Source organism: Lacunisphaera limnophila (assembly GCF_001746835.1).
GTDB classification, from domain to species: Bacteria; Verrucomicrobiota; Verrucomicrobiia; order Opitutales; family Opitutaceae; genus Lacunisphaera; species Lacunisphaera limnophila.
Genome location: NZ_CP016094.1, coordinates 343,150 through 400,408 on the forward strand (window position 1 = coordinate 343,150; position 57,259 = coordinate 400,408).

The following is a 57,259-nucleotide window of genomic DNA, read 5'->3' on the forward strand; positions in this document are numbered from 1 at the left end:
GCCGCCCTGCGCCTCCCCGACGCCCTCGCCACCGCCCCGCGCCTGCCCGTGCAGGGCCGCCAGGGCTGGAAACTCCTCGAACGACTCGAGTTCGGGGGCCTCACCGTCCACGACGTCCAGCGCTCCCTGAGCAAGGGCGGCGACCTCGCGATCGCCATCCCCGGGCTCGGCTACGAGGGCAGCAAGCGCCGCCAGACTTTCCTCTTCAAGGTCGACGGCCCCGACCTCCCCGCCTGGCGGGGCGCCGCCGCAACCAACCTCCGCCGCCGCGCCCTCGACGTGGGGGTCGACCTCGAGCTCCACAACAAGTCGGGCTTCATGGCCCTGCTCTCACCGGATGCACAGGCCGACGTCCAATGGACCCTCGATCTCCAGGAAAAGGGCGAGCGCCCGCTCGTCGGCACCCTCAGCCGCGATGACGTAATCGTCACCGTAACCGGCACGAACAAGCTCGCCGGCACGATTCTGCCCCTGGGTGAAACCACCGGCTATATCTTCGAGGTGAAGGGCCGCCCCCTCGCCGCCGTCGAAGTCATCAACCACGGCGCCGTCTGGTTCGCCCCCGATCTCGACCCCGCGCTGCGCGCCCCGGTGACCACCGCCATTTCCTCGCTCCTCCTTTTCGAGGAATTGCGCCAGACCCTGCCCGAATAGTCTGCCCTCCGCCCTCCGTCCTCTGTCCTCCGTCTTCTGTCCTCTGTCCTCCGCTTCGCGCCTTAGCGCCTTTGCGTGAACCCCTCCGGTCTGGGGATTCCACCCAACCGCGCCCCCATTCTGCGCAGATCTTGGCCTGGCATTAGATGCCGAAATACCGGGGGCCTCGTTGCACTTATCGCCTCAGCTCGCGGCGGGTCCGGGCCGATAGCTCGGCATGCTCGAATGGACATCCAATCTGGCCACCGGGAATGCTGACGTCGACCGCCAGCACCAGGAGATCTTTGCCAAGCTCAACGGCATCGAGGAGGTCATCCAGCAGGGCGCCGACAAGGAATGCCTGATCCGCCTGATCACGGCGCTGCTGGACTACACCTACATCCACTTCCACCACGAGGAGAGCGCCATGAGCTGCACCCGCTGCCCTTTCCACGACAGTAACTGCGACGCCCATCGCGGCTTCATCGAACGCCTGCGCCACTGGCTGGCCGTGGTCATGGAGGGCCGCGCCACTCCCGCCATGCTGCAAGAGGTCCACAGCGAATCCTGCGCCTGGATCCTCCACCACATCGCAAAGGTCGACATCGGCCTCCTCCAGTCCAGCTCCCGCTCAAACGCCCCCCTCCTCGCCAGCTGACCCCCGCTCGTCGCGCCGTAGTCCCCGGACGATGAAGGATACTCTCGCTCCTGCACCCTTTGCGCCTCTGCGTCTTTGCGTGAGCCCACTCCTCACCCCCCCTGCTTTGGTCTTCTGCCTTCCTCCGTGCCCTCTGTGCCTCTGTGGTTCCATCAATCTGCCCGAGCCCCTTCTCCCTCCTTCCCGCTTCGCGCCTTAGCGCCTTTGCGTGAAAAAATCCTCAGGTCTGAGGTCTCAAGTTTCAGGTCTCTCCTCGCTCACACCTCCACCGTCACCCGCAGGAATGTCGCCGTGATGGCTGTCGCCGCCGGGTCCAGACTCCGGTTCTCCCGGGTGAACAATTCCTCCAGCTCCCGCTGCAGCTCGGCCGCCCGGCCGGCCTTCTCCGCGGCGGCGAAGGCGTTCATCGTCGGCCCGTAGAATTGCCGGAACTCACCCACGAATGCCGCCGGCGTGCCGGCATACTCGAAGGTAAAGGCGTCGCGCTCGCAGGCGACCTGCTGCGCGGGCACACCCGCCCGCGTGAAGCGCTCGACCACGTGTTGCTCCACGCCCCACAGCATCGGGCTGACAAACCCCTCCGGCGGCGGCGGCGTGTAGGCCGAGCTGATCTTTAAAATCTGCGCCACCAGCGTCGGGTCGCCGGGAATCCAGTTCCCCATCACGATCCGCCCGCCGGGACGCGTGACGCGCACCAACTCCTTCGCCACCTCCTGCGGCCGCGGGGCGAACATCGCCCCGAAGATCGTGACGACGCGGTCGAACGACTGGTCGGCCAGCGCGTGCAGGTTGCTCGCGTCGCCTTCCTGGAACTTCAGGCAGTCCACCCCGTGCTCCCGGGCCCGGCGGTTGCCGGCCTCCACGAGGTTGCGGGCGATGTCGACGCCGAGCACGTCGGCGCCGCGCTGCGCCGCGGGCAGCGCGGTCGTGCCGTCGCCGCTCCCCAGGTCGAGGACGCGGTGGCCGGACCCAACCCCGATCCGGGCGATGAGGGCGTCGCCGCTGCGCCGCATGGTCGCGGCGATGCGGGTGAAATCGCCCTTTTCCCAGAGGGCCTGGTTGGGGTTGTCAGAGGGAGGAATGGTCGTGGAGGTGTTCATGCGTGGATTTACCCCAGCTTATCCGCTTCGCCGGTTGCCATCCACGACACAAAATGTAGTGATGCGTCCACGCCGGTCGCCCGGACTCCACGCCATGCGCTTCCGCTACCAGCAGTTCTGCCCCCTCGCCAAGGCCGCCGAGGTCCTCGGCGAACGCTGGACCATCCTGATCGTTCATGAACTCCTCCTGGGCACCCGGCGCTACCGCGACTTCCAGCGTGCCCTCACCCGCCTGTCCCCGTCGCTCCTGACCAAGCGCCTCAACCAGCTCGTGGACTTCGGCCTCGTCACCCGCACGACCGCGCCCGGCCAGCCCCATCCGGAATACGAGCTCACCGCCGCCGGCCTCGAACTCCGCCCCATCGTGAAGGGCCTCAGCCGCTGGGGCATGAAATGGGCGCGCGGCCAGATGCGCGACGACGAGCTCGACGTGCACCTGCTGATGCATGACTACACGCGGAGGATCGACACGAAGCACCTGCCCGCCGGCCGCACCATCCTCGCCTTCGTGTTCCCCGGCCTCCCCAAGTACGGGCACTGGTGGATCGTCATCGACGGCCCCAAGGAACGGGAACTCTGCGTCCACAATCCCGGCGGCACCCCGGACCTCCTGTTCCGCACGGACGTGCGGACCCTCACCGAGATCTGGGCCGGCGACACCGAGCTCGCCGCCGCCCGCAAGTGCGGCCGCCTCCAACTCACCGGCGACCCCAAGCTCATCCGCTCCCTCCCCCGCTGGTTCCGCCACTGCAGCCTGGCCCACATCCGCCCCGCCGCGAAGCCGCTGCGAGTGTAAGCCCGTGGCCCCCCCTTCAACGCTTGGGCTTCTTCAGCCTCGTGCGAATCCCCTCTGCTTCCCCTTTGCGCCTTAGCGCCTTTGCGTGAGCCCCCCGGCCTTCTCTGGTTCGCGAGCTCTTTTCCGCGCTTCCGCGTTTCCGCGATCCCGCAATCTCTCCTCACCTTCAGCCCACAAAAAAGCCCGCACCCCATCGGGGCACGGGCTGATCGCTACCAAAGCTTAACGACTGAGGCGCTAGCCCTCAGTATTCGCTCTTCATCATCTTCTCGCCGGCCTTGCACTCTTCCTTGCTCAACGACTTGTCGTTGTTCGAGTCCATCTTGGTGAACATCGCGTCGCAGCCCGCCGTGTGCTCGGCGGTGCTCAGCTGACCGTCGCTGTTCTTGTCGTGCAGCTTGATCATCGCGGCGGGCGACATCTCATCCGGAGCCGCCTTGGCCACATTCCCAGGCTGGTCGCTCTTCGTCGTCATCTCGGATTTCATTTTTTCATGGGCGGCAGTCATCTCGACGAGCGTGACCGAGCCGTCGCGGTTGGTGTCCGAGTCGGTGAACATCTTCTTGCTGGTGACGGCATGCTCCGAACGCGAGAGCTTGCCGTCGCTGTTGGTGTCCGACGCCTTGAACATGTCATCCGCGGTGTGCTTGCCCGTGTGCGTTTCGGCGAAAGCCGGCAGGGCCGCCAGGGCGAAGCCGCAGGCGAGGAGGAGGGTGGTTTTGATTTTGATCTGAGTCATGGGATTCGTGGTTGGGTTGTGGATTACTATGCCCCTCAGGCTAGACGCCCTGCCCGTCATCCGCCACCCCACCCACCCCCGGCGAGCCCATCAGCCTTCGTCTTGGATTCCTCAGGATAGTCCGCACCTAGCCCCGCAGAAAACCTGAGCCGCCCCACCCCCTCTCAAATCTCAAATTTGAAATCTGAAATTTAAACCGTCCGCCGTCCGCCGTCTGATTTGCCCCCAGGCAAATCACCCTGAGCCCGTCGAAGGGCCCCTGTCCCCCGCCCCCTTTTACCTACAGCGCCCACCCCCGCGACCGATGATATAAGCCGGCGGCCTCCCCGGCCGGTCAGGCGTGTATTCCCCGCTGCGCCCGGCTGTTCGTTCGGCCGTCGCCCCGGCCATGAACCTCATCCAACGCGTCATCCTCTGCCTGGGGGCCAACACCCTCATGTGGATCTGGATCCATCCGCCCGTCTACCGCCTCACCTCCGACGGACGTCTCGAACACAACCTGTACTACGTCTGGCAGGTCCCGATGGACTGGTCCGTCAACCTCCCCATGGTCGGCCTGCGCCTCCTGACCGTGGTCCTCGTCACCACCGCTTTCTACCTGGCCTTCCGCCCGGGTGAGAAAAAAGGGGCCGCATGAAAACCCCGCGTTCCCGCCGGGCCTTCACCCTCGTCGAGATCATGGTCGTCGTGACCATCGTCGGCCTCCTCTCGACGCTCGCGATCGCCGGCATCCACCGCGTCAAGGCCGCCACCACCCGCACCATCGTGCTGAATAATCTCCGTCAGATCTACCAGGCCAAGGAAATGTATATTTCCAGCGGCGAGGCCGACCCGCGCGGCTTCATGGTGCAAAACATGCACGATGACGGCTACCTCTCTGAATCCCTCTGGGTCGCCTGCTTCGCCACGCCCGCCTCCCACGGCTTCAGCTACCAGGGCGGTGCCTTTGTGCCGGGCGAAAGCGTCTGGGCCGCGCCCACCAGCGACGGCGGCCGGACCGTCGGCGACTACATCTTTTATCCGGCCAAGGAACCGTAATCCGCCATGTCCTTCTTCGATGCCCTCCGCCCGTCGCGCTCCACCCCGGGTGGTCCCGCCGCCAAGCTGGATGCCAAGGCCGACCCGATCTTCGCCGTCCCCATCGCCACCCGCAAGCTCACCCCCGCCGGCGTCGCGTCCAAGGCCACCTACATTTATTACGCCTTCCTCTTCGCCGACTCAGCCGACGACGCCGTCGCCCGCGTGCGCCGCGAGGTCCGCGACGAGGGCTACGAATTCCTGCAGCTGACCGGCCCGGTGCTGACCACCTCGCTGCCCGCCTGGACCGATTTCGTGGCCAACCGCTTCGATTGGATGAAGGAATCCCTCCCCACCACCCAGCAGCTGAACACGCAGGCGCGAGGCATCGTGTATTACTCGCCCATGATCGTGCAGTCGTAGCCGGATCCCGCGCCGGCGATCCCGGCCGGTGCTGCGCCGGCTGGTTTGTTCGACTTTGCGCCTGCTGCGCTTTTTCGCGGCCACACCCGAGGCGTTAAGCCCCCCGTTTCCGGCCTCCGGCCGCAGCGTCGTCCGCTTGCCCGCCGCAGCCTTTTCTGCCTGAGTCCCCGCACCCCCCCGGTTGCAGAAGCCCCCAGTACCAGGTCCGCCCCATCAGCCCCATCAGTCGTCTGCCGTCTGATTTGCCCAGCAAATCACCCTGAGCCCGTCGAAGGGCCCCCTCCCCCCATGCCCCACCCCGCCCCCCTCAGCAGCTTTCGTGTCCGTCCGCGTTTTGAGCAGTTCGTGACCGCCCCGCCCGAGGCCGTGCACGCCACGCTCGTCGAGGGCCTGACAGCCAGCGACGCGGGCCTCGTGGTGAAACCGTTCCCCGGTTTCATCGGGATCCACCTGCCCGACACCGAGCGCCGCGACTGGTCCCCGCGCCTCTTCCTCAGCGTCGACGCCGCCGCGGACGGCCGCACCCGCATCGAGGGCATCTACGGCCCCGAGATCGAAATCTGGTCCGTCTTCCTCTACGGTTACCTCATCACGGGGCTCCTCGGCACTTTCTCCGGCATCTACGGCGCGGTCCAGGTCCTCCTCGATGACACCCCCTGGGCCCTCTACGTCACCGGCACCATGGCCATCCTCGCCGGCGTCCTCTACCTCGCCGCCCAACTCGGCCAGAAACTCGGCGCCTGGCAGACCATCCGCCTCCACCAAGCCTACACCGCCGCCGCCGCGAAAGTGACCAGTGCCGGGTAACAAGGCGCCGGTCCGCCCCTGATTTGGCCCGCAAATCACCCTGAGCCTGTCGAAGGGCTCACCGCCCCGGCAACGCCTCCCGCCCGCCATACAGGTTGAACGGCGCCCAATACTGCGGGTGACGGAATCCGCCCGCCCGCCCGGAAATGAACTCCCGTTTCACTTCCGCCACCGCGAGATCCCCCGGCAGCCCCTGAATCAGGTGATGAAAATAGAATCGCTGCATGAAATACACCGAGCTGGCGTCGCTCACCGGCCACAGCGAGGCCAGCACACTGTCCGCCCCGGCCGTGAACAATGAACTGGTCAGCCCCACCACGCCCTCCCCGGCGATGATTGCACCCAGGCCCGTCTCGCACGCGCTGAGCGTGACGAGCTCCGCCCGCAGCGGCAGCCGCTCGATCTCCGTGATCTGCAGGAACCCGTCGCGATCGGCCGGCGTCCCGGGCCGGGGGTCTTCATACGAAAGAATGATGCCCGACATCTCCGGCATCGCGGGCATGGCCATACCGTGCACGGCAAAATGCACGACGCGCGACTTCCGCAGCTCGCCCTGTGCCGCCAGCGCCCGGATGTTCCCCTCGCTCACCGCGCGGCCCAGCTCAATCCGTGAGCCCGGCACGAGCTCGTTGATCATCAGCACCTCCGTCTTTGTGCCCGCCAGGTTGCTCTGCGGCCCGAACCGCCCGGCATACGGGCTGCCGGCAAACACCGCCTGCCGGACGCCCACCAGCTTGTCGAACTGCTGCTTCATCGCCGGGACGTTGGCCATCACCTGGTCGTAACCCTCGGGGTTGTACACCGCTCCGCCGAAGCCCAGCAACGGCCGCTCATACGTGCCCGGCGCCCGCGCCGCAAGGGTCTGCGTCACCAGTAGCGACGGCGTCAGGGTCACCGCATAATCCTGCACCAAGGCCCGGTTGGTCGGGCCGATGAGGATGTCGAAGGGCAGGTACGCCAGCAGTCCGCTCGGCGACACCAGCAGGCGGTTCTTGCCCGCGAGCCGCGCCTCGATGGGCCCGAAGAGCAGCTCATGCAGGATCCCCGCGGTGGCAAACATCGGCTCCACCCGGGCCTGCATCTGCTCGGGTTCGCAATAGATGCAGTCCCGTAGGTAGGCCACGATGCCCGCCAGCCCGATCTCGTCACCGAGATCATACCGCCGGGCGTCCACTTCCTTTTTCTGGGCGGCCAGCACGTCGGCCAGCGGCAGCTTGCCTGCGAGCGCTGGCAGAGCCGCGAGCGGCAGGCGCACCGCCGCGAGGCCGGCGCCGGTGATCACGAAGGCGACCGGCTCCGTCCGGCTCCAGTCCGCATTGGCGTAGCTCACTATCGCCGTCGACCCGTCCAAGGCGGCCGGCAGGGTCTGCAGGCGCGCCACCGTGGCCGCAAAGCTCTCACCCACCGCGGCGTCCGCCGTGAGGGTCTCCCGCAGCTGCCGCGCCTTGAGCGCCTCGCTCGCCGCCAGCGCGGACCAGGCGTCGCCCTCGCGCACGTACGCCTCCGTCAGCCAGCGGTAATAGTCGGACTGCAGCGCGAGGAAGTTCTGTTTCTCGGCGGCCGTGGCCGCGGCGCGCGTGGCCTCGACCAGCCCCACGGCCTGCTGAAACGAGCGGATCGCCGCCGCCGGCTGGCCCTGCGCCAGTTGGATCTCACCCAGCAGGCCGAGCGCCTCGAAGCGGATCACCGGGAAATCCTCGTAACCGGTCAGGTCCGCCACGCCCGCGACATCGGCATCGAAAAACAGCGGTTTCTCCCCGGCCTGCAGCGCCTGCAACGAGGCGCGGGCCCGGCCGAGGTCCGCGCGGTAAAGTTCGTTGGGCGACACGAGCCGGAAGGCCAGCTGCCAGGCCAGGTGGTAGTTCTCGCGCGCGGCCTTGCGTTCGCCGAGCGCCAGCTGGCAATCCGCCAGCAACAACAGCCCTTCCGCCACCGGGCGGTCGCCGCGCTGGAGCCAGTCGCTGGACGGACGCCGCCGGCTCGTGCCCACGCGCCGCAGGTCGGTGCCCAGCGCCTCGAGCGCCAGCGCCCGGGCCCCGGGCTTGTCGTTCAGGCCCAGCAGCACCCGCGCCGTCTCGCGCTGCACCTGCGCCACCTGCGCCAGGTCGTCCGTGGCCGCAAGGACCGCCTGCGCCTCCTGGTACTGCGCCAGGGCCCCCTGCAGGTCGCCCCAGGCCGCCGTGGTGCGGGGGGTCTCCAGCGCAAGCTGCGTCTGCAGTGTCCGCTCGTTCGGGTATTTGGCCACCAGCCCCTCGAGCCGGCGCAGGGTGTCGGCCGCCGCGCGAAAATCCCCCTGCCCGCGGGCCACTTCGAGGAGCGCGAAGCCGGCCGTAAGATTGTCGGGCTCCAGCTCCAGTGCGGCGGCGAGGTCCGCCCGCGCCTGCTTCCACAGTCCCAGCCGGGCCCGCATTGCGCCCCGGCGGCTCAAGGCAAAAACCCGGTCAACCGGGGACTCCGCCCGCTCCACCGCGCGGTCGTAGGCCGCCTCGGCGTCCCGCACTTTGCCCAGCGACTCCGCCTGGTAGCCTTCGTTGAAGGCGATGGTGTATGGGTCGTTCAGCGCCGCCTGCAGCTGCGCCTGCGTCGGCTTTTGGGCGTGAGTGAGCAGGGGAAATGCCAGTAGCACCGCCGCGACGGCGACAACCGCCCTGGCCGCTGGGCGGCCAGCTTGCTGTCGCCACGCCCGCGGCCCGAGGGGCGCCAGCCCTGAGGATGCCCACCCAATCAACCGCGGTGGCGTGCTCATTATTTGCCCTGCTGCGTCATCTGGTAGGCATACCGCGCGGCGTCCATGAACTGCTTGTCGTTCTTCTTGGCCGGCTCCATCTCGATGATGGCCGACGCGACGCGCGTGCAGAGGTTCCAGTCGCTCAACCCGTAGGCCAGCGAGAAGACGGACGGCAGCACGTTCATCTGGTCCTCCTTGGTCCGGCAATAGTCTAGGCTCTTGATGTAGTGCTCGATCGCGAGCCGGTGGTTGCCGGCCTTGTAGGCGGCGTCGGCGGCGTCAAAAAGCACGACCTGCCGTGAATTCGCATGGGGGGCATCCTCGGGCTGGAGCAGGTCCATGGCATCGATTTCCTTCATCGCCGCATCGATGTTGCCCGCCCGGGAAAACATGTCCGACCGGTAGCGGTGGTTCAGGTAGGCGAGGTCGGTGCTCTGCGGATAGGCCGCCAGCGCCTCGGCGAAGAGCGCCTCCGCCCCCGGGGGCCGGGAGCGATTCGCCGCCACCAGCATGTAGAAATAGATATTCCTCGTGTTCACCCCCTCCTGCAGCGACTGGCGCCCCAGCTGCAGGGTCTCCGGGAAGCGCTTGGCCTTGTTCAGGGCGGCCAGCTCGGCCTCGCGGGCCCCGCGGACGGTGTTTAGCACGAATTCCTTGAGCCCCGCCGCCTCGAGCGCGACGCCATCGTCGACGAGGAACTGGCGCGCATACGCGACCTTCGCCGCCGGGTCCTCGGTGTCCCGCATCGTGAGGAACTTGGCGATGATCGGGCGGCGCGCCTGCTCCGCCGCGAGCGCCGCGGCGAGCGTCGCCGCGTCGGCCGCCGGGACGTCGCCGTCCAGCGTGGCCAGCAACCGGCCGTCGGCGGCGGACCACCGGTACAGGCCCGGCGAGCCGAGGTTCGCCGTGATGAGTTCGCCGCCGTGCAGCGCCATCGCGATGCCCTGTGCCCCGCTCGGCACGACGTAACGCGCCAGCAGGTCGCCGCTCTTCCCCGACCACACGCGGATCACGCCCTGCCGGGTGCCCGCGACCACCACGGGCGCGTCCCCCTCTCCCGCGAAGCCGACAAAGGTATACGGCTGGTTGTCGAGCGCGAGCTGCGTGATCTGCGGCTTCAGCGGGTCCAGGAAATGAAACACCTCGACGCTGCCGAAGCTGCTGCTGCCGGCGGCCAGGACCACGTGCCCGGCGCCCTCGGTCACCGCGATGGCGTTGACCGGCGCGGCAAACGCCGGGTTGAAGGAACGAGACTCCACGGAGAGCTTGGCCAGATCATCGGACGATTCCGGCAGGCTGAGGATGTCGAAGCCGTGGCGGACCTTGCCGTCGCCGGTGTCGTTGAGGCCGCTGAAGGCGATGAGCGCGTGGCGCCCCGCGCGGTCCATCGCGACCGCCGTGACGCGGCTGGAGGAGTTCGCCTTGAACAGCATCTCCTTGCCCGCGTCGGCGAGGGCCGGGGCCGCGCCCCAGGCGTACACGAAGCGCTCGCGCGCGGTGGCGGCGGCGATCGCCCCCACCAGCATCTGGTAGCTTACCCGGTTCAACGGCTCGAAGGTCACCTCCGTTCCGCCCGCGGCGGGGCTTACCACGAGCGTGCCACCGGTGGTGAAGGCATAGAGCCGGCCGTCGGCACCGGCGGTAAGGCCGCGGATCGGGAATTCGCTGCGGGCGCGGAAAACCACCGCGCCGGTCGCCAGGTCGCGGGCCTCCACCCCCAGGCCGTCCCCGGTGGTGGCCGCCCAGCTGCCATCCGCGGCGATGGCCAGGTCGTTGCACCCGTCGGCCACGGCCGCGTCGTCGGCCTTGCCCAGCCACTGGGCGAACACCGCCTTCCAGTTCTCCAGCATCACCGAGTAACCGATCGAGTCGCTGCGTTTGCGCCGCTCCAGCGCGATCACGAACTCGAACAACGCCCGCTCCTCGGCCGGGGCGTCGCCCGGGATGCCCGCAAGCTGCTGCTCCAACTGGGCCTCCGACATGCCCGCGGTCTGCTGGTTGATCTCGAGCGCGTTCGCGAGCAACTGGTCGCGCTTTTCCAGGATCTGCTCATCGAGCCGGCCGTCGAGGCGGTAACGGATGAACTTCTGCTCCGCCAGCACACCCAGCGCGGGATGGATCGCGGCGGAAGCGGCGATGAACTTCGCGTCCCGCTGCGCCGGCGTGGCGGCGGCATACTCGTAATTCGCACTGTCCCCCAGGTTCAGGCTCCGGAAAAAAATGATGCGGGGCCCGCCCGCGGCCACGATGCGGTTGTCGATGGCGAGGTGCAACCGGTGGAGCGGCGCCTTGTAGCCGTCGACCGTCCGGAACTGCGCGCCGGCCCGCAGGAAGTTCTCCATCGTGGCCTGCGGGTTCATGTTGGCGCTGCCGGCCTTCGTGGCGTGGCCCGCGGCCGTGAGGCGCAGCGGCGTGAGCGCGTTGTCCAGCATCGCGATCAGCTGCTGGCGGTACTCCACCAGGTCCGCCCCGAGGCCCTCGACCGCGTCACCATCGCGGGCGTCGAGGAACTTTTCCGTGCGCGCCATGATCTCGTTCAGCTGCACCACGGAAAACTCCATGAAGTTGCGCGCGGCATAGGCGCCGTTGGCGGCGCGATACGCGATGAGCTCCGCCTGGAGTTTTTTCCAATACGCGACTTCCGCCGCGGTGGCCGGGGTGGCAACCGCCGGCGCCGGATCCGCGGCGCGGAGCAACCAGGCGGGCGTGAAGAAGGCAACAAGCAGGAGGAGGTGAAGGGCTTTCATGAAAACAGACTTGGTTTAGGAGGACGCCAACCGGTCCATCCGGGCGGGACGACACTCTAGCCGGTCCGTCGCCCCCTGACCATACGCAGGAACACGTAGCCACGCCGCCCGCCGCCCCCTCCCTCATCGCTAAATTTAAATCTGAAATCTCAAATCCCCGCTTGTTCCGGCCCGCCCCCAGCCACCAACGCCTGACCGCCCATGTCACATCGTGCCAAGCCAACTGGTAACCTAATAGGTTACTATTTTCGGGACCAAACCTCCGGGCAAAGCGAACCAAGCGAACTCAATTCCACCCTTCGCGCCTTTGCGTCTTCGCGTGAGACCTCTCCTTTTCCGATTCCCCCAGCCCACGCTGGCCCACACCCGGAACGGTCGGCGCGCCTGCCGAAAATCCTACGTGCACCGCCGCGCGAACGGCATTACCCTGCCCCCATGTCCGATCTCATCACCCCCGGCACCCGGTGGCTCATCACCTTCGCCACCCTCGCCTACGGGGTGGGCCCGTTCATCATCGACATGAACCGCACCCACCTGACCCACCCCGCCTGGCCGGGCCACGCGCGCTTCCACCTCCTCTGGTCCGCCGTCTCCCAACTCGCCGTGGCCGGCCTCGCCCTCTGGCTCGTGTGGGCCGACTCCGCCGATCCCGTCTGGCACTGCCGCCTCGCCGTGATCATCGGCCTCGGCATGAACTCCGGTTTCTGGGGCGCCTTCCTTTTCCGCCGCGCCTACCGCGGCACCCTCCACGACCCCCAAGGCATCCCCCCGCTCTGGGGCAAACTCGACGGCAACCTCCTCGCCGTCTCCCTCATCACCGCCCTCCTCCTCGTCGCCTTGTGGCAGACGTGGCCCTGAAAAGTAACAGGCACCAAGTAACAAGGATCAGGTGCTCGATTCCCCCCGGCCGGATCAGAGGCCCCTTGCGCCTTTTGCGCTTTTCGCGGCCAACCCCGGTCCCTGCCTCCCCATCCCAGCCTCGCGTTAAGGACGCCAAGCACGCCATGGATCCAACCCCCCTTGGCGCCTTCGCGCCTTTGCGTGAGACCTGCCTTTTCCCCGGCTTTGTTGGATTTGATATTTGAAATCCGAGATTTCTGATCCGAGCCATCAGCTCTCAAGTTTTAGGTCTCTGCCTCGCCTAGACGCGCGTTTGTCACATTGCCCGGCTTGCCCGGCCCGCCCCACCCCCTAGCCTGACCCTCCCCCGTGCATCTCTACCTGATCCGCCATGCCCACGCCCTCGATGGCGACGATGATGTCGTCCGCCCGCTCAGCCCCAAGGGTCGGAAACAAATCCGCGCCGTGGGCAAATGGCTGCGTGACACCGGCGCCTTCGAGGCGGTCGAGATCTGGCACAGCCCCCTGCGCCGCGCCGAGGAAACCGCCAAGTTCCTCGCGCGCCGGCTCAAGTCCAAGGCCCGCCTCACCGATGTGGGCGGCCTGCGGCCCGACGACGCCGCCGATTCGATTTATAAAAAACTCCACCAGCTGCGCCACCCCGTGGCCCTGGTCGGCCACGAACCGCACCTGAGCGCGCTGGCCTCGCTCCTCGTGGCCGGCGAATCCGTCCCCGCCCGCTTCGTCTTCAAGAAATGCTCCGTTCTCCGTCTCGACCGCATCGACGGCGTCTGGGCCGTGCGCTGGCAGATCTCCCCCGAACTGGTCTGACCGGCGGGGGAACCTCACGCTTTCCGTCCGACGTACAACAGGTATTCCCACACGCCGCCGTAGGCCCGACACACCCGATCGGTCACCGGCGATAGCGTCTCGCGCAACAGCGGCCGCAGGTGCCCGTCCATGCGCACATGATTGACCCCCATCCACCGGGCGAACCAGCGTTGCCGCGTGGCGTGGAAATCCACCAGCGCCAGGTGACCGCCGGGAACCAGGTCGCGCCGCGCCGCCTCGATCGCGGCCTCGAACCCGGGATTGAACATCGAGAGCGCGTACGAGCACAGCACGAGTTGGTGCCCCCGCGCCGCGGCCACCGGCGCATCGTAGGCGCGCCGCAGCAGCGTCACGCGCGAACCGTACGGCGTTGTCTTGCGCCGGGCGATCGCCAGCATCTCCCCGGACAAGTCCACCCCCGTGATCTGCGCCCGCGGGAACCGACGCGCCAGCGCCACCAGGTTCCGCCCGGTGCCGCAGCCGACCTCCAGGATCCGCGCCGGCGCGGGCTGGGCCGCGGCCGCCCGTTCCAGGATCGCATCCCGCCCGAAAAGGAAACTCCAGCGGGTCGCGTCGTAGATCCCGGCGTGCATCCGGTAATAGGCTTCGATCCCGGGCGGGCGCTCCGGAGCGGCGGGCAGGGAAGGCAGGAAACGGGAACGCATGGGAGCAAGACGGTTCAAAGCACCTCGGCGAAGTGCAGGCTGCCGTACGTGCCGACCCGGTCGGTGCGGTGCAGGGGTTCCGTGCGTTCCGGGTGGAAGCGCAGCCGCGACCGCACCCCGGGCGGCACAAAACCGAGGTCGAGCCCGGCCGAACGCATCAGGATCCGGGTCCCGGGCCGGCTGTTGGCAAAAATCAGTTCCCATTCCTCCGCCAGCGCGGTGGGATCGTGATGCGCGAGCCAGTCCTGGTGGTCCAGCAGCACATAATGCGAGTACACCCCGGGATGCTGTTGCAGGAACTGCGTCACGGTGCACGTGTGCGGGTGCACCCGGTCGGCCCGCGCCGCGAGCCCCGGCAGGTTCTCCTCCCGCAGGTAGTTCGGGCAGCACGACAGCGTGTAGGACCCGGTCATGTAGACCCGCCAGAAATAGTTTTCCCGCGCCGGCAGCTCCGACATCACGTGGCGCAGTTTGTCCTTCACGTAGGCGGTCACGCCGCCCGGATAGTGATCGTCGATCAGCTTGATCTGCGGCGCCGGCACGCCGAGGAGCGTCATGAGCAGGCGCTGCCGGATGAGCCAATGACTGAGCTTCCCCCAGATCTTGGGCTCGAGCAGCGCGTACACCCGCGCCTGCTGCGCGAGCGTGTCGGCGTCGAGCAGGCAGAGCGCGTGATTCTTGATGTTGGGCTTGGCGCGGAACAGGGCGCCACCCATCAGCCAAGCCGCCATGCCGGCCGCCCCGTGGTAATAAAACGACTTCTTCATGCTGCCCGGATCAAAGAAGGTGATGTGGTCGTCCCAGAAGGCCTTCGCCGGGGCCGACAGGCCCGCCCGCAGGGCCCGGTACACCGGGCGGAACCGCTCGTGCGAACCGATGCCGAAGAATTCAAACAGGTCGCCGAAATCGCCCCGCCGGATCAGCGCCAGCTTGAGCTCAAGCACGGCATTCTGGCGGTGGTTCACATCCACCGCATGGATCTCGGCCGGACCGTCGAGCAGGTAGTCGAGGGCATTGCAGCCGGCGCTGGTGATCATCACCACCCGGCTCCGTTCGTCGAGGCCCAGCAGCTGCCGGTCAATGCGCGGATCCTCCCAGCAGGCGTTGTAGATGAGCTGCCCGCCATGGACGTGGTGAAAGACCAGGTCGTGGGTCGCCTTGAGAAAACGCCGGGGAAAGACAGTGCGGGATTCGGCCATGTTTTCGCGAGCAATCCACGGGCCGGGCCCCGGCTCAATCCCAAGCCTCCGTCCCGATGCAAACTTTACCTGTCCGACACATTGGCCCCGCCCTTGCCCTCGCCCTCGTGGGAGCCCGCGCCTCGCCCCGTGGGAAGGAGTTTTACCCGGCCCGGGGTTTAGCCTCAATCTCCCCCCATGAAATCCCTGCTCCTGCTCTGCCTCCTCGCCGTCACCGCCTTGGCCGCCGCCGACCCGGCCCCCGCGCCCAAAATTGAGAAATTCAAGCTCGGCGACTGGGAGGACGACATCGGTTACCGCGCCGCCGTGCGCGTGGGCGACACCCTCTACATCTCCGGCATCGCCGCCGCCGGCCCCATGCCCGCCGCCATCGCCAGCGTCTACGGCGAATTGAAAAGCGTGCTCGCCGCCCACGGCCTCACCTTCGCCCACGTCGTGAAGGAAAATCTCCACACCACCGATCTCGAGGCGGTGAAGGCCCATCAACCGCTGCGCCGCGCCTGGTACGGCCAGGATTTCCCCGCCGCCACCTGGGTCCAAATCAGCCGGCTCTACCAACCCGACCAAATCCTCGAGGTCGAGCTGATCGCCGTCTTCCCCGCCGCGACCCGCTGAGCTTCACGCGGCGGCCTGGAACCGCTTGCGGGGCCACGTCCGCCCGCAGCCAAGTCCTGCTCCGTGGGGAACGGCGCTCGGCGACACCCGGTTCAGCCGGCGGCGCGGGTAGAAACAGCGCGCTTGGTGCGCCCGCTCAGATCCCCGCCAACTCTTCACCTGGCGCGGGCGCGGGCATGGTCGCGTCCGCGGCCGCCGGCGGACCGGCCTCGAAGGAGAGGATGTCCCCCGGCTGGCACTCGAGCGCCGCACAGAGCTGCTCGAGCGTGCTGAAGCGGATGGCCTTGGCGCGGCCGGTCTTGAGGACCGACAGGTTCTGCGGCGTGATCCCCACCTTCTCGGCGAGCGTGTTCAGGCGCATTTTGCGCCGGGCGAGCATCAGGTCGACATTGACGATGATAGGCATGGGGGGCTCCGTTAGATGGTGAGTTCGCTCTCTTCGCGCAGTTCGGCCGCCATCTCGGCCAGCCAGGAGATACCGATGATGACCGCCCCGATGATGAGGATGTCGGCGTCCAGCCTGACCGTGTGCTGCGCCTGCGTCGCGAGCATCAGCGGCAGGAAGGCGCCGGCCAGCTTGACCAGGCCCCACAACACGCAGGTGACGCCGAGCTGACGGATCTGCCGGGCCGAGTCCAAGGTGAAGATTTCCCGACGCGCATAGTTGCCCAGCAGGTGACGGAGGTGACCCAGGCCCTTGGCGGCCACCGCCGCCGCGGCCAGCACCACCGCGGCGAGGAGCAGCCGTGAGGTCAGCATCAATTCGGAAGGCACGAAGGTCTGGCCGTCGAACGTGATGTGCGCCGTCCACCCGGCCAGGATCGAGGTGGTGGCCGCGACACCGATGATGGCGACCGGGATGAAAAGGCCCGTGCACACGGTCCGCAGGAGCCTGCTGTAGCGTTCGATCTTAAGAAGTTTGGTCTCTGTATCTGAATTCATGGTGGTTGTGGGGTTACGCCCCTCACCATCGGCACAGATCAGCGTTAGTCAATATCGAATTATCGTTTATCGATACTTTATTACTGATTAAACGTATCCAAACCCCGAACCAAACTCCTAAACCTCTGATCAAGAGAGCTCGTCCGTAGCCGGGGTCGCGAACCGCCGCCGCTCACAACCCCGCCAGGCGCGCCGTGGCGTCGCCGAAGCGGTCGAGCTTCACGCCCATGCGGTCCATGAGCGACAGGTGCAGGCTCGACACCTTGCGGTTCTCATCCCCGGCCGTGAGATAATCCAGCACGCGTCCGGTCTGCAGCGTCCCGCCACCCTTGCCCGCGAGCAGGATCGGCAGCCGGTCCGCGCTGTGCGCGTCTCCGTCGAACAGGCTCGAAGCCATCATCAGGATCGAGTGGTCGAGCATCGTGCCCTCGCCTTCCTTGATCTCCTTCATCCGCTGCGTGAGGTAGGCGAACTGCTCGATGTGAAACTGGTTTGTCCGGAGGTACATCGCCTCCTTGTCCGCCGCCTTGCCGTTGTGCGTGAGGTCGAGGTGCAGCGCCCCCTGCACACCCTGCAGGAACCGGAAATTCATCTGCGAAAGGTCGTTGTTCAGCATCAGCGTGGCGATGCGGCTCTTGTCCATCTGGAACGCCAGCACGGTCAGGTCCAGCATCAGCTTCATGTGCTCGGGCACCAGCTGCGGCAGCTCGTTGGCCGGGCGCGGCAGGTTCGGCTGCGCGAGGGTCGGCCGCCAGCCCTCGAGGCGCTCCTCGCGGTTGGCCCGCTCGATGCGTTTCTCGATGTCGCGGATCGATTCGAAATACTCCTGCAGCTTCACGTGGTCGTCCCGGCTGACCTTCCGCTTCAACCCGGCGGAATCCTCGCGCACCTCGTCCAGGATGCTGCGGTCAAGTTGCCGCCCCGTACCATCGCCGACCAGCCGGTCAAAGGCGCGGCTCGGGTAGATCTCCTTGGTCGCCGGCTTGGTCGGCGAGATCCACGACAAACTGGACCCGTAGATCATCGACAGGCCGTCCTCCAGCCGCAGCTCGTTGGGTTCGATGCCGAGCACCAGGCTCGGGACCGCCGTGTGATGGCCGATCTGCGCCGCCAGCACCTGGTCCATCGTGGTGCCCACCCGGATCTCCCCCGGGTCCAGGCTGACCGGTGCGCCCGACAGCAGGTTCATGCGACCCAGGTGGGGGCTCGAGGAATCCAGCGCCGCCTGGCTGTAGAGCCCGTTAATGAAGACCATGTCCTCCCGGTGCGGCGCCATCGACGCCAGCGCCGGCCCGAGCTCCATTGTGGCACCGGTGCCGCGCGCCCACCAGTGCGCGGGCTCCACGCCGTTGGAGAAATACACAATGCCCAGCCGCAACGGCGGCCCCGCCGTCTTCGCCGCCGCCCCGGCCGCGACCTGGCCGAACAGCGGCATCGACTCCAGCCACGGCAACGCCAGGGCGACGCCAACCCCCCGCAGGAAATGCCGCCGGGACATGGGAGCAGGGCTGGAGTGGCTCATGGGGTGGAAGGGGTGAGACCTGAAACGTGGGACCTGAGACTCGAAAGTGGAGTCCCGCCGGCAGCGGGGGAATGGTAGTCAGCCTGCACACTTTCGCACCCTTGTCGGTGCCGAAACTGGCGGCTGGAGACGATTTTCACCGCGAGGTCGGCGAAGGCCGCCTCCCCACCCGCGCCGACCAGGTCGTCCACCAGCGCGCGGTCGGATGCCAGCACCGTGCGGCCGAGCGCGTAGCCGATCATCTTTTTCGCCAGCGTCTTCCGGACCTGCGCGTCGCGGCTCTCGAGGTAACCCAGCAGACCGGGCACCCCGGAAATCGTGCTCTTGTCCGCAAACTCTCCGGCCACGTCCACCGCCGCGCCGTCCTCGTAGGCGGTGCGTGAGCGGCCGATGGCGTCGAAGCCCTCCAGCGGGAAACCCAGGGGATCGATCCGCAGGTGACAGTTGGCGCAACTCGCGTTGCGTTTGTGCGCATCCAGCCGCGCCCGCAGCGTGAGCCCACCAAAGGCCGCCGGATCCGACGGCAACGTGCCCGCATCCGCCGGCGGCGGCGGGGTCGGCGTGCCGAGGATGCGCCGCAAGATCCAGTCGCCACGCTTGACTGGGCTCGTGCGCAGCGGGGCCGAGGTCGTCGTGAGCACCGACCCCAGCCGCAGGGCGCCGCCGCGGTTCAGCGTGCCGGCGTTGCCGACGCGCTCCACCGCGGTGGTCGAGGTGACCGGCGCGGTCACGCCATAAAACTCCGCCAGCGGGCGATTGAGGAAGGTGTAGTCGGCATGCAGGATCTCGCGCAGGGGCCGGCCCTCGCGCACGATGTACTCGAAGGTCGAGACGGCCTCGTCGTACATGGCGTTCTTCACCTCGTTGGTGAATTCCGGGAACCGCGCCTGGTCCACGCCGGTGAAGGCATCGAACCGATAAAAGCCCAGCCACTGGCCGAAGAACTCCGTCGCCAGCCGGCGCGCCTTCGGGTCCGCCGTCATCCGGCGTACTTGTCGCGCCAGTTGCTCCGGCTCGCGCAACTCCCCGGCGGCCGCGGCACGGCGCAGCTCCTCATCCGGAACCGACGACCACAGGAAGAAACTCATCCGGCTCGCCAGCTCCCAGTCGTCGAGCGGTCGCTCGGCCGGGTCGGCCGTCGGCTCCAGCCGGTAGAGAAAGGCGGGCGACACCAGCACTCGCGCGAGCACGGCCTTGATCGCCTCGTCATGGTCCAGCTTCAGCGCCGTGCGGCTCCGCGCATAGAAGGCCCGGAGCCGCGCCTCCTCCCCCTCGGCCAGCGGCCGGCGCCAGGCCCGGGCGGCAAATTCCAGCGCGTCTCCAAGGTGGCGTTCCTCGCCCTGCCGCCGCGCCTGCGTCACCTCGTCGAAATGCCGGCGCAACGCCGCCACATAGGGCCGGGCCGCGTCGGGCAGGGCGGCGAGGCGGGCCTCGTCCATGTCCTCCATGCGCGGACTGTCCAGCTTCAGCCCAAAATGCTCGGCCAGCATGCCCAGGTACGCCGTGTGGTAGGGCCACGAGCCAAAGAGGTCGTTCCACGCCTCGTTCAGGCGCTGCCGGTCGGCGCCGTCCACCAGCTTCTCGGTGAAGAAGGCGTCGTTGCGCTGGTATTTCACCTTCAGCACGAAGGCGTCGTGCTCCGCGCCGTTGTAGGTGTTGTCAAAGGGTGCCGGCACCGGGTCGCGATCGGCCGGGTTCGCCTCGCCGTGCGAATTAGGCGGCAGCAAGGCGGCGTATTCCGCCAGGCCGGCCCGGAATTCCCGGTAACCCGGGCTGGCCGGGTCGCCCACCAAAATGCGGTGACGCTTGTCGCGGGCCCCCGGCGGCAGGACGTCGGACACCAACACCCGCACCACTGCGTCGCGGTCGCCGCCCAGCTCGGCGTCGGCCTCGAAGAAATACACCGTGTCCGCCAGCGCGCGCCCCGCCAGGCTCGCCGCGAGCTCGGGGCCGGTCAGCCGGATGGTCCGCGGTCCGGTGGCGGCGAAATCGTCGGGCCCGAGGCGCGTGCCGTCCGCGCTCTCCCCGAAGCGGAAGGCCGCCGCCTGGTCCGGGGACAACACCGTCCGCAGGGGCAGCGTGGCCAGGATCGGGCCGGACACCGCCGCCCGCCGCGCTTCCTGCACCACCGTGGCTCCGACGAGGAACTTGTCCTCGGGCGGCACGACTTCGCGGATGACAATCCGCGGGTTCCGCCAGATCACCACCGGCTCGCGGCCCGGCCGCGGGTTCACGTCGTCAAAGGACAGGTGCAGGGTCCACGGTCCCGGCAAGGTCGGCACGAACAGCACCGGTTTCACGCCGGCCGGGGCCGGGGGGAATTCCGGCGCACCCAGCCGGTAAAGATAACGGTGCTGCGGCGCCGCCTTGAGCGAGACGTCGTCAAACTCGATCGGGCTCTCGTCGCCCTGCCCGCCCGCCGCCAGGTCGCCGCGCGCGAAGAACCAGCTCGGCCACGTCGTGAGCTTCCGGTAAAGCTCATCGCAGCCCGCGCGCGCCGCCGCCTGGGCGGCCGCCGGGTCCGCGCCAGGTGCCGGCAGCGCCTGCCAGCGCGCGATGGTCTCCCGCGTCGGGAAACCCGGGTCGGGCCGGTTGACCACGGCCCAGATGTGCTCGGCAAACGGACCGCTGATGCCTTCCTTCGCCGCCAGGCCGCGCAAGGTGGCGTCCGGGTCGCCCAGCGCGGCCCGGTGCCGGTAATACCAGCTGACATAAAACGCCTGCCCGTAGCGCTCCAAGCCGAAGGGCCGCCCGCCCTCGCCCGAGGCCACGCGGAAACCATGGGCGGCGTAGAGGGCGTTGATGCGATCGAGCGCGGACAGTTCCACGCCCGTGCGGCCGGCGTCGGCATGGAATTGCAGCGGTCCCGCGCCGACCACCGCGTGGTCCGCGATCACCTTGGCCGCCTCGAGAAACCGCTCGAGGGTGGCGTCCTGCACGAACTGCACGTCGCCAAAGTTGGTGAACCCCTCCCCGCCCACCGAGTCGCTCGAGGCATCGATGCCCGCCGGCAGCTCCACGCCGGTCAGGTCGCGCACCACATACGAATATTCGCCGCTCGTCAGCCGCCGCACCGTGACCCGGCCGGGCTCGCCGGCGTGGGCCTTCTCGTAGGCGTCGAGCTCCGCCCGCACCCAGCCGGCCGCGGCGGCCCGCTCCGCCGCGGTCGGCAGCAGGTCGGCATCGTCCGGCGGCATGTCACCCGACTCCACCACCTCGGCGATCACCTCCCACACGTCGGCCCGCGGCCCGACCGCGGGCGTCGCCACCAGTTGCTCGAGGCTGACCTTGCCCTTCGGCTTGGTCGTGCCGTGACACTCATAACAGTAGGTGCGGAAAAAATCCGGCGGCGGGGTCTGGGCGGCCAGGGAAGGCAGCAGCCCGCAGACGGCGGCAACGCAGATCCCTAGGGGTGACCGGGGTCTCGGGGTACGAAACACGCCCGAAAGATTGGCAGGTCGGACGAAGGCGCAAGCGTTTGCTGCGCAAATCTTGTCCTCACGCCCGGGCGCGCCCGCTCGCCGACCGCGCCGGTGGAATCGCACGTTGCAGTTCCGGGCGATCGGACAATCTTGAACCCAACCTCCTTCCCCCATGGCCAAACCCGTCTGCTACTCCACCAAGGCGTTCTCCACCACCGGCGCCACCGCCCCGCTCAGCGCCGCCACGATCGAGCGCCGCGAGCCGACGCCCACCGACGTCCGGATCGAGATCCTCTACTGCGGCGTCTGCCACTCCGACCTGCACTTCGCCCGCAACGAGTGGGGCTTCACCCAGTACCCCGCCGTGCCCGGCCACGAGATCGTGGGCCGCATCACCGCTGTCGGCGGCGCCGTGAAGAAATTCAAGGTCGGCGACACCGTCGGTGTGGGCTGCCTCGTCGACTCCTGCCGCACCTGCCCGAGCTGCCGCGCCGGCATGGAGCAGTTCTGCGATCTCGGCCTCGCCGGCGGCACCTACGGCGGCACGGAAAAACACCTCGGGACCCCCACCCTCGGCGGCTACGCCCAAAGCATCGTCGTGACCGAGGATTTCGTGCTGCGCCTCCCCGCCAACCTCGACCCCGCCGCCGCCGCGCCGCTGCTCTGCGCCGGCATCACCACCTACTCGCCGCTGCGCCACTGGAAGGTCGGTCCCGGCCAGAAGGTCGGCATCGTCGGGCTCGGCGGCCTCGGCCACATGGGCGTCAAGTTCGCCAAGGCCTTTGGCGCCCACGTCGTCCTCTTCACCACCTCCCCGGGCAAGGTCGCCGACGGCCAGCGCCTCGGCGCCGACGAGGTCGTGATCTCCACCGACGCCGCGCAGATGGCCGCCCAGGCCGGCAGCTTCGACTTCATCCTCGATGCCGTCTCCGCCTCGCACGACATCAATGCCTACATGAATCTGCTCAAGCGTGACGGCAACCTCACGCTCATCGGCGCACCCGAGAAGCCCCTGCCGGTCGCCGCCTTCCCGCTGCTCATGCGCCGCCGCTCCCTCTCCGGCTCACTCATCGGCGGCCTGCCCGAGACGCAGGAGATGCTGGATTTCTGCGGCCGGCACAACATCACGAGCGACATCGAGATCATCCGCATGGATCAGATCAACGAAGCCTACGAACGCATGCTGAAGAGCGACGTGAAGTACCGCTTCGTGATCGACATGAAGACCCTCCTCTGAGCCCCGCCGTCGGGGTCAGGACTCGGCCCATGTCGGGTCGTCGCTTGCGACGACCTAACCCACGTCCATGGGCCTCCCAGGGCCTCTCGCCCATCTCAAATTTCAAATCTGAGATTTCAAATTCCATCCGACCAATCCCTGCCACGCGCCAAGGCCGCCAAGGATCCAACCCCTTTGCGCCTTCGCGCCTTTGCGTGAGACCTCACAATCTCTCGCCTCCCCCTTCGCGCGAGGCCCTCTGATTTGCACCCCGCAAATCACCCTGAGCTTGTCGAAGGGCTTCCTCCGCCTTCCCAACAACCAACAACTAACAACCAATACCTTCTCCTCCCCACTCCCTCGCACCCTGACACCCTCGCACCCTCTTCGTCTCCCTTTTCGCGTCTTTTTGTGCTTTTTCGTGGCCACCCTCCGTGGTTTCATCCCGCCATGCCCAAGCGCTTCCCCGTCCGCCTCGCGCTCGCCGTCCTGCTGGTCCTCTCGCTCACGCTGGCGCCGCTGCGCGCCGCCGAGCCGGCCAACCTCACGCTGGCCAAGGAAACCGTCCACCGCTACCTCACCTCCGGCGCCTACGGGGAGGACCTCACCAAGGTCGCCGTCAAGGCCGGCAAGCACCTCGCCAAACGCGTCGCGCGCCCGCTGAAGGCAGGCGAGAAACGCGCCATCGTCTTCGACATCGACGAGACCACCCTCACCAACCTCTCGCATATCACGGCCAACGACTACGGCTACGTGCCCGAGGTCTGGAGCCGCTGGACCGCCACCGGCCAGGCCCGTGCCATCATCCCCGTCCAACTGATCTACGATGTCGCCACGCACAACCAGGTCGCCGTCTTCTTCATCACCGGCCGCGGCCCGGCCGAGGCCGCGGCGACCGAGAGAAACTTGCGCGAGACCGGCTACGCCACCTGGGAGAAAATCTATTACAAGCCCGATGACCACAGCGGCACCGCCCGCGGCTACAAGACTGAGATCCGCCGCCAGCTCGCCGCCCAGGGCTACACGATTCTGCTCAACATCGGCGACCAGGAGAGCGACCTCGCCGGCGGCTTCGCCGAGGCCACCTTCAAGCTGCCCAATCCGTTCTACCTGATCCGGTGACCGCGGGCGTTAACTCTCCCTTGTAGGGCGGGGTCGCCGACGGAGGCTTGGCGGAGATGGCGAAGCAACCCCGCCTTGGTGCGCAGGTGGCACCACGCTCGAGGCGGGGTTCAGCGACCCCGCCCTACAATCTAAGCCCGTTATCAGATTTCAGGTCTCAGGTTTCAGGTTTTTTCTGTCCCTTGTTACTTGTCACTTGCCCCTTTTCACTTCTCCCCCGCGTGCTTCTCCCCGCCTTCACCATCTTCACCGGCGCCTTCCTGCTGTTCCAGATCCAGCCGCTGATGGGTAAGTATCTGTTGCCGTGGTTCGGCGGCGGACCGGGCGTGTGGACCACCTGCCTGCTGTTTTTCCAGACCCTGCTCCTCGGCGGCTACGCCTACGCCCACTGGCTCTCGTCCGCCTTCCCGCCGCGCCGGCAGGCCGTCATCCACCTCACACTCCTGGCCGCCTCCCTGGCTTTTCTCCCCGTGATCCCGGGCACCGGCTGGAAACCGGAAGGACAGGACGAGCCGGTCGGCCGCATTCTCCTGCTCCTGCTCACCACGGTCGGCCTGCCCTACCTCGTGCTCTCCGCCACGGGTCCGCTCGTCCAACGCTGGTTCAGCCTCCTGCACCCGGGCACCTCACCCTACCGGCTCTACGCTCTCTCCAACGCCGGCTCGCTCCTCGCCCTGCTGACCTTCCCGTTCGTCTTCGAGCCGCTGGCCCCGCGCGCCAGCCTCGCCTGGGCCTGGTCCGCCGGGCTAATCGTTTTCGCGACGCTCTGCGGCGCCCTCGCCTGGCGGCTGCGCGGCCTACCGACGATCCAAGCCCCGGACATCGCCCCCCAGATCCCAACTCCGGCCCCGGCCGCCACCGATCGCCTGCTCTGGTTCGTCCTGCCTGCCCTCGCCTCGCTCCTGCTCGTGGCCACGACCAACAAGATCTGCCTCGATATCGCCGCCGTGCCTTTCCTCTGGGTGCTCCCGCTCGCGGTCTACCTGTTCACCTTCATCCTCTGCTTCGATCACCCGCGCTGGTATTCGCGCCGGCTCTGGGCCGCGCTGCTCACCGCCGGCTGCGGCGCCACGGTCCGCTGCGTGCAGGATGCCACGATCTCCCTGCCCGTGCAAGTCGGGGTCTACGTGACCACCCTCCTCGCCGCGGGCATGGTCTGCCACGGGGAACTCCACCGCTTGCGTCCGACCGCGGCCCGGTTGACGGGCTACTACCTGACCATCGCCGCCGGCGGCGCGGCGGGCAGCATCTTCGTGGCGCTGCTCGCGCCGCTGCTCTTCGCCGACTACCGCGAGCTGCAGCTCGGCCTCGTCCTGCTGCTGTATTTCACCGGCGTCGTCTGCCTCCTGTACCGCAGCCGCTCCCTCGCCCTCGGTGTAGCCCTGGGCGCGCTTGCCGTCCCCTTCGTCGTGCCCGCGCTGCAGGCGGAGGCGGGGCGCGGGGCCGCCGCCTGGTTCGGTTCCTGGGCGATGGAGTGCTACCTCTTCTGCCGCGAACACCTGCTGGCGATCGGAGCCGGCCTGGTGCTGATCGCCGTCGGCCTGCGCCATGGCGCGCGGATCGGCACGGGGGGCTGGCAGCGCCGCATGGGCGCCGTGCCGCTCCTCCTGGCGGTGCTGCTAGGCGTGGTCTTCGTGCGGCAGGCACAGCACGACGGCCGGAACGTCCTCGCTGCGGCCCGCAATTTCTACGGCGCCTACAAGATCCTGCTCTACAACGAAAACGACCTGCTCGGCCGCTGTTTCATGCTCTCGCACGGCGGCATCGTCCACGGGCTGCAGTTCGGCCATTTCGAGTATGCGGGCTGGCCCACCTCCTACTACGGCGCCACCAGCGGCGTGGGCCGCGCCCTCGACTCGATCCCGGGGGAACGCCGCATCGGGCTCGTCGGGCTCGGCGCCGGCACCCTCGCCGCCTACGGCCGGCCGGGCGACGTGTTCCGTTTCTACGAGATCGACGCCGCCATCGTCGGCGTCGCCCGCACCCACTTCTCCTTCCTCCGCCGCACCCCCGCCACGGTCGAGATCGCCCTCGGCGACGCCCGGCTCACGCTGGAGGACGAGTTGCGCCGGGGTGATTCCCAGCCCTTCGACCTGCTCATCCTCGACGCATTCAGCGGCGATGCCATTCCGATCCATCTGCTCACGCGCGAGGCGATGGCGCTCTACCTGGCCCGCCTCAAGCCGGGCGGTCTGATCGCCGTGCACATCTCCAACCGCCACCTCGACCTGCGCCCCGTGGTCGAGGGCCTCGCCCGGCACCACGGTCTGCACATCGTGAACATCAGCGACCAGGTCGAGAAGCGGGACTGGTGGCTCTACGACAGCAGTTGGATGCTCCTCTCCGCCGACCCCGACAAGCTGGCCGCCGAGGCCATCAGCTCGGCCGCCGAGGAACCGCCCGACGCGACCGCGACCTACGTCGACTGGACCGACGACCACGCGAGCCTGTTTGAGATCCTGAAGTGACCTGTAGGGCGGGGTCGCCGACGGAGGCTCGGCGGAGATGGCGAAGCAACCCCGCCTCGGACGTGTTGCGATCCGCGAAGAAAGGCGGGGTCCGGCGACCCCGACCTACAAATTATGCCTTACTTTGCCGGCTCGGCCACCGCCGCCGGCGCGGCCTCAACCGCGACGGCCGGCGGCGGGTTCTGCCAGAAATAATGCCCGCGCTGGGTGCGGTCCCAGCGGACATACAGCGCGGCGGCGGCCAGCACCAGCAACAGCACCCACAGCAGCCGGCGGCGGCGGGCGGCGTCCTTGTCCTCATAGGGATCATCCAGCGAACGCCGGGCCCCGGCCGGCAGCACGGCTAGGTCGGTGAGCTTCGTGCCGAAGGGGATGTTGATCGCCACGCGGCCGTTCACCGCCCAGCCGTTGCCCTCGAGGATGGGGCCGAGGGTGCGTTGCCGCAGCTTCAGCCACGCGATCACCATCGAAGGGGTTGAGATCACCAGGATCAGGCCGAGGACCACGAGCGGGTACTGCCAGGGCTTGAGCTGGAAGACATACCCGAGGATGAGCGTCAGGGCGGTGACCGCACCCGAGATGGCGACGCCGATGGCCGCCACGGCGCCGACGTCCACCTTCTTCGGCGGCTCGATCTTGGCGGCGACCGCACCCTCGGCCGTGCTCGCGAGCTTGGCGCTCGAGGCGGCCTCGGCGGCGGCGGCGCGCTTGGCCACCTGCTCCTCGATCATGCGGAGGAACTTCTTGTACGGCGACCAGAACGCCTGCCGGATGCTGATCGGGTTGTCCACGATGGCCGTGACCACGGCGTCCCAGTCCCGGCCCTGCCGGTCGTAGAAGACGCCGTTGCGGCCGACAAAGAGGTAGTCGCTGTCGCCCTGCGTGAAACAGGCCGCGATCTTCATCGGCGGGAGCCCGGCGCGCTTGCAGTCCACATAGGCGATGTAGGCCTTGCTCATGGCCGCGAGCGGGTTCGGCGCATCCACCCGGATGCACAGCTCGGTGCTGCGGCTGTCGAGATAGAGCGTGCCGGCCTGGAAGACCGCCCACTGGTCGCGCGAATAGAAATCGGCGAAGTTGACGAAATTGTGCAGCAGCGCGCGCAGGTCGCGGTGGTAATGCGTGAGGCGGTCCACGTCGCTGATGGCCTTGAACTCGGGCTCCAGCGCCTGATCGCGGGCGACCAGCGCGGCAAGGGCCGCGCGCCCTTCCCCGGCCAGGATCGCCTTGATCCGAGCCAGCCCAAGCGGCTCCACCGCGCTGCCGGCCTTGCCGCCGAGCCAGGTCTCGTAGGGCGCAAATTTGGCGTTGAGCGCGGCCCAGTCGGCCTCGGTGAGGGCGGTCTTGGCGGCCCCGAGCACGGGCGTGACGACCGCGGCGTGCAGCGTGGCCAGCGCGGCGGCCCAGGCCGGATTCACCCCGTCAAACAGCGGCAGCGCGCGCCCGCCCTCGATGCGGGACAGCGGGAAGCCGGTGACCTCGTCGGCCGTGATCTTCAGATCCTTCGCGGCGATGGCGAGATACTCGCTCTCGGCGCCGTTGAGCGCCGCGGCGGCGCGGCCGTCGTAGGCCGCGAGCCGGCAGCGGCCGAAATAATCCTGCACCTTCGGCCGCACGGCCTTGAGGGCAGCGACGGCGGCATCGGTCGCCTCGCCCAGCACGGCGATGTCCTTGCGCGCGCTGTGCTCCACCCATGCGGCATACGCGGTGAGTTCACCGAAAAAGGCCTCGATCTGCGCAGCCGTGACGCCGATCGCGCCGGTGCGGTCCGCCGTGCCGCCCAGGCACGCGATGATGTCCTTGATCAGCGCCTGCACCGCCGCGTCCTCCGTGGCCTCGGGCGGGATCACGCCGTCACCGTTGAGCGCGCTGGCGGCAAAGATCTGCGCGGTGTTGCTCGAGTCGGCCACCGTGATGGCCGCGGCTTCCTTCTTGCCCAGGTTGGCCAGGATCTGCCGGGCGGAAGCGAGGAGGATCTTCCCCTCGGGCGTGGCGTCGTTGATCGCGGCCAACGGCAGGCCGTCGGTGCCGTGCAGCAGGACGCCAAGGTCCTTCAGCCGCGGCGTGGCCCATTTGATGGCGGCCAGCAACTCGGGCACGCGGATGCGGCCGTCGCCATCGGCGTCCAGCAGCTTGAGCGTGGCCTCGTCCAGCTCGAGCCCCTTCACCGGGCAGCTCAGCGCCACCCACAGTTTCTGGTCAAGCTGCTCAAGATTGAGGAGGTCGGCGCCTGATTCGAGGGTGACTTGATCGAGGCCGCCGGTCCGGAAGAATTTCCAAGTGTGCATGGGTGTGGTGTGTCCGGTCAGCCTTTAAGGTCGGGCCCGGGCAGGCAAATGCGAAGTGGCCGGCAGGCCCCCCACCCTGGGCAAGATGTGCGCATTGCTGGCCAAGGACCGCCGGTCCCGCCGGCCGGTTTGGTGCTATGCTCACCGCATGAAAACCTTCCTCGTGCCCGTCGATTTCTCGCCGGTCACCGACAAGGTGATTGACGCCGCCCTGGGTTTCGCCCGGGCCATGCAGGGTCGGGTTATCCTGCTCCACATCATCCAACCCCCCGTGATCGCCGGCGGAGAGCACGCCCTCCCGGCCGATGTGATCGAGGAGGTGGTCCAAAACAACCAGCGCGCCGCCCTGCAGAAACTCGACGGCCGCCGGGAGAGCTTCCGCAAGGAGGCGATCGACTGCAGTGTCGCCGCCGAGGTCGGCGCCCCCGACCGCGTAATCGTGGCCGAGGCCGCCAAACGCCAGGCTGACTTCATCATCATGGGGTCACACGGCCATGGCCGGCTCTACGACTTCCTCGTCGGCAGCACCGCCAGCGGCGTGATCAAACAGGCTACATGCGGCGTGATCGTGATCCCGCCCGCCGACCGGCACGACTGAACCCATCCCCCCGCCGCCGTTTTTCACCGGTGAACGGCGCACCGCAAAAACGGACCGTCCGACCGCGATCCGGGCGCAATTCGCGGCCTTCTCCCTTGGCAGACCCCGCCGCGTGACTACGGTCGCCAGACCCCGTTCAGGCTTGGTTAGTCCGTCGTCCGTCGTCTGTCGTCTCTAATCCGTCCTCCCCCTCCCCATGAACCACCCCACCCCCACCGGTGTCGACCGGCGCGCCTTCTTCAAAACCCTCTCCGCCGCCGGCCTCGTGCTGGGCGCCGCCCCGGGCCGCCTCGCCGCCGCCGTGGCCGGCCGCCGCAAACGCTACGCCATCGTCGGCCTCGGCTCGCGCTACCGCATGTATCACGACGCCATCGAAAAAACCTACCCGGAACACGCCGAGCTCGTCGGCCTGTGTGACAAGAATCCTGGCCGCCTCGCGCTCGCCCTGCAGCGCTCGGCCGAAAACGGCGCCCCGGTGCCGCGCGGCTACGTCCACACCGATTTCGACCGGATGATCGCCGAGACGAAACCCGACGTTGTCATCGTCACCACCATGGACGCCACCCACGACGACTACCTCGTGCGGGCCATGGAGCTCGGCTGCGACACCGTCACCGAGAAGCCGATGACCACCACGCCCGCCAAGGCGCAGCGCATCCTCGATACCCGCGCCCGCACCGGCAAACTCGTACGCGTCCTGTTCAACTACCGCTACTCGCCGCCCCGCACCCAGGTGAAGGACATCCTCATGTCGGGCGAGATCGGCGAGGTGCTCTCCGTCGACTTCCAGTGGCTGCTCAACACCAGCCACGGCGCCGACTACTTCCGCCGCTGGCACGGGCGGAAGGAAAATTCCGGCGGGCTCATGATCCACAAGGCCACCCACCACTTCGACCTCGTCAACTGGTGGCTCGGCGCCGTGCCTGTCTCCGTCAGCGCCACCGGCAAACGCGAGTTCTACACCCCGGCCATGGCCCGGCGCTTTGGCCTCTCCTCCCACCATGACCGCTGCCACACCTGTCCGGAAAAGGAGAAATGTGGCTTCTTCATGAGCCTGGCCGACAACCCCTCGCTCAAGACCCTCTACCTCGACCAGGAACACCACGACGGTTACTTCCGTGACCAGTGCGTCTTCAACCCGCGCATCGACATCGAGGACACGATGAACGTCATCGTCGGCTACAACAACCACGTCACCCTGAGCTACAGCCTCAACGCCTTCAACGCGTGGGAGGGCTACCAGATCGCCTTCAACGGCACCCTCGGCCGCCTCGAGCACCGCATCGTCGAGCAGGTCTACGTCAACGGCGCGGACTCCGACGCCAGCCAGGGCGCGATCGCCGAGGACGGCGTCACGACGACGGTGATTCCCCTGCGCGGCGCGCCCCGGCGGCTCGAGGCCTGGACCGGCGCCGGCTCGCACGGCGGCGGCGACAAGCTCATGCTCGACGATCTCTTCCTGCCCGTGCCCCCCGCCGACAAGTACCAGCGCGCGGCCGACGAGCGCGCCGGCGCCGTCTCCATGCTCATCGGCGCCGCCGCCAACCAGTGCTTCGCCACCGGCCAGCCGGTGGACGTCACCAAACTCGTCACCGGCCTCGGCACCCCGGAATACGCCCCCATGCCTGGTCGCACCGGCCCCCTGCCGATGCCCGCCCGCGCCCGCACCCGCCGCGGGTGAAGGTTCTTCAAGGTGGAACCTGCCCTCCGGGCAGGTTTCTTCCCGGCATGGTTCCCGGGTAGAAAATTTCCCCCAGGCAAAAGACCGAGCGTTCGCCCCGCCTGGCTCGTGGTGGGCGGTCAGCTCGCTGACGCCACGCCCGCGGATCACGCGGCGTGAGCAAGCTCACCGCCCACCCGCCAGGAGCAAACGGACCGCCCGCGCCCTCAATCGCCAAACGTGATCCCCTGCGCCAGCGGCAAATCATTCGAATAGTTGATGGTGACGGTCTGGCGGCGCATGTACGCCTTCCACGCGTCGCTGCCGCTCTCGCGACCGCCGCCGGTCTCCTTCTCCCCGCCAAAGGCCCCGCCGATCTCCGCGCCGCTGGTGCCGATGTTCACATTCGCGATGCCGCAGTCACTGCCGCGCGCGGACAAAAACTGCTCCGCCTCGCGCAGATCGGTGGTGAAGATCGCCGAGCTCAACCCCTGCGGGACCGCGTTCTGCAGCGCGATGGCCTCGGCGAGCGTTTTGTAGCCCATCACGTACAGGATCGGGGCAAAGGTCTCGTGTTGCACGACCGGCCAGTCGTTCCGCGCCTCGACGATCGCAGGCGTAACGTACCCGCCTTTGAGACGTCCACCGCCTTGCAGGATCCGCCCGCCCTGCTTCTTCACCTCGGCCAGCGCCTTTTGCATGGCCTCCACCGCGGCCTCGTCGATCAACGGGCCGACCAGCGTGCCGGGCTTGAGCGGGTTGCCCACCGGCAGCTGCCGGTAGGCCGCGACCAGGGACTCGGTGAACTTCGCGCGGATGGACTCGTGCACGATGATCCGCCGCGTGCTCGTGCAACGCTGCCCGGCGGTGCCGACCGCCCCGAAGACCACCGCGCGTTTCGCCAGCTTCAGGTCGGCGGAGGGGGCCACGATGATAGCATTGTTGCCGCCGAGTTCGAGCAGCGACCGGCCGAAACGCTTCGCCACCACCTCGCCCACCCGGCGGCCCATGCGGGTGGAACCCGTGGCCGAGACGAGCGGGATAAGGCCGTCATGGCTGAGCAGCTCGCCGACCGTCGGGCCGTCCCCGATCACCAGCGAGAAAACCGCCGGATCAACGCCGTGCGCGAGGCAGACCTTTTCCGCCAGCCGGATGCACGCGATCGCGGTGAGCGGGGTCTTCTCCGAGGGCTTCCAGAGCGTGGCATCACCGCACACGGCCGCCAGCGCGCTGTTCCACGCCCAGACCGCCACCGGGAAATTGAAGGCCGAGATGATGCCCACCACGCCAAGCGGCTGCCATTGCTCCATCATCCGGTGCCCCGGCCGCTCCGAGGCGATCGTCAGGCCGTGCAGCTGGCGCGAGAGGCCGGTGGCAAAATCACAGATGTCGATCATCTCCTGCACCTCGCCCGCGCCCTCCGCGCGGATCTTGCCCGCCTCGAGCGTGACCAGCAGGCCGAGCTCCTGCTTCAGCCCGCGCAGGGCCTCGCCGTAGCTGCGGACCACCTCGCCCCGCTTGGGCGCCGGCAGGTCGCGCCACGCCAGGAAGGCTTTCTGTGCGGCCGCGACCGCGAGCTCATAGTCCCCGGGCGTCGCCTGCCGTACCCGCCCGAGCAGCGAGCCGTCGATCGGCGAATGCTTCGCCAGCACCGGCCCCGATCCACCCCAGGCTCCGGCAAACACCCCGGGATTCGTGGCGACCTGCGACAACCCGAGCTTGGGAAAGATCGCCTTGGCGATGGCGGAAACGGAAGTGGATTTAAGCATGGTCATGAAGGGATAGAGAGAGCCTTGCTCCGCTGGGCCGCGGCTCAGCGGGAGGTGAGCCCACCGGGTGGTTATTTTGCGTTGTCACCATATACCTTGCCGCCCCACTGCGTGCCGAGGAAATCCTCCAGCGAGACGGATTCCTGCTTCACGAAGCCGGGGCCGAGCTTCTTCTTCGCGAACAGCTCCAGTACGCCAGTGATGCCGGCGGCGGTGGTGAGCTGGATGGCGTTGAGCTTGCGCCCCTGGATCACGGCGCCGTGCATCTTCTTGATGAAACTGCGCTGCTTGAGCCGGCCCTCGCGGTCCGTGCCGACGACACTGACGTAGAACACGACCACGTCGGACTCCGTCAGCGGCACCTCCTGGTCGAAGATCTGCGTGACCAGCTCCTGCCGCGGCGCGAGGTTCAGGTCGTGCAGCAGAAACTTCATCAGGTCCCGGTGCCCCGGGTAGCGGAGGGTCTTGTAGTTCAGCTCCTGCACGCGGCCCGCAAAGGTCTCCCCCATCGTCGCCACGCCGCCCGAGGTGTTGAAGGCCTCGTACTCGGCGCCATCAATCGTGATGCGTTCCACGCCGTCGAGCGGCATGGTCGTCACCCGCCGCCCGGCGTAAAGCGCGTCCCCGGGCTGGCAGTATTCATTGATCAGGCCGGCCGTGCTCCAGCTCAGGTAATACTTCATCTGGTTGCTGGCGTTCAACGGCAGCGCCCCGACCCGCATCTCGCACGTGCGGACATTGTCGAGCGAGGCGGCCAGCGAGCCGCCCACGATGTTGATCGCGCCGGGGGCCAGGCCGCACTGCGGCATGTAGGTGCCCTTGTGCCGGGCCGCCAGGTCACGCACGAAGGTCGTGGTCTCGACGTCCTCCGTCAGGTCAAAGTAACTCACCCCGGCCTGCGCGCACGCGGCGGCGATCGTCTTGTTGAGGAAGTAGGGCGCGGCGCTGACCACCGCGTCCATCCGCCCGACAAAGGCCGCGAGCGGGGCGGCCTGCTTCACGTCCACGAGGACGAACTTCGCCTTCTTCAGGCCCGTGAGGGAAACGCCCGGGCGGACGTCCGCCAGCGCGACACTTTTGCAGAATTTGCAGGACTCGAGCAGGGTGGCGATGGTTCCGCCGACCTTGCCGGCGCCGATAATGCCAATTTTCATGGGGTTCGTGGGTAGGTTTTTTTGACCACGGATTACACGGACTGGCACGGAGGGAGGGGCCCCGGCTTTTCTGGTCCGTGATAATCCGTGTTATCCTTGGCTAAAATGAGGGGGAGTTCAGTGCGCGTGCCCGGCCTGCACGGCCCGCGGATCGGTGGCGGCGATGATGGCACTGACCGCCTTCTGGTTGAAACCCTTGAAGCCGCCCTTGCGCTCGAGGTTCTCCAGGTGGCTGCCAATGGCCCCGTCCTGCCGGAAACCCTCGGCCTGCGCCGGGGTGATGAGGTTGTTCGCCTGCAGCGCGGCCACGCGCCGCGGGTCCACCCGCCAGCGCTCACCCTCGGTGAAGGCCTGCTTCAGGAACGGGAAGTCCGAGAAGGGCTTCATCGTGCCGATTCCCTGCTCCGCCAGCTGCTCGCGCAGCACACCGTGATTGAAGCGCGCCTCGAGGTGGTGCATCCCGGCCTGCAGGAAACTGTCCCCGTGCAGCCCGCACCAGAGGCCGACCGTGCGTACCGCCGGCATGTCCGGCAGGCGCTTCGCGGCGTAGTCCTCGTTCACCTCGCCGGGCAGCAGGTCCACGTCAGCGAAGACCACGATGCCGACGGTCGCCGACTCCATGACCTGCGCGCCCCACCCGGCCTCGGCGCCGGCGTAGAACCGCTCGCGTTTCTCCAGCCCGAGTTGCTCCATGAATGTCACCAAGTCCGGGAAATACCGCCGCGAGCACCGGAAGGTGTGGTGGTCGTGGTTGGCCCAGCCCAGCCCGAGCTGGTCCTGCCGGCGCTTCTGCACGCGGCCGGCGCGGTTGCGGAACATCCAGTAGTCCCGCTCCTCGGCGAAGAACAGCTCGCAGGCCACGTCCCGGCCCACGTGGGCGAGGGCTTTTTCCAGCACCGCGAAGGCTTCCCGCGCCCCGTCGTCGTCGTGGTCAAAATCCCGCTTCCGCGTCCGCCACAGCTCGCGCACCCGCAGGACGGCGTCCGCGAAACCGGGGGCCGGCTCCTGCCCGGTGAAACCGCGATAGCCCAGCCGCTCCACGGCCTGCAGCCGTGCACCGTTTTCCTCGTTGACCGTGAGCACACGCAACCGGGCGCAGGGCCGTCCGGCGATCTCGCCCCGGAGCCCGTGCCGGCTCATGAAATCGGCCAGATACTCCGGCCGCACCGCCAGCGACCGCGGGAACGCCGAGGCCGCCGCCCGGGTGTCCACCAGCACACGCGGCAGCATCGCATGGGGATGCGCCAGCGCCCGGTGGCCGTCGGGCACGTCGGTCGCCTCCGGACGGAAGCCGACCGCATGAAATTCCTGCTCCTGCTCCGGGGAGAGGACCAGGTGGTCCGTCCACTCGAAGAATTCCGTACCCGTCTCGTCGTGCATGCGCTGCGCGAGCCGGGCGGCGAAGGAGTTTTGGGCGAGAAAGGCGTGGAGGTGCCGCGAGAGCAGCGCCTCGGCCTCGTAGGCCAGCGGCCAGTTGAAGTTTTCCGGGGTGGGAAGCGTGGACATGGGGTGACTTTTGCCTGTGTCATAAACTCCGCCCGCCATTAACCAAGCCTCTTCTGGCGATCCTGCCTCCAAACCGCGACACCCCCCAGGCATCTCCAGCGTAGCGATCCGGGATCCGGTCAGCCGACGCCGCGGGCTGCAATCAGACGACGACCCACTGGCGGGACCCGCTGCGTCGCGTTTCGTGGCCGGCCGCGCGGCGGCGGCTTTGCGCTTTGCGGCGGCGTGGCTTCGTGTTCACATCGTCCATGGTTTCCGCCGCCCCTGACCTTGCCCTCCTGGCCGGCCGCCTCACCGGCGAGCTGCACACGGGGCGGACGATGCGCGCGCTCTATGCGACCGATGCCTCCGAATACCAGGAAATGCCGCGGGCCGTCGCCCTGCCCCGCACCGAGACCGACGTGCGCGAACTGGTCCGGTTTGCCCATGAACATCGCCTCGGCCTCATCCCCCGCGGCGCGGGCACCTCCCTCGCCGGCCAGGTCGTGGGCTCCGGCATCGTCGTCGACCTCGGCCGCCACCTGAACCGCATCCTCGCCTTCGACGCCGCCACTCGCCGCGTGCGCGTGCAACCGGGCGTCGTGCGCAACGAGCTCAACCTCTTTCTCTCTCCCCACGGCGTGTTCTTCACGCCCGAGACCTCCACCGCGAACCGCGCCATGATCGGCGGCATGGTCGGCAACAACTCCTGCGGCGCCAACTCCATCGTCTACGGCACCACCCGCGAGCACCTCGTCTCGGCCCGCGGCTTCCTCAGCGACGGCTCCGAGGTCACCTTCGGCCCGCTCACCCCGGCGGAGTTCGCCGCCAAGTGCGCCGGACCGGACACGCTCGAGACCAGGATCTACCGCACCGTCCGCGACCTGCTCGGCGACCCCGCGCACCGCCAGCTCATCCGGGACCACTACCCGAAACCCACCGTCACCCGCCGCAACACGGGCTACGCCCTCGATCGCCTGATGGACTGCGGCGTCTTCGACCCGGCTTCGCCCACCCCCTTCAACCTCTGCCGCCTCCTGGCTGGCTCCGAAGGCACGCTCTTCCTCGGCGTCGAGTTCGAGCTCAACGTCGAGCCCCTGCCCCCACCGGGCGCGCTGATGTGCGCGCACTTCGCCACCATCGCCGACGCCCTCCAGGCCACGCTCATCGCGATGCGGCACCGGCCCCACGGCTGCGAGCTCATCGACCGCCACATCCTCGAGTGCACCAAGGCCAACCTCGAGCAGGCCCGGAACCGCTTCTTCGTCCAAGGCGACCCCGGCGCCGTCCTCGTCATCGAGCTCCGCCGCGATACCCGCCCCGCCATCGAAACCGAGCTGAGCGCGCTCGAGGCCGAACTCCGCGCCGCCGGCCTCGGCTACGCCTTCCCGGTCCTGTGGGGCGATGACTGCAACCGCGTCTGGGACCTCCGTCGCGCCGGCCAGGGCCTGATGAACAACGTCGTGGGCGACGCCAAGCCGCGGGAGATCGTCGAGGACACCGCCGTCGCCGTCGAGGACCTCCCCGCCTACATCGCCGAGTTCGACGCCCTCATGCGCGGCAAATACGGCCTGAGCTGCGTCTACTACGCCCACGCGGGGGCCGGCGAACTCCACACCCGCCCGCTCTTCAACCTCAAGACCCCGGCGGGCCTGAAACTCTTCCGCGCCATCGCGACCGACGTCGCCGCCCTGGTGAAGAAATACCGCGGCTCCCTCTCCGGCGAGCACGGCGACGGCCGCCTCCGCGGCGAGTTCATCCGCTTCATGGTCGGCGACGCCTGCTACGCGCTCATGCGCCGCGTGAAGGAAACCTTCGACCCGCACGGCATCTTCAACCCCGGCAAGATCATCGACACGCCGCCGATGGACACGTCGCTGCGCCACGGTCCGGATCAGCCGACCCCGGACTACCAGACCATCTTCGATTTCAGCGCCACCCAAGGCGTCCTTCGCGCCGCCGAGGCCTGCACCGGCGTGGGCGAGTGCCGCAAGACCGCCCTCATGGGCGGCACCATGTGCCCGAGCTACATGGCCACGCGCAACGAGGCCGACACCACCCGCGCCCGCGCCAACCTCCTCCGCCAGGTCCTCACCCACCCGCGCGACGTGGCCAACCCTTGGGACAGCCCCGAGGTCGCCGGCGTCATGGACCTCTGCCTCTCCTGCAAGGGCTGCAAATCCGAGTGCCCCTCCAACGTGGACGTCACCCGCCTCAAGGCCGAGTGGCAGCAACACTACCACGACACCCACGGCGCACCCCTCCGTTCCCGCCTCGTGGCCGGGTTCGCCCGTTCCATGCGTCTGGCCGCCCTCGCCCCCGCGGTCTACAACTGGCTCATCACCGCCCCCGACGTCTCCCGCTGGATCAAGGATTTCGCCGGCTTCGCCCGCGGCCGCAGCCTGCCGCCGCTGCACACGACCACCCTGCGCGCTTGGTTCGCAAAACGTGCCGCTGTGGGCGGCGAGCTTGCCCGTTCGACGGGCTCAGGGCCCCGAGCCTGTCGCGGGGCTCGCGCCACCCCCGCGGCGCTCACAAACTCCGCCCCCCGCCGCGTCCACCTCTTCTGCGACGAGTTCACCGACTACAATGACACGGCCATCGGCATCAAGGCCGTGGAACTGCTCACCCGCCTCGGCTACGAGGTCATCATCCCCGAGCACGTTGAGAGCGGTCGCGCGCAGCTCTCGAAGGGTCTCGTGCGTGACGCCCAGGCCCTCGCCATCCACAACGTCGAACTGCTCCAGGAGGTGATCACCGCCGACGCCCCGCTCATCGGGATCGAGCCCTCGGCCATCCTCGGCTTCCGCGACGAATACCCCGACTTGGTGCCCGCGAAGCTGAAACCCGCCGCCCGCGCCCTCGCGAAGAACGCCCTTCTGATTGACGAGTTCATCGCCCGCGAGGCCGCCGCCGGCCGCATCCGTTCCGACCAGTTCCGCCCCGCCGCCCGCACCATCAAGCTTCACGGCCACTGCCACCAAAAGGCCCTGTCGTCGCTCGGCCCCACCATGCATATGCTCAGCCTGCCCGCCGGCCACCAGGTCACCGCCATCCCCAGCGGCTGTTGCGGCATGGCCGGCTCCTTCGGCTACGAGGCGGAGCATTTCGCCCTGTCCCAGCAGATCGGTGAACTCGTCCTCTTCCCCGCGGTGCGCGCGGCCGACCCGGATACCCTGATCGCCGCCCCCGGCACCAGTTGCCGCCACCAGATAAAAGACGGCACCGGCCGCACCGCCCTGCACCCGATCGAGATCCTGCACGCAGCTTTGCTCTAGATGGAGCGCGTTGCCCCCAACGCGCTGGCCTGGTGTCTTGCGGCCAAGCCGCCCCACCCCAAGATTCCACCCAAGGCTGGCATCCCCATTGCTCCTGCCTAGTCTCCTCCCATGCCTCTCACCCGCTTCTCCGTCCCGCCCCTCCACACCGTCACCCGTTCGCTCTCCGCCGTGGCCATGGGCCGCGAGGCGCCCGATCTCGTCATCACCGGTGCCCGCCTGCTCTCGACCTACACCGAGCGCATCCACGAGGGCCGGGAGGTCTGGATCAAGTCCGGCCGCATCGCCGTCGTGAAACCCGCCGGCACGTTCCAGCCCGCCGTCGGGGTGAAAACCAAGATCTACGACGCCCGCGGCGGCCTGCTCGCCCCCGGCCTCGTCGACCCGCACATCCACATCGAGAGCTCGATGATGACCGCCTGCGCCTACGCCGAGGGCGCCCTGCTCAACGGCACCACCACCATCTTCTGCGACAGCCATGAGATCGGCAACGTCTGCGACGCCGCCGGCATCGAGTGGATGCTCCGCGACGCCCGCCAGGCCCCGCTCAACATCTTTCTCACCGTCCCCAGCACCGTGCCCGCCACCTCGCCCCGCTTCGAGACCGCCGGCGGCGACCTCACCCCGGCCAAGATCGGGAAACTCTTCGACAAGTGGCCCGAGGCCGTCGCGCTCGGCGAGAAGATGGACTTCGTGCAGGTCGCCATGGGCGACAAGCGCAGCCACGCCGTCCTCGGCGAGGCCATCCGCCGCGGCAAACCCGTCTGCGGCCACATCTACGGCCGCGAGTTCGTCGCCGCCGGCGCCGCCGCCGGCATCACCGATACGCATGAGTCCATCGACCGCGACATCGCCGACGACTTCCTCGAGAACGGCCTGTGGATCTTCCTCCGCGGCGGCCCGCCGACCACGCCGTGGCACTCCCTTCCCCTCGCGATCAAGACCGTCACCGAGCTCGGCGCCAACCCGAAGCGCGTCTGCGTCTGCACCGACGACCGCGACGCCGACGACCTCTTCCTCTTCGGCCTCGACTGGGTCGTGCGCGAGGCCGTGAAGCACGGCATGAAGCCCGTCACCGCCTGGAGCATGGGCTCCCTCCACCCGGCCACCCGCTACGCCAAGGATGCCGACCTCGGCGGCATCGCGCCCGCCCGCCGCGCCGACCTCGTGCTGCTGAACGACGACCTCGTCCCGCAAAACACCTGGTACGGCGGCGAACTCGTGGTCGAAGACCGCAAGGTCACGCCGATCCTCGATAAAGCTCTCTCGAAGCGCTACCGCTACCCCAAGGCCGCCTACGCGACCGTGAAGATCGCGCCGAAACTGAAACTCACGCCCGCCCTGCCCACCGGTCCCGTCACGGCGAACGTCATCCGCACCGCCCTCCCCGGCATCATTCTCTTCCACGACAAGGTCGCCCTGAATCCGGCCCCCGGCCAGACTTGGCCCGACCTGTTTGCACAGCACGGCCTCTGCTTTGTCACGGTCGTCGAGCGCCACGGCAAATCCGGCCGCGTCGCCCACGGCCTGCTCAAGGATTTCAACCTGCAGGAAGGCGCCGTCGGCAGCTCCGTGGGTCACGACGCCCACAACATCATCCTCGCCGGCACCCACGAGGCCGACCTTCAGCTCGCTCTCAAGACCATCAAGGCCATGCGCGGCGGCGTCTGCGTCGTGCGCGGCGGCAAGGTCGTCGCCAAGATCGCCCTGCCCGTCGCCGGTCTGCTCTCCGACAAGCGCGCCACTGTGGTCGCCGCCGAATCCACCGCCCTCAAGGCCGCCTGGACCGCGGCCGGCTGCACCCTGCCCTACATGGGCTTCAACCTCATCCCGCTCTCCGTGATTCCGGAAATCCGCATCACCGACCAGGGCCTCGTGACCGTACCGGGCATGCAGATTTTACCTCTTTTTGAGCCGGCGGCGGACTGATCCCTGGCTTTCCCCCTTGAGCCGAATTCCCCGAGCCATGACCTTCAGATCCATGAAACGGCTCAGCCTTTTTATGCTCGCGTGTCTGGCGGGTGCCTCCGCCCTCGCGCAGACCACCTACACGTGGACGGGGTTTGGCACCGACGGCCTCTTCAGCAATCCCGCCAACTGGCAGGGCGGCTTGGTCCCGACCGGCAATGCGACGGATCGTATCGTCATCCCGGCCAACCCGCGCCCGTTCATCTACTTTTCCGCGCCGGTCAGCGTGGGTGACATCACGTTCAGCGGCATCCAAAACGGGCAATACCTGCAGGCCCAGCCGGAGACTTCCCCCAGCATCACCCTGCACGGCAACGTGAGCACCACCCCGGGCTCCACCTATTGGGGCCTGTTTAGTGTCCCCGTCATCCTGGCCGCCGGCAACCACACCTATGATGCCGGCGGCGCGGCCGACCTCTATCATTTCGCAGCCTTGTCCGGCAGCGGTGGCATCACCAAGACCGGCGCCCGCGGCCTGATCCTCACCGAGACCAGCACCTACACCGGTGGCACGATCATCAACCAGGGGACGGTCTACGCGGGCGCCGACAATGCCCTGGGCACCGGCCCGGTCACCCTGAACAGCAATGGCGGTCTCTCGACGGCCTACCTGGATGGCGCGGGTTATCCTTACGTCACCCTGAGCAACAATTTCCTCCTGGGTGCCACCGCGCGCTTCGGCGATTTCTTCTACCAGACCGGCCCGCTGGTCCTCACCGGGACGGTCGCCCCCGTGACCGGCGTCACCGCCGTGACCGTGCAGCAGGCGGGGTCGCAGCCGCTGGCCTTCGAGGGCGCCCTGACCGATGGCGCCGCGCCCACCAGCTACAGCTTCACCGGCGGCCGATTTTACCTCGGCGGCACCAACACCTATACGGGTGGCACGGTGGTGGACGACGACAGCCAGCTGATTTTCCGGACCGCGGCGTCCGTCCCCACCACCGGACTCATCAAGCTCGGCGGCTATGTGGGCCTCCAGGACAATACGATGAGCGCCACCACCTTCGTCAGCCGCTTCAATCCCGCGTTCTTCGGCGGGATCATCGGATTTGACGACGACGGCGCTTTCACCGGCGACATTGACCTCTCCGCCTTCTACGATCCGACCAACACCCGCCTCGGCACCCTGTCCGAACGCGCCATCCTCACCGGCCAGATCACCCCCTACGGTAACTACAAGTTCGAGGGCAGCGGCCAGCTGCGCCTGCAGGGCACCCATCCGCTGACCGGTTCCGCCGGACTGGATGTGGCCACCCTCCCCGACAGCGCCCCCCTGCTGCTTGTGCTCGGCCAATCCGCGGCCAACAACTACAGCGGCCAGACCTACGCGGTGAACGCGGGCGTGATCTTCGACTCCGCCGGCGCCCTCTCGGCCAACACCACCCTCCACCCGGACATCGCCGGCTACTTCGGCTTCACCGACAACTCCGGGCTGTCCGCCAGCACGCTCATCAGCCAGCTGAATGTCGGCGGCAACATCGGCATCCTCGGCTTTGATGCCAGCGCCGAGCTCAATTTCACCACCAGCACGCCGTTTGAGTACGAGAGTAACGTCAACCTGGGCACCCTCTCGTCCGCCAACGGCGTCGTGTTCCTCGGCTCCGCCAGCCACGCGAAGCTGACCGGGTCCCTGACCACGCAGGATGCCGGCGCGGCCAATTATTTCTTCACCGGCTACCGCGGGGGCTCCCTCGAGGTCGCCAGCCTGCTCGAGGGCAACCGCTCCGTGCAGGTCGGCCTGCCTTCGTTTTATCCGCTCGAGCAGGGGGAGATCACCGGCCAGGTCATCCTCTCTAATCCGGCCAACACCTACAGCGGCGGCACCGAACTCGTCTCGGGCGTGCTGACCGTGTCCAACGACGCGGCCCTGGGCACCGGTGGCCTGACCATCAGCAGCGGATCGTCTCCGGTCACCCTGCAAACCGGCGCCAGCTTCACCAAGAACATCCTGCTCGCCAGCGGCATCCTGGAGCTATCCCCCCTCAGCATCCCCACCAATGTGAGCGGTATCCTCTCGGGTCCGGGCTCGCTGGCCGCCGCCAACCCGCTGATGCTGAGTGGCGCCAACACCTTCAGCGGGGGCGTGCAGTTCAAATGGACGGAGTTCACCGTCGCCCATAACACGGCCCTGGGTACCGGCGGGGTCGTGCTGGAGGACGGCGCGGACCTGATCTTCACCACCACCGCGCCGGTCATGGGCAGCCTGCTGCTCGGCACTGCCAACTACGATGAGGGCACCGATAACAGCGGGCTTTACTTCAGCGCGGGCGGCAGCCCGGTGGTCCTGACGATCAACCAGACCGAGGACGCGTATTATGACGGCGCACTGATCGAGAACGGGTCCGTGGGTTCGCTGGTCAAGACCGGACCGGCCGCCCTCACGATCTACGGCAGCCGTGGCTTCTACGACACCCCCTACACCGGCGGCACCACCATCCTCGCCGGCAAGCTGATCGCCGGGAACGCCGACGCCCTCGGCACCGGCCCGATCACCCTCAACGGCGGCGAACTCGCGGCCTCGCCGGGGGTGACGATCAGCAATGCCCTCACCCTGCTCAGCGGCCGCCTTGGGGGCAACGGAACCTTCGCCGGCCCCATCAGTGTCGGCACCGGGGTGACCCTCGCGCCGGGGGAATCACCCGGCACCCTGACCTTCGCCGCCGGGCTCACCCTCGGACCGGGGGCGCGCTCGACTTCGAGGTGCAATTCCCCGCCGGCGCGGCGGGCACTGGTTACGACACCTTGCTGGTCACCGGCGGCGCCATCACGGTGACCGCCACCTCCGGCAATCCGTTCAGCCTGCGGGTAATCTCCCTCAGCGCCGGCGGCGATCCGGGCAACGCGTCCGGCTTCAGCGCCAGCACCGCCTATTCATGGCTCCTCGCCACGGGCAACCCGGGCGGAGGCATCAGCGGGTTCGATGCCGCCGACTTCCTGATCGATACCACCGCGTTCAGCAGTCCGCGCGACAGCGGGGTTTTCTCCCTGAGCCAGGGCCTGAGTGGCGGCAATCCCGCCCTGTTTCTGAATTTCACCCCGGTGCCGGAGCCCTCGACCTACGCGTTGCTGGGCGTGGGCCTGGGGCTGGTCTTGCTCACCGTGCGCCGTCGCCGGCTCTAGGCGGCGCGTCACCACCCCGGGGCATGACCCGGGCATGACTTTCTTCCCCTATCGCCCCGCGCGGGGTTGTGCTAGGCTACGCGGATGGATTTCAGGCCCAAGGACCGCGGCACCTACTACACCTCCTTTGCCTTCGGGAGTATCGTCTTTGCCTGCTACGGCGGCGTTTTCACGACCGACACCTTCTTCGCCTGGTCGTGGTTGCCCGTCCCTTCCGAGTGGCTGATGCTCGCCTCCATCCTCCTCGGCATGGTCTACACGCTTCTGGGTGTTCTGGGTGACGGCTTCGTGGATTGCCGGCAGGGACGCTACATCTGGCTCTATTTTTTCCTCCAGTGCGCTTTGCTCACGATCATTGTCGTGATCAGCCCCACCCGCGGCTTCATGGGCATGCTGTGCCTGCCCGTGGTGAGCCAGTCGATCTTCCGCCTCCGCTGGCCCGGCCGGGTCGCGGTCTGCGGCTATCTCTTTGCCCTGACCGTCGCCCTCTGGGGCATACCTTACGGCTGGAATTCGGCCTTCAGTGCCATGATCAGCTACTCGGCCGGCTTCGCCTTCACTATCGCCTTCACCTTCATCACCACTCAGGCCCTCGCGGCCCGGGCCGGTTCCGAGAAACTCCGCCACGAGCTGGCGGAGGCCAACGCCCAGCTCCGGGCCCAGGCGGAGCAGACGGCCGAGCTGGCCACCACCCGTGAGCGGAACCGCGTCGCCCGTGAGATCCACGACGGCGTCGGCCATTACCTCACTGTTATCAAGACCCAGCTCGACGCCGCCTCCGCCCTGCTGCCCACGCAACCGGAACGGGCGCGCGAGGCCGTCACCAAGGCGGCCAAACTCTCCGCCGAGGCGCTCGACGACGTCCGTCACTCCGTCGGCGCCCTCCGTACCGACACCGGCCGGCCGCCGCTGCCCGAGGCCCTGCGCGAGCTCGCCGGCCACGGCGACCCCGTCCCCACGCTCACCATCGAGGGCGAGCCCCGCACCCTGGCGCCCGGCGTTGAGCACGCTCTTTACCGTGCGGCCCAGGAGGGCCTGACCAACATCCGCAAACATGCCCGGGCCACCCACGCCCAGCTGCGCCTGGACTTCCGGACCCCGCACACGCTCCGGCTTGAACTGGCGGACAATGGCATCGGCACCGGCCCGGACGCGGACCAGACCGGGTTCGGCCTGCGCGGCCTGCGGGAGCGCATCGCGGTGCTTGGCGGCAAGGTCGAATCCGGCAACCGCCGCGAAGGAGGCTTCCAGCTGCGCGTGGAGGTCCCGGCGTGAAACTGAAGATCTTTTGTAGGGCGGGGTCGCCGAACCCCGCCGCGAACGTGATGTCATGTTCGCACGAAGGCGGGGTTCGGCGACCCCGCCCTACACCCAGACCATGAAAAAAATCCGCCTCCTCCTCGTCGACGACCAGTCGCTCTTCCGCGAGGCCCTGCGCACGCTGCTCTCCCTCCAGCCGGACCTGGAAATCGTCGCCGAGGCCGAGAACGGCGAACGCGCCCTTGCCCTCGCCAAGGTGCACCAGCCCGACGTCATCCTGATGGATCTCCGCATGCCGGTCATGGGCGGCGTCGAGGCCACGCGCCGCATTCAGCAGACCGCCCCCGCGATCCGCGTCATGGTCCTCACCACCTTCGAGGAGGATGAGGAGATCTTTGAGGCCTTGCGCGCCGGGGCCGTGGGTTACCTGCTGAAGGCCTGTTCCGCCGACAAGTTGTGTGAATCGGTGCGCGCCGCCGCCAAGGGCGCCGCCGTGCTCGAGCCTTCCGTGGCCGCCCGACTGATGGCCGAGGTCAACCGGTCCGCTGCGCATAGCGGCCGGAAGGCGACCCAGGTCCTCGCCGACCCGCTGACCGAGCGCGAACTCGCGGTCCTGAAGCTCCTCGCTGCCGGCCGCAGCAACAAGGAGATCGGCACGGGCCTGAACATCACCGAGGGCACGGTGAAGAACCACATGACCAACGTGCTCGGCAAGCTCGGCGTCCTCGACCGCACCCAGGCCGCCCTCAAGGCCCGCGAGCTGGGGCTGATCTGAAGCAAGTCACCAGATACCAACCACACCCTCAGGCTAAACGACGCGAATCCGAACCCATGAGCGATGAATAGCGTCCCTTAGTGGTTCCCGCCCCCAGATCATCGCCTGTCTGTCGTCTTCCTTTTCGTGGGTTTTTGTGCCTTTTTGTGGCCAAGATGAATTTTGACTTCCCCGCCCGCCGCGCCCGCATCGCCCGTGCGCTCGCCCTGACCGACGAAGTGCTGCTCATCGGCTCCGGCCACCCGCTGCCCAAGCCCGAGATCAGCGACGCCCTCCTGCCCTACATCGCGCACCAGGAATACTATTTCCTGACCGGCCACCTCGACGCCATCGGCGGCATCCTGGCCTTTGATCCGCGCGACGGCGCGTGGACCTCGTTTGTCCCCGAGGTGACCGAGATGGATCGGGTGTGGGAAGGCCGCGAACAGCTCCCCGGCGAACCGCTGACCTCCTTTCCCGCCTGGTTCTCCGCCCGGCGCGGCCGGCCGGTCGTGCTGCTGGGCGCGCCGGTCAGCGGGATCTCCGCGGACGAGACCCGCACGGCCGCGGTCCGCGAACGCTACAAACACGCCCGGCGCCCGAAGGAGGCCGCCGAAATCGCCGTGCTGCAGCGCGGCGCCGCCGCCACCGCCGCCGGCTACGCGGCGATCCAGCCGCTGCTGCGGCCCGGCGTCAGCGAGCGCACACTCCAGATCGAACTGGAGGCGGAGTATTTCCGGCACGGTGCCCAGACCACGGGCTACGACTCGATCGTCGGGGTCGGCCCGCAGAGCGCAGTTTTCCATGGCTCGCCCTCGCCCGACCGTGTGGCGCGGAACGGGGATTTCATCCTCATCGACTCCGGCGCGCAAGTGGACCGCTACGTGACCGATGTCACCCGCACCTACGTGGCGGGTCGGGCGTCGCCCTTCCAACGTGACCTCTACCAGGTCGTGCTCGGCGCCCAGGAACGCACCTGCGCCCTCTGCCGGCCGGGCGCCGAATGGAAGGATCTCCACTACGCCACCGCCACCGACCTGATGACCGGGCTCGCGGCCATGGGCGTCGTACGCGGCAACCCCTCCTCACTCGTCGAACAGGAGGTGCACACCCTGTTCTATCCGCACGGTCTCGGCCACATGGTCGGCCTCGGCGTTCGTGACGCCAGCGGCCTCGAACCCGGCCGCACCCGCGATCCGCGTCCGAGCCTGCGCAGCCTCCGCATGGACCTGATCCTGCGCGAAGGCTACGTCGTGACGGTGGAACCCGGCCTCTACTTCATCCCCGCCCTCCTGCGCGACGCCGGTCGCCGCTCGCGCTACGCGCAGGCGGTCGACTGGGACCTCGTCGACCGCCACCTGCACCTCGGTGGCGTGCGGATCGAGGACAACCTCCTCGTCACCGCCGGCGCCCCGCTGAACCTGACCGCCGCGATCCCGAAGGACCTGAAGTAAGCGGCAGGGCGGGATCCGAAAATCCCGCCTTCCACTCACACCTTCAGCCAGCGCCGCATGCCGGCGCCGACGATGGCGAGCGAGAGCAGCGAACTGACCGGCATGATGATCGCCGCGAGCAGTGGGTTCATGTGGCCGCTGACCGCCAGGCCGACGGCGAACGCATTGTAGACGACCGAGAAGACCAGCAGCGCGGTGTGGGTGCGGCGGCGCGCCGCGTTCACCGCGAAGAGCCGGCGCAGCCCGCCGATGCCCTGGCCGAGATAGTAGAAATCCGCTTTCCCCTCGAGCACGCCGCGGTGGATCACCGGGGTCCCGCGGGCGAAGGCCGTGTCAAACGCGAGGCTGTCGTTGGCGCCGTCGCCCAGCATGAGGGTGTCGCGCCGGTCTAGCATTTTCACCCACGCCGCCTTCTGCTCGGGACTCACGCCGGCGACGCCGTTGGCCGCGGGCAGCCCCAAGGCCCGGGCCATGGCCGCCACCTTGTCCGGTTGGTCGCCGCTGAGGATATAGGCCTCGAAACCATCGCGCCGCAGGGCCGCCACCTCAGCCACCGCGTCGGCCCGCACCGCGTCCTCGAATACAAAGCGCGCGAGCACGACCCCGTCGCAGGCAAATTCCGTGCCGGCCATTTCCGGCTGCCGGGCGCGGTCGTCGCACCCCGCCTTGCCACCGGCCCACCCCGCCCGCCCCAGGGTCCAGGTCCCGGCCCCCGTCTCCAGCTTCACGCCATACCCTGTTTCCTCGCTGATCACGCCCGCCAGGGGTTCCCCGCCGCCGGGACCGGCGAGCAGGTTCTCGCAGAGGCTCTGGCTCACCGGGTGCGCGTTGTCCCGGACCAGGGTGAGCAGGGCGGCGCGGGCGGTCGGGGCGAGACCGGCCAGCGCGTCCGGGTTGCGCAACACCGGCGTCTCCAAGGTGAGCGTGCCGGTCTTGTCAAAGATGAGCTTGCGGATGCGCGCCAGCCGCGGCCACAGGTCCGCCTCGCGCACAAACACGCCGTGCCGGCGCAACGCCACCGTGGCCATCTCGTCGGCCAGCGGCAGCGACAGGCCGATCGCGCAGGGACAGGACACCACGAGCACGGCGGTCACGACCGAGAAAGCGTGCACGGCATCGTGCGTGGCCAGCCACCAACCCGCGCCAGCGAGCGTCGCCGCAACAAAGATGGCGATGAGGTAGCCGCCCACCACCCGTTCCAGCCAGCGGTGGCGGAAGGCATCACGGCCGGCGGGCTGCAGCAGCTTGGCCAGCAACGAATCGGTCCACCCCTGCAGCGCGCGCAGCTGGATCTCGCCGCGCACGAGCGACACTGCCCCGGCCGGTACGCGGCCACCCTGGCGGTATTCACGCGGATCGGCCTCACCGGTGATCCAGGCGGTGCCAAAGGTCGCCGCGGACGATTCCAGCTGGGCCTCCACGGGGACTACCTGGCCCGAGCGCACGCGAAAAATGTCTCCGGGCCGCAGGTTCTCTACCGGCTGGTCCACCGCCGCGCCGGAGGGGCCGAGCACCCGCACCTTGTGCGGCCGCGCCTGCACGCTGAGCAGCCGGCGGCGGTTGTGCTCCACCGCGGCGACCTGCGCCCAGCGACCGACAAGCATCAGCAGGATGAAGGTGCCGACGAAATCGAAATAGACGTATTCCTCGCGGCCGGCGATCCAGCCGAAGAAGGAGCCGGCGTAGGCACCGAGGATGCCCACGGCGATCGGCAGGTCGATATGCAGCACCCCGCTGCGCAGCGCTCCCAGGGCCCGGCCGAAGAAGTAGCTGCCGCCCGTCAGCAGGCTCAGCGTGGCGAAAACCATCGCCAGCGTGTTGAACAGCGGGGCGTACGCGAAGGACGCCTCCATGCCGAAATACGCGGGCAGCGCAAACAGCATGATGTTCATCGAGAACGCCGCGCACAGGCCCACGCGGCGGACCAGCTGCCGGCTCTCCGGCACCGCGGGTTCCTCGCCCGGAGGCCCCACCAGATAGTTGAACCCCTGCAGGGCGCGCGCGAAAGCCACCGCGTCAAACTCCCCCCGCGCCCACTGCAACCGCATGCGCCCGACCTGGGCATCGGTCTGGATGGCGAGCGAACCCTTCTGCTGGTGAAAAATCTTCTCGATCAGCCACACGCAGCCGGCGCAGGAGATGCCCTGCACCTCGAGCATCAGAGCGGACGGACCGGGGGACTTCTCGACCTCCAGCTGCATCTCTGCCAGCCACGCGTAGTCGCGCGGCTGGAACACCACCTGGTCAACCGGCGCCACGACCGTGTCCCGGATCTTGTAATAACCCTCCAGGCCGTGCTCATGCACCAGCCGGAACACGTAGGCGCAGCCGGTGCAGCAAAAGCCGCTCTCCCGCGTGCGTTCCGTCTGCAGCGGCGTGCCGCAGTGGCGGCAAAGGTGAACGGGGGCGGCTGGCTCGGCACGCAGTCCACGCACTCGCACCGTCGGGCTCACACCCCCGTTCACCAAGTTTTTTCCGAAGAAAGTCATGTTATCTGGTCGGCGAGTTGCAGTGGGCCGGAATTCGCGCCTCAGAAACACACAAAGTCGTTCACCCCGGGGCCGCCCAGGCCGAGCGTGCCGCGCAGGCGCCACACCAGGATGGCGGCCACGACCAGAGCCATCGCGGTCTGGATCCGGCCCAGCCACACCGGGCCGATCCGCACGCGGATGAGATGGTAGTTGGCCTGTGCGAACCAGAGCAGCGGCACGGTGCCGAGGCCGAAGGCGAGGAGCGTCTCCGCCCCGCGCGCGGCGGAGCCGGACAGCAGGGCCAGCGACAGGAGGAAGTACAGCGGCCCGCAGGGCAGCAGCGGCGTGGCGATGCCGAGGAGGCCGGCGGCCCGCAGGCGCGAGCCCCCGCGCAACCGGGCCGACACCGCCCCATAGGCACGACCGAGCAGTGGCAGTTTCGGCAACCGCTGGTCGAAGCGCACCGCCACGGCCACGAAAAACAGCACGAGCAACCACGGCAGGTAGCGCATCGCGCCCTCGCCGATGAACGACAGCGGCACGCGGCCGATGCCCCCGACCAACGCGCCCAGCAACGTGTAGCCAGCCAGCCGGCTGAGATGATAGACCGTGGCCACGGTATGCGGGTCGGCCTCATCGCGCCGCGCCGGCATGAGCGAGCAAGCCAGCGGTCCGCACATGCCGGCACAGTGCAGGCTTGTGACCAGCCCGGCCAGCAGCGCGGATCCGGGGCCGGTGATGCCGGCAAGCTCGGCGGTCATGGCTTCGCCTCCTGCTTCGCCAGCGGCACCGACTGCACGTTCGCCTGCCGCGCCACCGTAAACATGACACCCCAGCCGATCACGAGCAGCAGGAAGCCGGCGCCGACCCAGAGCCAGAGGCTCCAGGCAGTCCCGCCCGAAGCGGGCGGGTTGGAGGCGGACCCCACGCCCGGGTCATTTGCCGTCATCATCATGCTCCTTCTTTGATCCGGCTGACTCGCGCGCATGCTCCACCCGCTCCTCTTCATCCTCGCGCAGCAATTTCGGATCGGGCCCCATGAACTCGACCACCCGGGACAGTTCGTAGGTGCGGTCCACATCCTCCACCTTCACGGTGAAATGGAAGGCGCCGGTGTAGCGGTGGCGGTCCACGGAGAGCACGAGGGGCGAGACCTGCTCGGCCTGCGCCGCCAGTTGGACCGGGGCGTCAAACCCGGTGAGGTGCACCCCTTCCGGCACGCCCTCGGCAGTGACGAGGTAGGTGGCCGGAATGGAGCGCTTGTTGACGAGGCGCACCATGAATTGGTTCCGCACGGCGTCCTCGCCCACGAAGTAGGCGGCCCCGCTCATGCGGTACACGAGAAAACCAGCCGGCTTGACGGTCGAGAAGGCGAAGGTGGCGACGGCGACGCCAACCAGCAGCAGGATGAAATAGACGATCGTGCGGGGCCGGACCCAGCGGGTGCGGCCGCCAGCCAGGCCGACGAAGGAATCGTAGCGCACCAAGCCCTTCGGACGGCCGACCTTCGTCATCACCTCGTCACACGCGTCGATGCACGCGGCGCAACCGATGCACTCCAGCTGCAGGCCATGGCGGATATCGATGCCGGTCGGGCAAACCTGCACGCAGCGGTTGCAGGCCACGCAGGCGCCCGCATCGGGCGTGCCCAGCTTGCCCCGTGGCTCCCCGCGCTTGGTGTCGTAGCCGATGACCATCGAGTTATCGTCGGTCAGCGCGGACTGCAGGCGGCCGTAGGGACAGATGACGATGCAAAGCTGCTCCCGGAACCAGGCGAAGTTGAAATAGAGGATGCCGGCGCTCACGAACACGAAGACGAAGGCCGCCCAGTGTTCCCCCGGGGCCGCGCTCATCATGTGCCAGACCTCGGGCAGACTCACGAAATAACTGAGGAAGAGGTGCGTGATCAGCAGCGAGGCCACGATGAACAGCCCATGCTTGGCCACGCGCTTGCCCACCTTGGCGCCCGTCAGCGGGGCTTCCTTCAAGGCGCGGCGCTCCGGGGCGTCCCCGTCGATCCAACGCTCGATCAGCCGGTAGACGTGCTCCAGATAGACCGTCTGCGGGCAGGCCCAGCCGCACCAGAGGCGGCCGAAAAGGGCGGTCAGGAAGAACAGCGCAAACCCGAGCCCCGTGAGGCCGAAGAAGAGCAGCCACGTGTCCTGGGCCGCGAGGGTGTAGCCGAAGAAGTGAAAGCGCCCCTCCGCGATGTCGATGAACACCGCCGGGTGGCCGTTGACCGGGATCCAGGGCAGGACCAGGTAAAACGCAATCAGCGCCCAGCCGCTCCAGCGGCGCGCGACGGTGAACCGCCCGCCGACATCCGCCGGATGGATGTCCCGGCGCGAGCCGTCGCTGGCGATGGTCGTGACCGAGTCGACCGAGGGCGCGAGACGCGCCTTCGGGTGCTTGGCCGACGAGGGGGTGAGTTTGGAAGGTTCGCTCATGCGTGGTTTGAGCGGGGGCCCGTTTCCCGGACGGGCCTGGCCGGACGGGGGTTATTTGGCGATCTCGACGGTGATCGGTTCGCCTTGTTTATGATGGGAGAGAAGGTAAGCGACGACCTCGGCGGTCTTTTTCTGGCCGAGCACGGGCTCCCAGGCGGGCATGCCCTTGGCCAGCACGCCACTCTTCAGGGTCGCGTAGATTTCCTTCGGCGTGCCGCCGTGGATCCAGGCCGTGTCGGTGAGGTCCGGACCAACCGCGCCGGGGTTCTCCCCCTTGCCCTTGAGGCTGGCCAGATGGCAGGCCACGCAGAGCGAGTTAACGGTCGCCTTGCCGGCCTCGGTGAAGACCGGGTTGGCGCTCATGTCCCAGAAGAGCTGATCGTTGGTGACATCGATGGACGAGGCCATCTTGGCGGCGGCGATCTGCGCCATCGCGGCGTCCACCCGGGCGCCATCCGTCGGCAGGATCTTGGCGATCATGTGGGCGAACCAGAACACGATGGAGAAGGCGATGGCGCCGTACAAGGTGTTCAGCCACCAGTTGGGCAGGCGCTGATCGAACTCCTGGATGCCGTCATAGATGTGCGGCCGGAGGGCGGGACCGTTCTGGTCCGGAGGCGGCGTCGGGTGCGAATTCATGAAGGGAGATCAGTCGGTTTCGAAGGGCAGGTTGGCCATCCGCTCGCCCTGGGCGGGCTTCATGCGCGAGGCGCGCCAGGCGGCGGCGAGGAAAACGATCGACGCCACGGCGAGGGCGACGACGGGGAAAATGAGCTGCCAGTCTTCGTAGATGATGCGGCGGAACATGGGAGGATGGGGTTGAAGTGAGAGTGAACGTGAGGGTGAGTGGGTGCGGAGGTTGGCCGGTGTTCTTGGTCCTTGTTACTTGGCACTTGTGACTTGGGCGCCCGTCGCCTGCCACTTCTTGCCCAGCGACTGCAGGTAGGCGGTGAGGGCGACGATTTCCTTGTTGGGCTCGGTGAAGCGGCCCTGGTCGCGCAGTTCTTGCGTGATCTGCTTGGCCTGCGCCTTGGCGAGGGCGTCAATCTCGGCGGGGGACCAGTTGGGGAACGGGACGCCCAGCATGCGCTGCACGCGGATCTTGGACGGGAGCGCGGCGTAATCGGTCTCCTGCTCATGCAGCCAGGTGTAGGCCGGCATGTTCGAGCCCGTCGAGATGGCGCGCGGGTCGCGCATGTGGTCGTAGTGCCAGGCGTGGTTGTATTTGCCGCCGACGCGCGCGAGGTCGGGACCGGCGCGGCGGGAGCCCCACTGGTACGGGTGATCCCAGATGGACTCGCCGAGGCGGGAGTAGTCGCCGTAGCGCATGACGTCCGGCACCAGGGTGCGGATCATCTGGGAGTGGCAGGTGTAGCAGCCCTCGCGGACGAAGAGGTCGCGGCCGGCGAGCTCAAGCGGGGTGTAGACGGCGGCGACCCGGTCCTCGGTCTGGAGCCGGCGCTCGATGGTGAGCATCGGGATGATCTGGATCAGGCCGCCCACGGCGACCGCCAGGAAGGTGAGGACGGTGAACGGCAGGGCGTTCAGCAGGAGCTTGTCGTACCACTCGCCCCAGGACTTGCCGCGGCTCTGGAAATGGCCGATGGCGAGGAGCACGCAGAAGGCGGTGGCGACCAGGCCGAGGATGTTGAGCCAGCCGGTGGTGAACATCCAGATGAAGGCGGCCAGACAGCCCAGGGTGCTGAAGATGACCGGGGCGTTGAAGATCGTGGCGCCGGCGCTGAGCGTCTCCTCGGGGGTGTGCTTCTCGACGTAGACTTCCATCGAGCCGTTGACCACCTGGGCGCCGCGGATGGACCGGAAGATGTTGTAGGCCATGATCAGGAAGCCCGTAAGGTACGCGCCGCCGCCGACCACGCGCAGCAGCATCAGGAAGCGGATCGAGTTCAGCGTCTCGAGGAAGTTGGGGTACTTCAGGATCGTGCCGCCCTCGGCCGTGGCGTTGAGCATGAGGCCCTGGGTGATACCCGAGGCCCACATGGCGCCCATGTAGAGCAGGATGCCGAACATCCCGAGCCAGAAGTGCAGGTTGGCCAGCGACTGCGAGTGCAGCGGCCGGTTCCAGAGGCGCGGCACGAGCCAGTAGAACATGCCGGCCGCCATGAAGCCGTTCCACCCGAGCGCGCCGCCGTGGACGTGGCCGATGATCCAGTCGGAATAATGCGCGAGGGCGTTGACCGACTTGATCGAGAGGAGCGGCCCCTCGAAGGTGGCCATGCCGTAGAAGGTGACGCCGGCGGCGAAGAACTTGATGACCGGGTCGGTGCGGAGCTTGCCCCACGCGCCGCGCAGGGTGAGCAGACCGTTCAGCATGCCGCCCCAGGAGGGCGCCCAGAGCATGAGTGAGAAGGTCATGCCGAGGAGCTGGAGCCAGTTGGGCAGCGCGGTGTTGAGGAGATGGTGGGGGCCGGCCCAGATGTAGAGGAAGACCAGCGACCAGAAGTGGATGACCGAGAGCCGGTACGAGTACACCGGCCGTTCCGCCGCCTTCGGCAGGAAGTAATACATGATGCCCAGGATCGGCGTGGTCAGGAAGAAGGCCACGGCGTTGTGCCCGTACCACCACTGGACCAGGCCGTCCTGCACGCCGCCGAAGACCGGGTAGCTGTGCACCCACGAGGTCGGGATCGACAGGTGGTTGACGATGTAGAGCATCGCCACGGTGATGATCGTCGCGATGTAGAACCAGATGGCGACGTAGAGGGACTTCTCGTGGCGCTTCGCCAGGGTCCAGAAGAAGTTGACCGCAAAGACGACCCAGATGAGCGCGACCGCGATGTTGATGGGCCAGATGAGCTCCGCGTATTCCTTGCCGCGGGTGAGGCCGAGCGGGAGGGTGATTGCGGCCGAGACGATGATCAGCTGCCAGCCCCAGAAGTGGAGGTTCGACAGGAAGTCGCTAGCGAGGCGGGCCTTCACCAGGCGCTGCGTCGAGTAGTAAACGCCGGCGAACATCATGTTGCCGACGAAGGCGAAGATCACCGCGTTGGTGTGCAGCGGGCGGAGGCGGCCGAAGCTCAGCCACTGCTGGCCGAAGTTCACCTGCCAGAAATTGAGCTGGGTCGCGATGAGCACGCCGACCAGCATGCCGACGGCCCCCCAGATGACCGAGGCGAGCAGGAACTGCCGCACGATCTTGTCGTTGAATTCAATGATGGTTTTTTGTCCGGTCGTCATGGGAGATTCGGGAGGGGGTTCAGAAATAGGCGGGTTCCTGGGCATCGAGGCGCTGCAGGCAGCCGCGGCAGGGGGGGCGGACGCCACGCCGGCAGCCGCAGCCGCCGGAGGCGTGGGCCGCGGGGGCGGGAGTGACGGGGGCGGTCGGGCGGGCGGGCACGATCAACGGCGTCTCATCGGCGAGCGGGAGCAGGGAATCCCGCTCGGGGCTGGTCAGGTGGCGGCGGCGCTGCTCGCGGGCAAAAAGCACCACGAAGGTGCCGGCCAGGAGCAGGCTGAAGAATATAGTGAGGGGGATGACAGACATGGCGTGGATATGTCTGCTTTACCCTAGTCTTTTCCCTGGGGGTCCGGCTGCGCATCCCTTGCTCTAGACGCGGCAGGCCTTGTCAAAAAATGCGTGGCCACGTGGACCGAGTGCCGGAGCCGGGCCTGGGCGCTGAACCAAAACTCTTCATCGCGGCCGGGCGGGCAGCCCGCCTGCTCCCACAGCAGGTAGGCCGCGTGCTGGATGTCACGTTCACTGGGCTCCGGGGCCGGGGCGCGGGGCGGGCGGGCTTTCATGCCGCCACTGTAACTGCCTCGGGACGGACCGGCTCCGCGCCCCTTGGCCTTCGTGCCGCGATGCTTGTCCAAGATATGCGCAGAGCCCGCCAACGGCTGCGGCGCAGCGGACTCGTCCCTGTGGCATCCTGCCGGCGTGACTCCTGCACTCGTCCAAAGCCTGGCTGCGCTTTGTCCCGCCATTAAAAAGGAGTGGGGTCAGCTGCTGCACGGTGAGCCGACGATCACGCCGCTGGGCCGTCCCGATACCCTGATGTACCTGATGGATGCGACGCTGGCCCAGCTCTTCTCGGGCCTGGAAACGGGGTCGAACCGCTCGACACAGCAGTGGCTGCGGCGCTGCACGCCGCTGATCGGGCCGGTGCACGGTTACTGCGCGTGCGGGCTCAACCCGCTGCTGAAATATTTCACCACCGGCGAGCTGGCGCTGCACGCCGCCGCCGGGCCGCTGCTCGGCAAGGAACTGGAGGAGGTGCTGCTGCTCTTCCGCGCCCTCGCCCAGCAGGAAATCCAGACCCTTTGTTCCGTCTGCCAGCACAAGGGCGTGCCCGGCTGCTGCGAGATGGCGGACAAATCAGCCGGCTCGTCCGAGGCCCGCGCGCATTAACCGGCCGCGGAACGCCGGTGGAGCTTGTCGCGCCAGGTGGTCGGCGCCTCGCCCGCAATCTTGCGGAATACGCGATTGAACTGAGACAGAGACTGGAACCCCGCCTCGTAGGCCGCCTCGCTGATGCGCTTGTGCGGGTTGAGGAGGAGGTTCTTCACCTTTTCGATGCGCACCCGCGCGAGGTAGTCGGTGAAGGTGAGGCCGGTGGCCTGCTTGAACATCTTGCAGAAATAAAACGCGCTGGTGTTCACCGCCCCGGCCACCTGCCGCAGGGACATCTCCTCGCTCTGGTGCTCGGCGATGAAGACCTTGGCCCGCGAGATCATGGGGGACTCGGCCTGCTTGGCGGAGACCATGAGTTCGTTGCTGAGCGTGGCGAGATGCTGGGCGAAGATGGTCAGCAGCCGGAGCACCGCCTCGTATTGCTTCTTTTCCAGCACGCGGGTCTGGAAATAGGCCTCCTCCAGCCGCTTCAGGTCACAATCCACCCCGAAATTGATCAGCTCGCGAGTGAACTTCTTGAACTCCCGCTGGCTCGGCGTGTGCAGCAGGATCTGACCGGTCTGCAGGAAGGCGACGAGGTTCTCCCCCACCCGCACCGGCACGGCGGAGTCGCAGAGACCGGCAAAGCACTTGAGGGTCTTCGGCTCCATGCGCGCTTCCTGCTCGACGCGTTTCTGCAGTTGCAGGCAGG

The 57,259-nt window shown here is 67.9% G+C and carries 47 protein-coding genes (2 of these 47 running past the window's edge); 23 read left to right on the forward strand and 24 right to left on the reverse strand.

Annotated elements, in window-relative coordinates; all coding sequences use genetic code 11:
- Positions 1–654 carry the 3' portion of a hypothetical protein gene (locus tag Verru16B_RS01515; protein ID WP_069960631.1) on the forward strand. 69 nt of this gene lie to the left of the window's left edge, so only the last 654 of its 723 coding nucleotides appear in the window; its start codon lies beyond the left edge, outside the window; its stop codon occupies positions 652–654.
- A 217-nt stretch (positions 655–871) separates the two neighbouring features.
- A complete protein-coding gene (locus tag Verru16B_RS01520) occupies positions 872–1,291 on the forward strand; it encodes a bacteriohemerythrin (protein WP_069960632.1) in 420 nt (139 codons plus the stop codon).
- Positions 1,292–1,548: 257 nt separating this feature from the next.
- Here the strand turns inward: Verru16B_RS01520 and Verru16B_RS01525 are convergent, their stop codons facing one another.
- A complete protein-coding gene (locus tag Verru16B_RS01525) occupies positions 1,549–2,391 on the reverse strand; it encodes a class I SAM-dependent methyltransferase (protein WP_069960633.1) in 843 nt (280 codons plus the stop codon).
- Positions 2,392–2,452: 61 nt separating this feature from the next.
- Here Verru16B_RS01525 and Verru16B_RS18180 point away from each other — a divergent pair, with 61 nt between their 5' ends.
- Positions 2,453–3,187 (forward strand): winged helix-turn-helix transcriptional regulator, encoded by a 735-nt coding sequence (locus Verru16B_RS18180; RefSeq protein ID WP_157772113.1) that lies wholly within the window; start codon positions 2,453–2,455, stop codon positions 3,185–3,187.
- Positions 3,188–3,431: 244 nt separating this feature from the next.
- Here the strand turns inward: Verru16B_RS18180 and Verru16B_RS01535 are convergent, their stop codons facing one another.
- Positions 3,432–3,926, reverse strand: coding sequence for an EF-hand domain-containing protein (locus Verru16B_RS01535; protein WP_069960635.1), 495 nt, complete (start codon positions 3,924–3,926; stop codon positions 3,432–3,434).
- A gap of 388 nt (positions 3,927–4,314) precedes the next feature.
- Here Verru16B_RS01535 and Verru16B_RS01540 point away from each other — a divergent pair, with 388 nt between their 5' ends.
- From Verru16B_RS01540 to Verru16B_RS01555, 4 genes are all read left to right on the forward strand, one after another.
- Positions 4,315–4,563 (forward strand): hypothetical protein, encoded by a 249-nt coding sequence (locus tag Verru16B_RS01540; RefSeq protein WP_157772114.1) that lies wholly within the window; start codon positions 4,315–4,317, stop codon positions 4,561–4,563.
- The gene (locus Verru16B_RS01545; RefSeq protein ID WP_069960637.1) at positions 4,560–4,964 is read left to right on the forward strand and encodes a type II secretion system protein; all 405 of its coding nucleotides are present in this window, start codon (positions 4,560–4,562) and stop codon (positions 4,962–4,964) included. The genes Verru16B_RS01540 and Verru16B_RS01545 overlap by 4 nt, the downstream gene beginning before the upstream one ends.
- Positions 4,965–4,970: 6 nt before the next feature.
- Positions 4,971–5,366 carry a hypothetical protein gene (locus tag Verru16B_RS01550; RefSeq protein ID WP_069960638.1) on the forward strand — a complete coding sequence of 132 codons (396 nt, stop codon included), beginning with the start codon at positions 4,971–4,973 and terminating at the stop codon, positions 5,364–5,366.
- 288 nt (positions 5,367–5,654) lie between these two features.
- A complete protein-coding gene (locus Verru16B_RS01555; RefSeq protein ID WP_069960639.1) occupies positions 5,655–6,173 on the forward strand; it encodes a hypothetical protein in 519 nt (172 codons plus the stop codon).
- A gap of 58 nt (positions 6,174–6,231) precedes the next feature.
- Here the strand turns inward: Verru16B_RS01555 and Verru16B_RS01560 are convergent, their stop codons facing one another.
- Positions 6,232–8,799 carry a CHAT domain-containing tetratricopeptide repeat protein gene (locus tag Verru16B_RS01560; RefSeq protein ID WP_069960640.1) on the reverse strand — a complete coding sequence of 856 codons (2,568 nt, stop codon included), beginning with the start codon at positions 8,797–8,799 and terminating at the stop codon, positions 6,232–6,234.
- A 119-nt stretch (positions 8,800–8,918) separates the two neighbouring features.
- Entirely contained in the window at positions 8,919–11,648 is a 2,730-nt protein-coding gene (locus Verru16B_RS01565) for a WD40 repeat domain-containing protein (RefSeq protein ID WP_069960641.1), read from the reverse strand.
- Between the two features lie 435 nt (positions 11,649–12,083).
- Between Verru16B_RS01565 and Verru16B_RS01570 the strand changes: the two genes are divergently transcribed.
- Together Verru16B_RS01570 and sixA are read left to right on the forward strand one after the other, a co-directional pair.
- Complete coding sequence (locus Verru16B_RS01570; RefSeq protein ID WP_069960642.1) at positions 12,084–12,506, forward strand: DUF6640 family protein; 423 nt, start codon at positions 12,084–12,086, stop codon at positions 12,504–12,506.
- Positions 12,507–12,857: 351 nt separating this feature from the next.
- Entirely contained in the window at positions 12,858–13,319 is a 462-nt protein-coding gene (gene sixA / locus Verru16B_RS01575; RefSeq protein WP_069960643.1) for a phosphohistidine phosphatase SixA, read from the forward strand.
- Positions 13,320–13,333: 14 nt separating this feature from the next.
- Here the strand turns inward: sixA and Verru16B_RS01580 are convergent, their stop codons facing one another.
- Positions 13,334–13,984, reverse strand: a complete 651-nt coding sequence (locus tag Verru16B_RS01580) for a class I SAM-dependent methyltransferase (RefSeq protein WP_179947402.1) — start codon at positions 13,982–13,984, stop codon at positions 13,334–13,336.
- A 14-nt stretch (positions 13,985–13,998) separates the two neighbouring features.
- The gene (locus Verru16B_RS01585; RefSeq protein WP_069960644.1) at positions 13,999–15,183 is read right to left on the reverse strand and encodes a BtaA family protein; all 1,185 of its coding nucleotides are present in this window, start codon (positions 15,181–15,183) and stop codon (positions 13,999–14,001) included.
- 177 nt (positions 15,184–15,360) lie between these two features.
- Between Verru16B_RS01585 and Verru16B_RS01590 the strand changes: the two genes are divergently transcribed.
- Positions 15,361–15,798: a RidA family protein gene (locus Verru16B_RS01590; protein ID WP_069960645.1), complete on the forward strand. Its 438-nt coding sequence runs from the start codon at positions 15,361–15,363 to the stop codon at positions 15,796–15,798.
- A gap of 136 nt (positions 15,799–15,934) precedes the next feature.
- On the opposite strand, the gene Verru16B_RS01595 is transcribed toward Verru16B_RS01590, so the two are convergent.
- From Verru16B_RS01595 to Verru16B_RS01610, 4 genes are all read right to left on the reverse strand, one after another.
- On the reverse strand, positions 15,935–16,204 hold the full coding sequence (locus tag Verru16B_RS01595; RefSeq protein WP_069960646.1) for a helix-turn-helix domain-containing protein: 270 nt from the start codon (positions 16,202–16,204) through the stop codon (positions 15,935–15,937).
- An 11-nt stretch (positions 16,205–16,215) separates the two neighbouring features.
- The gene (locus tag Verru16B_RS01600) at positions 16,216–16,740 is read right to left on the reverse strand and encodes a DUF2975 domain-containing protein (protein WP_083270019.1); all 525 of its coding nucleotides are present in this window, start codon (positions 16,738–16,740) and stop codon (positions 16,216–16,218) included.
- Between the two features lie 172 nt (positions 16,741–16,912).
- Positions 16,913–18,262 (reverse strand): DUF1552 domain-containing protein, encoded by a 1,350-nt coding sequence (locus Verru16B_RS01605; protein ID WP_069960648.1) that lies wholly within the window; start codon positions 18,260–18,262, stop codon positions 16,913–16,915.
- The gene (locus Verru16B_RS01610) at positions 18,259–21,702 is read right to left on the reverse strand and encodes a DUF1592 domain-containing protein (RefSeq protein ID WP_069960649.1); all 3,444 of its coding nucleotides are present in this window, start codon (positions 21,700–21,702) and stop codon (positions 18,259–18,261) included. Before Verru16B_RS01610 ends, Verru16B_RS01605 begins: the two co-directional genes overlap by 4 nt.
- A gap of 154 nt (positions 21,703–21,856) precedes the next feature.
- On the opposite strand from Verru16B_RS01610, the gene Verru16B_RS01615 reads away from it, so the two are divergent.
- The 3 genes from Verru16B_RS01615 to Verru16B_RS01625 all read left to right on the forward strand — a co-directional run bounded on the left by Verru16B_RS01615 (position 21,857) and on the right by Verru16B_RS01625 (position 26,490).
- Positions 21,857–22,921 carry an NAD(P)-dependent alcohol dehydrogenase gene (locus Verru16B_RS01615; protein WP_069960650.1) on the forward strand — a complete coding sequence of 355 codons (1,065 nt, stop codon included), beginning with the start codon at positions 21,857–21,859 and terminating at the stop codon, positions 22,919–22,921.
- Positions 22,922–23,350: 429 nt separating this feature from the next.
- Positions 23,351–24,022 (forward strand): HAD family acid phosphatase, encoded by a 672-nt coding sequence (locus tag Verru16B_RS01620; RefSeq protein WP_069960651.1) that lies wholly within the window; start codon positions 23,351–23,353, stop codon positions 24,020–24,022.
- A gap of 221 nt (positions 24,023–24,243) precedes the next feature.
- Entirely contained in the window at positions 24,244–26,490 is a 2,247-nt protein-coding gene (locus Verru16B_RS01625) for a spermidine synthase (RefSeq protein WP_069960652.1), read from the forward strand.
- Positions 26,491–26,609: 119 nt separating this feature from the next.
- Here Verru16B_RS01625 and Verru16B_RS01630 read toward each other — a convergent pair whose 3' ends face one another.
- Positions 26,610–28,778: a hypothetical protein gene (locus tag Verru16B_RS01630; protein WP_069960653.1), complete on the reverse strand. Its 2,169-nt coding sequence runs from the start codon at positions 28,776–28,778 to the stop codon at positions 26,610–26,612.
- A gap of 148 nt (positions 28,779–28,926) precedes the next feature.
- On the opposite strand from Verru16B_RS01630, the gene Verru16B_RS01635 reads away from it, so the two are divergent.
- Together Verru16B_RS01635 and Verru16B_RS01640 are read left to right on the forward strand one after the other, a co-directional pair.
- Complete coding sequence (locus Verru16B_RS01635) at positions 28,927–29,376, forward strand: universal stress protein (protein ID WP_069960654.1); 450 nt, start codon at positions 28,927–28,929, stop codon at positions 29,374–29,376.
- Positions 29,377–29,572: 196 nt separating this feature from the next.
- Positions 29,573–31,057 carry a Gfo/Idh/MocA family protein gene (locus Verru16B_RS01640; protein ID WP_069960655.1) on the forward strand — a complete coding sequence of 495 codons (1,485 nt, stop codon included), beginning with the start codon at positions 29,573–29,575 and terminating at the stop codon, positions 31,055–31,057.
- A gap of 206 nt (positions 31,058–31,263) precedes the next feature.
- Here the strand turns inward: Verru16B_RS01640 and amaB are convergent, their stop codons facing one another.
- The 3 genes from amaB to Verru16B_RS01655 all read right to left on the reverse strand — a co-directional run bounded on the left by amaB (position 31,264) and on the right by Verru16B_RS01655 (position 35,465).
- Positions 31,264–32,805 (reverse strand): L-piperidine-6-carboxylate dehydrogenase, encoded by a 1,542-nt coding sequence (gene amaB, locus Verru16B_RS01645; RefSeq protein WP_069963549.1) that lies wholly within the window; start codon positions 32,803–32,805, stop codon positions 31,264–31,266.
- A gap of 71 nt (positions 32,806–32,876) precedes the next feature.
- Positions 32,877–33,959, reverse strand: coding sequence for a saccharopine dehydrogenase C-terminal domain-containing protein (locus Verru16B_RS01650; protein WP_069960656.1), 1,083 nt, complete (start codon positions 33,957–33,959; stop codon positions 32,877–32,879).
- Positions 33,960–34,076: 117 nt separating this feature from the next.
- Positions 34,077–35,465 (reverse strand): hypothetical protein, encoded by a 1,389-nt coding sequence (locus tag Verru16B_RS01655; protein ID WP_069960657.1) that lies wholly within the window; start codon positions 35,463–35,465, stop codon positions 34,077–34,079.
- 248 nt (positions 35,466–35,713) lie between these two features.
- On the opposite strand from Verru16B_RS01655, the gene Verru16B_RS01660 reads away from it, so the two are divergent.
- The 7 genes from Verru16B_RS01660 to Verru16B_RS01690 all read left to right on the forward strand — a co-directional run bounded on the left by Verru16B_RS01660 (position 35,714) and on the right by Verru16B_RS01690 (position 47,278).
- Complete coding sequence (locus Verru16B_RS01660) at positions 35,714–38,722, forward strand: FAD-binding and (Fe-S)-binding domain-containing protein (protein WP_069960658.1); 3,009 nt, start codon at positions 35,714–35,716, stop codon at positions 38,720–38,722.
- A 111-nt stretch (positions 38,723–38,833) separates the two neighbouring features.
- Positions 38,834–40,651 (forward strand): adenine deaminase, encoded by a 1,818-nt coding sequence (locus tag Verru16B_RS01665; RefSeq protein ID WP_069960659.1) that lies wholly within the window; start codon positions 38,834–38,836, stop codon positions 40,649–40,651.
- 52 nt (positions 40,652–40,703) lie between these two features.
- The gene (locus Verru16B_RS18185) at positions 40,704–43,463 is read left to right on the forward strand and encodes an autotransporter-associated beta strand repeat-containing protein (RefSeq protein WP_169829265.1); all 2,760 of its coding nucleotides are present in this window, start codon (positions 40,704–40,706) and stop codon (positions 43,461–43,463) included.
- Entirely contained in the window at positions 43,391–43,810 is a 420-nt protein-coding gene (locus Verru16B_RS01675; RefSeq protein ID WP_157772115.1) for a PEP-CTERM sorting domain-containing protein, read from the forward strand. The genes Verru16B_RS18185 and Verru16B_RS01675 overlap by 73 nt, the downstream gene beginning before the upstream one ends.
- Positions 43,811–43,894: 84 nt before the next feature.
- Positions 43,895–45,085 (forward strand): sensor histidine kinase, encoded by a 1,191-nt coding sequence (locus Verru16B_RS01680; protein WP_069960662.1) that lies wholly within the window; start codon positions 43,895–43,897, stop codon positions 45,083–45,085.
- Between the two features lie 103 nt (positions 45,086–45,188).
- The gene (locus tag Verru16B_RS01685) at positions 45,189–45,845 is read left to right on the forward strand and encodes a response regulator (RefSeq protein ID WP_069960663.1); all 657 of its coding nucleotides are present in this window, start codon (positions 45,189–45,191) and stop codon (positions 45,843–45,845) included.
- 155 nt (positions 45,846–46,000) lie between these two features.
- A complete protein-coding gene (locus tag Verru16B_RS01690) occupies positions 46,001–47,278 on the forward strand; it encodes a M24 family metallopeptidase (protein WP_157772116.1) in 1,278 nt (425 codons plus the stop codon).
- Positions 47,279–47,313: 35 nt separating this feature from the next.
- On the opposite strand, the gene Verru16B_RS01695 is transcribed toward Verru16B_RS01690, so the two are convergent.
- The 9 genes from Verru16B_RS01695 to Verru16B_RS19210 all read right to left on the reverse strand — a co-directional run bounded on the left by Verru16B_RS01695 (position 47,314) and on the right by Verru16B_RS19210 (position 56,141).
- On the reverse strand, positions 47,314–49,713 hold the full coding sequence (locus Verru16B_RS01695; protein WP_237023457.1) for a heavy metal translocating P-type ATPase metal-binding domain-containing protein: 2,400 nt from the start codon (positions 49,711–49,713) through the stop codon (positions 47,314–47,316).
- Between the two features lie 95 nt (positions 49,714–49,808).
- The gene (locus Verru16B_RS01700; protein WP_069960666.1) at positions 49,809–50,510 is read right to left on the reverse strand and encodes a sulfite exporter TauE/SafE family protein; all 702 of its coding nucleotides are present in this window, start codon (positions 50,508–50,510) and stop codon (positions 49,809–49,811) included.
- Positions 50,507–50,704 (reverse strand): hypothetical protein, encoded by a 198-nt coding sequence (locus Verru16B_RS18190; RefSeq protein WP_157772117.1) that lies wholly within the window; start codon positions 50,702–50,704, stop codon positions 50,507–50,509. The genes Verru16B_RS01700 and Verru16B_RS18190 overlap by 4 nt, the downstream gene beginning before the upstream one ends.
- Positions 50,685–52,196 (reverse strand): cytochrome c oxidase accessory protein CcoG, encoded by a 1,512-nt coding sequence (gene ccoG / locus Verru16B_RS01705; RefSeq protein WP_069960667.1) that lies wholly within the window; start codon positions 52,194–52,196, stop codon positions 50,685–50,687. The genes Verru16B_RS18190 and ccoG overlap by 20 nt, the downstream gene beginning before the upstream one ends.
- A 51-nt stretch (positions 52,197–52,247) precedes the next feature.
- Complete coding sequence (locus tag Verru16B_RS01710; RefSeq protein ID WP_069960668.1) at positions 52,248–52,835, reverse strand: cbb3-type cytochrome c oxidase N-terminal domain-containing protein; 588 nt, start codon at positions 52,833–52,835, stop codon at positions 52,248–52,250.
- A 9-nt stretch (positions 52,836–52,844) separates the two neighbouring features.
- The gene (locus Verru16B_RS18195; RefSeq protein ID WP_157772118.1) at positions 52,845–53,003 is read right to left on the reverse strand and encodes a hypothetical protein; all 159 of its coding nucleotides are present in this window, start codon (positions 53,001–53,003) and stop codon (positions 52,845–52,847) included.
- Between the two features lie 75 nt (positions 53,004–53,078).
- Entirely contained in the window at positions 53,079–55,394 is a 2,316-nt protein-coding gene (gene ccoN, locus Verru16B_RS01715; RefSeq protein ID WP_069960669.1) for a cytochrome-c oxidase, cbb3-type subunit I, read from the reverse strand.
- Between the two features lie 19 nt (positions 55,395–55,413).
- A complete protein-coding gene (locus Verru16B_RS01720; RefSeq protein WP_069960670.1) occupies positions 55,414–55,701 on the reverse strand; it encodes a hypothetical protein in 288 nt (95 codons plus the stop codon).
- Positions 55,702–55,724: 23 nt separating this feature from the next.
- Complete coding sequence (locus Verru16B_RS19210) at positions 55,725–56,141, reverse strand: DUF2934 domain-containing protein (RefSeq protein ID WP_343125091.1); 417 nt, start codon at positions 56,139–56,141, stop codon at positions 55,725–55,727.
- On the opposite strand from Verru16B_RS19210, the gene Verru16B_RS01725 reads away from it, so the two are divergent.
- The gene (locus tag Verru16B_RS01725; protein WP_157772120.1) at positions 56,095–56,565 is read left to right on the forward strand and encodes a hypothetical protein; all 471 of its coding nucleotides are present in this window, start codon (positions 56,095–56,097) and stop codon (positions 56,563–56,565) included. The genes Verru16B_RS19210 and Verru16B_RS01725 overlap by 47 nt on opposite strands.
- Here the strand turns inward: Verru16B_RS01725 and Verru16B_RS01730 are convergent.
- A protein-coding gene (locus Verru16B_RS01730) for a PocR ligand-binding domain-containing protein (protein WP_069960672.1) crosses the window boundary here: on the reverse strand, positions 56,562–57,259 show its 3' portion. Its footprint extends 217 nt past the window's final position; only the last 698 of its 915 coding nucleotides appear in the window; the start codon falls outside the window, past its right edge — the gene reads right to left on this strand; the stop codon is at positions 56,562–56,564. The two genes, Verru16B_RS01725 and Verru16B_RS01730, sit on opposite strands and share 4 nt — an antisense overlap.

What these genes read in the sequence shown, in the direction of transcription:
- Verru16B_RS01635 (WP_069960654.1), top strand. Translation starts at nt 28,927, where the DNA reads ATGAAAACCTTCCTCGTGCCCGTCGATTTCTCGCCGGTCACCGACAAG.
- Verru16B_RS01640 (WP_069960655.1), top strand. Translation starts at nt 29,573, where the DNA reads ATGAACCACCCCACCCCCACCGGTGTCGACCGGCGCGCCTTCTTCAAA.
- Verru16B_RS18180 (WP_157772113.1), top strand. Translation starts at nt 2,453, where the DNA reads ATGCGTCCACGCCGGTCGCCCGGACTCCACGCCATGCGCTTCCGCTAC.
- Verru16B_RS01595 (WP_069960646.1), bottom strand. Translation starts at nt 16,204, where the DNA reads ATGCCTATCATCGTCAATGTCGACCTGATGCTCGCCCGGCGCAAAATG.
- ccoG (WP_069960667.1), bottom strand. Translation starts at nt 52,196, where the DNA reads ATGAGCGAACCTTCCAAACTCACCCCCTCGTCGGCCAAGCACCCGAAG.
- Verru16B_RS01520 (WP_069960632.1), top strand. Translation starts at nt 872, where the DNA reads ATGCTCGAATGGACATCCAATCTGGCCACCGGGAATGCTGACGTCGAC.
- Verru16B_RS01580 (WP_179947402.1), bottom strand. Translation starts at nt 13,984, where the DNA reads ATGCGTTCCCGTTTCCTGCCTTCCCTGCCCGCCGCTCCGGAGCGCCCG.
- Verru16B_RS18195 (WP_157772118.1), bottom strand. Translation starts at nt 53,003, where the DNA reads ATGTTCCGCCGCATCATCTACGAAGACTGGCAGCTCATTTTCCCCGTC.
- Verru16B_RS01700 (WP_069960666.1), bottom strand. Translation starts at nt 50,510, where the DNA reads ATGACCGCCGAGCTTGCCGGCATCACCGGCCCCGGATCCGCGCTGCTG.
- Verru16B_RS01615 (WP_069960650.1), top strand. Translation starts at nt 21,857, where the DNA reads ATGGCCAAACCCGTCTGCTACTCCACCAAGGCGTTCTCCACCACCGGC.
- Verru16B_RS01600 (WP_083270019.1), bottom strand. Translation starts at nt 16,740, where the DNA reads ATGAATTCAGATACAGAGACCAAACTTCTTAAGATCGAACGCTACAGC.
- Verru16B_RS01540 (WP_157772114.1), top strand. Translation starts at nt 4,315, where the DNA reads ATGAACCTCATCCAACGCGTCATCCTCTGCCTGGGGGCCAACACCCTC.
- Verru16B_RS01605 (WP_069960648.1), bottom strand. Translation starts at nt 18,262, where the DNA reads ATGAGCCACTCCAGCCCTGCTCCCATGTCCCGGCGGCATTTCCTGCGG.
- Verru16B_RS01655 (WP_069960657.1), bottom strand. Translation starts at nt 35,465, where the DNA reads ATGTCCACGCTTCCCACCCCGGAAAACTTCAACTGGCCGCTGGCCTAC.
- Verru16B_RS01660 (WP_069960658.1), top strand. Translation starts at nt 35,714, where the DNA reads ATGGTTTCCGCCGCCCCTGACCTTGCCCTCCTGGCCGGCCGCCTCACC.
- Verru16B_RS01685 (WP_069960663.1), top strand. Translation starts at nt 45,189, where the DNA reads ATGAAAAAAATCCGCCTCCTCCTCGTCGACGACCAGTCGCTCTTCCGC.
- Verru16B_RS01570 (WP_069960642.1), top strand. Translation starts at nt 12,084, where the DNA reads ATGTCCGATCTCATCACCCCCGGCACCCGGTGGCTCATCACCTTCGCC.
- Verru16B_RS01620 (WP_069960651.1), top strand. Translation starts at nt 23,351, where the DNA reads ATGCCCAAGCGCTTCCCCGTCCGCCTCGCGCTCGCCGTCCTGCTGGTC.
- ccoN (WP_069960669.1), bottom strand. Translation starts at nt 55,394, where the DNA reads ATGACGACCGGACAAAAAACCATCATTGAATTCAACGACAAGATCGTG.
- Verru16B_RS01550 (WP_069960638.1), top strand. Translation starts at nt 4,971, where the DNA reads ATGTCCTTCTTCGATGCCCTCCGCCCGTCGCGCTCCACCCCGGGTGGT.
- Verru16B_RS01630 (WP_069960653.1), bottom strand. Translation starts at nt 28,778, where the DNA reads ATGCACACTTGGAAATTCTTCCGGACCGGCGGCCTCGATCAAGTCACC.
- Verru16B_RS01650 (WP_069960656.1), bottom strand. Translation starts at nt 33,959, where the DNA reads ATGAAAATTGGCATTATCGGCGCCGGCAAGGTCGGCGGAACCATCGCC.
- Verru16B_RS01535 (WP_069960635.1), bottom strand. Translation starts at nt 3,926, where the DNA reads ATGACTCAGATCAAAATCAAAACCACCCTCCTCCTCGCCTGCGGCTTC.
- Verru16B_RS01710 (WP_069960668.1), bottom strand. Translation starts at nt 52,835, where the DNA reads ATGAATTCGCACCCGACGCCGCCTCCGGACCAGAACGGTCCCGCCCTC.
- Verru16B_RS18190 (WP_157772117.1), bottom strand. Translation starts at nt 50,704, where the DNA reads ATGATGATGACGGCAAATGACCCGGGCGTGGGGTCCGCCTCCAACCCG.
- Verru16B_RS01720 (WP_069960670.1), bottom strand. Translation starts at nt 55,701, where the DNA reads ATGTCTGTCATCCCCCTCACTATATTCTTCAGCCTGCTCCTGGCCGGC.
- Verru16B_RS19210 (WP_343125091.1), bottom strand. Translation starts at nt 56,141, where the DNA reads ATGGCGGGACAAAGCGCAGCCAGGCTTTGGACGAGTGCAGGAGTCACG.
- Verru16B_RS01525 (WP_069960633.1), bottom strand. Translation starts at nt 2,391, where the DNA reads ATGAACACCTCCACGACCATTCCTCCCTCTGACAACCCCAACCAGGCC.
- Verru16B_RS01555 (WP_069960639.1), top strand. Translation starts at nt 5,655, where the DNA reads ATGCCCCACCCCGCCCCCCTCAGCAGCTTTCGTGTCCGTCCGCGTTTT.
- Verru16B_RS01590 (WP_069960645.1), top strand. Translation starts at nt 15,361, where the DNA reads ATGAAATCCCTGCTCCTGCTCTGCCTCCTCGCCGTCACCGCCTTGGCC.
- Verru16B_RS18185 (WP_169829265.1), top strand. Translation starts at nt 40,704, where the DNA reads ATGAAACGGCTCAGCCTTTTTATGCTCGCGTGTCTGGCGGGTGCCTCC.
- Verru16B_RS01665 (WP_069960659.1), top strand. Translation starts at nt 38,834, where the DNA reads ATGCCTCTCACCCGCTTCTCCGTCCCGCCCCTCCACACCGTCACCCGT.
- Verru16B_RS01565 (WP_069960641.1), bottom strand. Translation starts at nt 11,648, where the DNA reads ATGAAAGCCCTTCACCTCCTCCTGCTTGTTGCCTTCTTCACGCCCGCC.
- amaB (WP_069963549.1), bottom strand. Translation starts at nt 32,805, where the DNA reads ATGCTTAAATCCACTTCCGTTTCCGCCATCGCCAAGGCGATCTTTCCC.
- Verru16B_RS01545 (WP_069960637.1), top strand. Translation starts at nt 4,560, where the DNA reads ATGAAAACCCCGCGTTCCCGCCGGGCCTTCACCCTCGTCGAGATCATG.
- Verru16B_RS01680 (WP_069960662.1), top strand. Translation starts at nt 43,895, where the DNA reads ATGGATTTCAGGCCCAAGGACCGCGGCACCTACTACACCTCCTTTGCC.
- Verru16B_RS01585 (WP_069960644.1), bottom strand. Translation starts at nt 15,183, where the DNA reads ATGGCCGAATCCCGCACTGTCTTTCCCCGGCGTTTTCTCAAGGCGACC.
- Verru16B_RS01690 (WP_157772116.1), top strand. Translation starts at nt 46,001, where the DNA reads ATGAATTTTGACTTCCCCGCCCGCCGCGCCCGCATCGCCCGTGCGCTC.